The following is a 50666-nucleotide window of genomic DNA, read 5'->3' as shown; positions in this document are numbered from 1 at the left end:
GCCGTCCGAATCGGGGGAGGGGCGCGGGGGCATCAGGGCGTCTCCGCGGTGCAGGGGGTCGGCGGGGCGGCGTGTTGGCAGGGAATCAACACGACCGCGTCCGCGTGGGGTGTCAGTTGCTCAGATGGACGGGTGTACCGGCGCCGGGGTCGATGCCCGGGCACTTGTGCGCGGACAGGACGCCGCGGAGGAAGGACAGGCGGTTCTGGTCGCTGCGCGCGATTTCGGTGACCTGGATGGCGACGCGGTCCAGGTGACCGGAAATCTCCGCTGCGGCTTCCATGCTGGCGGCCTTCATCTCGATGGTGTGCTGCTCTTGAGCGGCCACGATGCGAGCGCCGATGGCGACGATGCCCGTGGTGATCGCGGCGGGTATGGTCAAGCGCAGGATGCGGTCTGCTTGATCGGGGATTCGTTTACTGACGATGGTCGTGAGCGCTGCGATGCTCCATAACCCCAGTGATATGCGCGTGAGTTCCTGGTAGTGCACGTGCTCCCCTTCCTTGCTGGAGCCGAGTGATGGTGCGAGAGGTGACGCGCCGTTTGGGGCGAACGGTTTACCTGCGTCGGGGAGAAATTCAACCAGTAATCGCTGTTTCGCACAATGTCACATCTTGTGGGACCGTTATGTGCGATTAGTCCAATTCGGGTGATTCGCCGCGCATAAGTCGAGCCCATTGCAGGCGGCGCCTCTGACGGATCAGTTCGAGTCGGGCGTCTTCGGCGGCCATGTCCCGCTCCCACTGGGCGCGTTCCTCGGGTGTCATACGCGCCAGGATCTCGTTGATCTCCGCCTGGATCTCTTCCACGGTGCGAGTCACCTCGCTAGCGGGGCGGCTGGGCGCGGCCGCTCTCGCCTCGGCCGCGTCCTCTTCTCGGCCTGGCGGCCCTTCAGGGTCGGTGGTGTAGCCGGCGGCGGCGAGGATCTCGTCGGGGCCGATGCCGAGTTCGGGGTGTTCGCGCTGAAGTGCTCGGCCAAGGGTCGCAAGGCTTTCGTAGCGCGGCCGGCTGGCGCCGGACCTCCAGCGGCTGAGCTGGGACTGGTCGATGGGGACGTAAGCGGCGAGCTGCGCTTGGGAGAGCTGCGTCTGCCGCATCACGTCGTCCAGGAGTGCGCGGAATCGGTCAGCGGGCCAGCTCCTGGTCTTGACCATGTACAAGAGCATAGGCGTTTGCGCATCACCTGTCGAGCTTGCATATGTGCAAGAGTCCAGGTCAAGCGGCATTTCCTTGCATTTCATGCATAACCCCACTTCTTGACGGATGTCCTGACAGGAGGGCGCCCCCTCGCGTCCCTTGCTTATGCATATGTACATGGCTAAGGTGAGCTTGTACATACCGCAAGGAGGCACAACGGTGGCACCCACCATCCGGCTCCGCGACGGCGTCCCCGAGCGCCTCAAGAAGCTGTTCGACTGCTCCACCGACATGGCGCTCGCCGAGACCATCGGCATCGACCAGAGCCAGTGGAGCCGCGTTGCCCGGGGCGTCTCCGCCCCCGGCCCCGCCTTCCAGGCCCAGCTGCTCCTCGCCGTCGAGGGCAAGGACCTGGACTTCTACACGCTGTTCGAGGTCGTGAAGGGCGAGACGGAGCGGAGGTCGGCGTGATGTCGGCCTACCGCGACTCCCTCGCCCCTGAGACCCGCGCCGTATACGACCAGCACATCGCCGCTGCGGCCCGCATCCTTGGCCGCGCCCGCGCCGAGCGTGACGCCCTTCCCGCTCGCGAAGCCGCTGAGGCGGCCTACGTCCCCGGCGGGCCGAGCGTGGACGAGCTGGAGGCGCTGATCCTCCGCCAGCGCGCCGAGGCCCTCGCACAGGTCCGGGAGGCGTCGTGAACGCCGGAGCCGACTACGCGCTGCTCGGCCTGTTCCGCCGGTGCGAGGAGCTCGCCGAGCTCGACCGCGCCGACGACACCGACTCCCGCTGAACGCACAGCGGGCCCAGCCGCTGGTACCGGCCGGACCCGCCTGATCCCGCATCCGCAGAACCTCACAGAGAGGACGCAGGACCCATGACCATCATCCAGGACGCGCCGCAGATGCGCACCCACCTGGACGCCCTGCACCAGCAGGGCTACGACCTCGACATCAAGCACCTGCCCGACGGCGGGTTCACCATCGTCGCGACCCGCACCACGGAGATCACCGTGACGGCGGGCACCCTCGACGAGGCCCTTGCCCTGACGGACGCGCAGGCGCCGGGCTCCGTGGACCGCGTGTTCGCGGCGCTGGGCGAGTACGCCTGGCGATTCGAGTGCGCGTCGCACCTGCGCAGCATGCTGCTGGCCGCGCTGATCGCCGGGAAGTGCGACATCGACCCCGCGCAGATCGTGGACCTGGCCCGGGACGAGCCGTTCAACGAGCGGGTCCGGGAGGCCGGCCGCGAGGCGGACCGGCTGCTGGCCGAGGCGCGCCGCCGCTGGGAGGCCGCCGAGTACGGCGAGGCCACGCTGGCCGAGGGGCAGGTGGCCCGTGGCTGACCGCGTGGACGTCGCCGACGTGCGCGAGCTGCTGACCGCGATCCGCGAGTCCCTCACCGCCCCCCGGCACGCCTCCTACGAGTACGCCGAGGCCAGCAAGCAGCTGCTCGTGGACCGGGCCGCCGCAGTCCGCGGCGTCCTCACCTCGTTCATCAAGCACCGCGGCGAAGCGGACCTCCTGAAGGAGGCGCGGATCCTGCGGGAGTTGGTCGCCGAGAACGCGCCGGTCACGTACCCGGTGCGTGAGGCGGAGGTGCCGGTGCCGGTGGACCTGGCCGACGACGAGCCCGCTGGCGGTGACCGGTGACCGCGACGACCGCCCGCCTCGTCGGCGGCATCCCCTGGCGCGGAGGCCCCCAGCTCGACCAATGGGCCGAGGACCAGTACCGCGCCGAACAGGCCGACTACGACCTCGGAGACGTCGAGTGACCGAGACTCTGCCCCAGCGCGCCGAGTGCCCCACCTGCAAGACCAAAGACGTCCAGGTCAACCAGACCGGCCGTCTCCGCAAGCACAAGCACAACGGCGACACCTGCCCCGGCTCCGGCGCCCCCATCGGCACCGCCCGCATCCCCAAGCCCGCCCGCGGCTGGTACACCGACCCGGTCACCGGCACCAAGCTCCGCCGCGTCACCAGCATCCTCGAGCGCGGCGTGCCCAAGCCCGCCCTGCCCTACTGGGCGGGCAACCTCGTCGCCGAAACCGCGATGGAGCACCTGCCCCAGCTCGTCCGCGCGAGCCGCCGGCCGCATACCGCGACCGAGGCGTACGACTGGCTGCGCCGCGCGCACACCCGCAAGAAGGACGAGCGGGCCGACATCGGCGACGCCGTCCACCAGATCATCGAAGCGCACGTCCTCGAGACGCCCGTGCCGCAGGACCTCCTCGACAACCCCGAGATGCGGCCCTACCTGGAGAACTTCCTCGCCTTCGTCCGCGACTACGAGGTCACCTTCGAGGCCTCGGAGATGGTCGTCGGCAGCTACGAGCACGGCTACGCCGGGAAGCTCGACTACATCCTCCACTCGCCGTACATCCACGGCGGCCGGCCGTCACTCGGCGACACGAAGACCGGCGGCGAGCTGGACGTCCGGCTCGCCGACGGCACGCTCAAGGGTGTCTACCCCGAGGCCGGGATGCAGATGAGCGCATACCGGCACGCCGAGGTGTGCTGGCTGCGCGATGGCACCCGCCTGCCGATGCCCGAGACCCACGACGTCGGCGTCGTGCTGCACCTGCGCCCGGAGGGCTACCGGGTCTACCCGGTCAAGTGCGGGCCCGAGGTGTTCGCGAAGTTCCTCCACGCCCTCCAGGTCGCCGAGTGGAGCACCGAGCTCGCGCCGACCGTCGTGGGCGCGGCGCTCCCCATCCCCACTCGTGTTCGCCAGGCCCAGGAGGTGGCCTGACCTATGTCCGGACGAATCCTCACCCTCCAGCGGCAGGCCCGCGAGCTCGGCCGCCTGCGCACGGGCTACAGCGTCCCCAACGAGGACCCGAACAAGCGACCCCGCGCGGTCCGCTCGCAGACCTGGATCATCAGCAGCCACGCCGAGCACTACGTGCAGGCCGCCGCCGAGGTCTGGGGCGGCACGGTCGAGAAGTGGCAGCCCCAGGGCAACGGCGCCGCCCAGTGGCGTGTCATCACCGAGGCCAACAGCCTGGACGCCATCCTCCCGCCCGGCGACCCGCTGTCCCAGGCGTACGAGCTGTGGACCAAGGGCGGGGCTCAGCGCCGCTGCGACGGCATGACCGAGTCCCTGTCGGACCAGCCGTGCTTCTGCCGGCAGCAGTGGGGCGACGCGTTCTGGGAGCGCGCGCCGAAGGATGCCGCTTGCAAGATCACGACCAGGTTGAACGTCATCCTGCCCGAGATGCCCGACATCGGCGCCTGGCGTGTAGAGACGCACTCGTACTACTCCGCCAACGAGATGGCCGCCGCGGTCGACGTGCTCAAGGGGTCGATCGGAGACCAGGCGCTGATCCCGGTCCGGCTGCGGATCGAGCAGCGCACCCGTGTGGCGAACGGGCAGACCAAGCACTTCCCGGTCGTCGCCGTCGAGTTGCGCGGCGGGACGGCCGGTCAGGTGCTGGCGGGTTCGGTGCAGACCGTTGCGATCGGCGGCGGCCAGGCGCCGGAGGAGGGGCAGGCTGCGATCGGAGGGGCCGAAGCCTGCCCCCGCCGGGCCGTCGGCGGTCCCGTCTGCGGAGGACTTCCCTCGCCGGCCCGGGCGGCGAAGACGTTCGCAGAGTTCAAAGTCATCTGGGACGAGGCTGGCCGGGCGGGGATCGCGCCGACCGAGGCGCAGAACGCGGAGATGACCGCGATCGGCAAGCGGCTCAAGGCCTCCGCCGAGCAGACGAAGCCCGCCACGGCGGAGGCTCCGGCCGTGCCGGCCCCCCGCGCTGCGGAGGCGGCGGACGCCGACCTGCTGTGGTCCCAGATCGTCCAGCTGTCCCCGTGGCCGATGAGCGAGCTCACCGCGCGATTCGCCCGGGAGATGGGCGGAGTGGCGCCGGACGCCGCGTCGGAGGCCGAGCTCGACGTCTTCCTGCAGCGGCTGCGGGCGGGCGATTTCAAGGAGCCCGCCGCGGCCGCCGCCGCTCCCAGCCTCGACCAGCCCCCCTTCTAGGAGCCGATCACCATGACATGGCTGACCGGCCACTGGGCCGGATTCGACCTCGAAACCACCGGCGTCAGCGTGGACGACGACCGCATCGTCACCGCCTGCATCGCCCGCGTCGACACCACCGGCGCCCAGCCGCCGGCCATCCGTACGGCGCTCGCCAACCCGGGCACCGACATCCCGGAGCAGGCGACCGCCGTGCACGGCATCACCACCGAGCACGCCCGGCAGCACGGCGCCCCGGCCGCCGAGGTGGTCGCCCAGGTCGCGGACACGCTCATGGCCGCCGTGTTCGAGGGCCTGCCGATCGTCGGGTTCAACCTCCAATACGACCTCACCCTGCTCGACCGTGAGACGAGGCGGCACGGGCTGGAGCCCTTCGGCGACCGGCTGGCCGCGGCCTGCGGCACGGTGATCGACGGCTACGTCATCGACAAGTACGTCGACCCGTTCCGGAAGGGCTCGCGGAAGCTCGATGCGATGTGCGAGCACTACGGGGTCCGCCTCGACGGCGCGCACGACTCGCACCAGGACGCCCTCGCCGCCGCCCGCGTGGTGTTCCGCATCGGCCAATACGCCGCTCAGGGCGCCGAGTGGCTGCGCGGGCGCGGATTCAAGGACGACGTGGCCCGCCGGTTGGCCGGCCTCGCGAGCCTCGACCTCGCCGCGTTGCACGCGCTGCAGGTGAAGGCCAAGGCTGACCAGGCCGCGAGGCGGCAGCAGAAGCCGTTCGACGACGTGCGCGGCGAGTGGCCGCTGATCCCGTTCGCGCCGGTCCGGCAGGAGTCGCTGGCGTGATCGGCCCTTCTCAGCAGAACGCCCCCGCCGTGTGCGCGGCGGGGGCCGTCCCAAACCCTCAGCAGGAGATCAAAATGTCCTACCCCAACCTTACCGAGCCCAGCACCAACGGGCACCGCGTCCACCCGGCCGCCGCCGCCCAGTACCGCGAGCTGATCGAGCACAACGAGCGCAAGCTCGCCGAGTTGCTCCCCGAGGAGGCCCGCCTCGACGACTTGCTGACCGCCTGCCGCGAGGTCATCAGCGAGGTCCGCAAGTCGATCGACCGCTACCGGGCCAAGCTCGGCGAGGACGTCATCGGCCACCCCGCCGCAGCCGCGGCCCCGCTGGCCGCCCGCCACATCCACCCCGCCGACGACATCACCGTCACGCTCCCGTGCACTGGGTGCGGCGCCGTCGTCGTCGCGATCCCCGAGGCCGGAGTCTGGACGCACGGCGGCCGGGAGCTGACGCCTGACGGCTACATCTGCTGGCCGGGCCGGGCGGACTCGACGGTGGCCACGCCGCCGGTGCAGCCGCCCGTGCAGCCGCCCGTGCAGCAGCCGGTGACGGACGTGCGGGTCGCGGGGCCTTCCCCGGAGGCGCCGTTGGGGGAGCTGGACCAGTCGAAGAGCGCGGCGATGGACGGCTTCCTGGCGTCGCACGCGGCGATCGGTCAGGACGGCAACTCGTGATCGCGCTTCGTCGAGTGATTCACGTCTGGGTGCACGGCAAGGGCCGGCACGTTCCCGCCTTCAATACCAGGAGCGCAGCATGAGCCGCCCCCGTAACACCCGCGACCAGGTCATCCCCATCCCCGCCGTCCACGGCTACAGCGTCCCCGGCGGCATCGAGGAGCAGGAGGCCGAAGGCGCCGCCGCGATGCAGTCCGCCGCCTGCGAGGTCATCCCGGCCAAGGGCTCGGCCGAGCTGGCCAACCTCGGCTTCGTCCTCGGCGAGGTCGACCCCAAGGACCCGCTGTTCCGGGAGGCCGCGCTGCCGGCCGGATGGAGGCGGCAGGGAACCGGCCACTCGATGTGGACGCACCTGGTCGACGAGCACGGCCGGAAACGGGTGGCCATGTTCTACAAGGCCGCCTGGTACGACCGGGACGCGTTCACCACCGTCCAGTCGGTGCGGGCGTACGTCGACGACTGCCTGCACGAGGGCACCTCGCCGGTGCTCGACGAGACGTGGGCGACCCGGGAGGCCGTCCTCACCGCACTGGACTCCATCGGCAAGTACGAGCAGGAGCGCGCGGACGAGTGGTCCGGCCACACGGGGGACCGCGCCCGCGAGTACGAGCAGGAGGCGCGAGAGACGCTGGCCAAGATCGAGGCCATCCGGGTGGAGCTGGCCGGAGGCGCGTCGTGAGTGTTCCGACCCCTGAGGCGCTGGCCGCCCTGCTCGCGGAGCTGAACGGCTCGTACGACGACGGCGGCGACTGGGACATCCGCGCGCACGCCGACGGCCACATCGTGGCGTTCGCGCTGGACCACGGCGACGGGGTGGGCGAGTTCCGCGCGGTGGTCGTGGAGGGTGACGAGGTGCCGGTCGTGGCCGAGCGGCCGTACGACCTGGACAACCCGGAGAACCTGAACGGCCCGCACTTCGACGGGGGCGACCGGCTCGGCTGGCACGTCTTCGCGACGGACCACGTGGTTTTCGGCGGGTCGGGTCACATCTCGTGGGCGGAGGCGCGCCAGTTCGGCGCGGCGCTGATCGCCCTGGCCGACCGGCACGAGTCCGCGCAGGGCGGTGAGGGCCGATGACCGAGCCCATGGCCGACGAGCGCCTCGCCGAGATCCAGGCCGCGCTCAGCGCGGTGCCCGCCCCGCCGTGGCACTGGATCGGCGACACCAAGCACCAGGGCCCCATGCTCGCCACCAAGCACTCCGGGTGGATCTACGTGATGGGCTTCAAGCGGCTCGGCATGCGCGGCGCGCAGCCCGCCTTTCCGGTCAAGGGCCCGGACGGATACCTGCTGATCACGCCGTGCCGGGAGATCGAGGACCGCGCCGTGGCCGCGAAGGACGTGGCGGTCCCGCGCGCCCCGTACGACCCGGACACGGTGCGCGGGATCGACAACCCGGTGGCGAAGTGGCTGGAGCACTCGGCGCAGTACGCGGCCGAGCTGCTGGCCGAGGTTGAGCGGTTGCGGGCCAAGCTCGATGCACCGTGCGGGTCATGCCACCCCTGCACGAACTACGCCGACGAGACGTGGCGCGCGGCCGGTCGCACGCCCCCGCACGTTGCCGAGTGGGACGCACTCCGCGCCGAACGGGCCAACGCCGTCGCCACCGTCGCCGAGCAGGCGCAGCGGCTCTTCGCCCGGGAGCGGGAGCACAACGCCGACCGCGCTGAGCTCGCCCGGGTCCGGGCGATGCTCGACGATGCCCGAGCCCGCTGCAACGAGGCCGAGGCCAAGCTCCACCAAGTCGCGATGACCAAGGTCTGGACGAACGAGGACGGCAAGCGCTTCGTGTTCGTCGACGACCTGGCCGCCGCCCTGGGGCTCCCCGGCGAGCCCGCGCCGGCCGACGAGCCGACACCTGAGCAGGTCCGCCTGCGCACGGCGCTGCGGGAGGCGGGCGAGGCGATGTACGGCGGCTGCGACTGCCCCCGGCCGTGCTCCTGCCAGGCCGACGCCGCGACGCTCACCGCCGCGCTCGCCGAGGAAGCAGGTGACCTCGATGGCTGACCGCCGCACCCGCGACCAGCTCGACGCCCGCATCGTCGCCATCCTCCGCGACCACGCGAACGCCGTCGACCCGGCGCCCGCCCTCCACCACATTCAGGACCGCATCAGCAGGAGCACCACGTGCTGAGCCACATCATCACCGCGATCGCCGCCCTCGCCAGCGGCTGCGCGATCGGCGCAGGCGCCGTCGGCATCACCGCCGGCCGCCGCATCCACCACCTGGCCGACCAGCTCGACGCCGAGCGCGCCGCCCGCCACGGCGGTGCCCGGTGAACGACCTCGACCAGTTCGCCCTCGGCATGACCGTCCTCACGATCATCGCCGCCACCATCAGCGGCCTCGTCGCCTCCGCGGCCACGGTCTTCCTGACCATCCTCGCCGGGCGCCGCCGCGCCGCCCGCGGCATCGCAAGCGAGGCCTCCGCCTACCTGGCGGAGCAGACGGATCGGGGCGGCCGATGACCGCCCTCACCTCCCAGATCTCCCTGCCCTCTCTCGGGGGGGAGGACAGGGGACCCCTGTCCGCGGTGCGCTCTGGTCCAGCCACCACGGATTCACCCGCCCCGGCCACCACGGCCGGGGCGGGCACCCCCCGCGTCATCGGCCTCGACCTGTCAATGACCGCCACCGGCATCGCCACCTGGGACGGACGCCCCCTATCCACCGTCCGCACCGTCGCGAGCGACGGAGACCAGCGGCTTCGCCGCATCATGGTCACCGTCCGCGCCGACGCCTACGACTACGTCGCCAAGACACCGATCGACCTGGCCGTCATCGAGGACCTGCCCACGCACGCCCACGGCGCCGGCATCACCGGCATGGTCCACGGGGCGGTCCGCGTCGCGCTCATGGAGCTCGGCGTGCCGTACGCGCTCGTGCCGCCCGCGACCTTGAAGAAGTTCGCGACCGGCCGTGGCAACGCGACCAAGCCGGACATGCGCATGGCCCTGTTCCAGCGCGCTGGGCTCGACATCCGCGACGACAACCAGGTCGACGCCTGGTGGCTCCGGGCTGCGGGCCTGGAGTACCTCGGTCACCCGCTGCTTGAGCTGCCGAAGGCGCAGCGCGATGCGCTCGCCAAGGTCGCCTGGCCCGAGGCGGTGGCCGGATGATGCCGAACGCCGCCGAACGATTCCGGACGACTCCGGACGCTCCCGAACGGCGAACCGCGAAGGCCACCGCCGCCCTCCAGGCCATCCGCTCCAGCCGCATCGAGGACTACGCCGAACTCCGCCGCCTCGGTGTCGGCATCCACGACGCCGCCCGGCGCCTCGGCCTGTCCAAGCGCACTGTCGAGCGCTACCGCTCGCAGCTCAACAAGCAGGGACGCGACCAATGACCACCCCCACCGCCCTCCAGCCCGACATGTCCAAGGCCCTCGCGCTCCTCGCCGTCGGCCACACCATGCAAGCCACCGCCGAACACACCGGCTGGCCTATCGGCCGCGTCCGCGCCCTCATCAACGGCCAGCGCGGCTGGCTCGTCGACAAGAACGGCCGCGTCTACAACCCCAACCGGCCCGGCTACAAGCCCCAGATCCCCGACGGCGTGCACGACGAGCACCTGGAGTGGGCCCGCCAGCTGCTCGGTGACGAGGCGCCGCGGACCATCCAGTTCCGCGAGCCAGCCCCCGCCCTGCGGGCCGAACCGGTCCCGCCGGCGAAGCCCGCCAAGCCCACACCCGCCGAGCGGCCCGCGCCCCCGGCCACCCCGCCAACGGGCGGCGCCGCCATCGAGGGCCCGATCACCACCGACCTGCCCATCACCAAAATCCAGGGCAACCCCAGCAACATCCGCGAAGAAGTCGGCGACGTCTCCGAACTCGCCGCCTCCATCAAGGCGCACGGCGTACTCCAGCCGCTCACCGTCCGCCCCCACCCCAAGGTGCCCGGGGCGTACGAACTGCTCGCAGGCCACCGCCGCCACGCCGCCGCCCTCCAGGCCGGGCTCACCACCGTCCCGGTCACCATCCGACCCGACGTCGACGACCCCGCCGTCGCGATCGAGGTCATGCTGGTCGAGAACGTCCAGCGCCGCGACCTCAACCCCATGGAAAAGGCCGAAGCCCTCGGCAAACTCCGCGCCCGCGGCTACTCCAACTCCCTCATCAGCGCCCGCACAGGCATCGCCCAGTCCACCGTCTCCTACCTCCTCGCCCTGCTCGAGCTCGACGAGGCCGGCCGCGACAAGGTCCGCAAGGGCGAGATCAGTGCGGGGGAGGCCGTCACCGCGGTGCGCGAGTTCCGCAAGAAGCAGCGGAAGAAGGAGGGCGACGACCGGACCTGGTCGTGGGAGCCGGACTTCCTCACCACCACGCACCCGCTCGCCAGGAAGGCCGAGCGGATGTGCAACGCCCGGGAGCACACCGCCCGCCGGCGCATCGGCAAGGTCGCATGCGGCCAGTGCTGGGAGACCGTGATCCGCGCCGACGAGCGCGTCGTCGTGGCGGCCGAGGCCGAGTCAGGGGTGAGCTCGTGAGCCGCGAGCCTGCCTGCCGGAGCGTGCCACCGGAGCTGTTCTTCCCGCTCGGGTATGGCCGCGAGTTCGCCCGCCAGATCGAGGAAGCGAAGGCGGTCTGCCGCGCCTGCCCGGTCTACTCCCGCTGCCGGGACTACGTGCTGGCGAACCCGGAGTTGGCCCCGGAGGGCATCTGGGCGGCGACGACGCCGAAGGAGCGCAGGCGCCTGCGCGAGCAGGTCGCTCTGGACGAGGCCGCCGCCCGTCTCCGGGAGCGGGCCGAGTGGGAGGCGGCGCAGGCGGAAGCGATCCGGCAGGGGGCGCAGGAGTTGCCCTGCCGGGAGTGCGGCCGGGTCGTCGGGTTCTGGCCGGGGGAGGGCGTGCTCGCCTCGCACAGCGCGGTGGAGGGGCAGCCGCCGACGGTGGAGCCGTGCCCGGGTGGCCGGCGGCAGCCGCGGCTGGCGGTGGTGTCGTCATGACCCACCAGCACCGTCTGCCTGCCTGTCCCGAGGACCTGGCCCGCATCGCCGACGTCCGCGCGATGTGCGCCTCGGGGGAGGCCCGTCGGATCCGCGAGATGGCGCGCGTCACGCTCCGCGAGGTCGCGGCGGCCGTCGGGGTGGACCACAAGACGGTCGTCGGCTGGGAGACCGGCCGGACGACGTGTGTCTCCCCGTACGCGCTGGCGTACGCGGACGCGCTGAACGCGATGGTGCGGTTCGCGGATCCGGCCGGAGCAGCCCCGGGGCGTCCCGCCCGGGCGCGGTCACGAGCGCGGGCGGCGGCATGACGCGCCTCACCGTGGCCGCCCTCCACCGGATGGCGAAGGCCGCCCAGACGCACGACCAGCCCACGGTCACGATCGTCACCCACCCCCAGCAGGCTGGCGGCCGGTACGCCTGCTGGCCGGACGGCTGCATCCTCCTGCCACAGGTCGTGCTGGAGGACCTCGCCTTCCCTGCCGACGGGTCGTACGTGATGACGGCCAAGGGCCTCGGCGACCGGGTCGACCGCCAGGGGCTCAGCCCGGCCTTCGTCATCGCCCGGATGCTGCCCCTCCTTGACACCACCCCGCGCACACCCGTCGCGGCCAGCCCCTGGCGGTACGACCTCGGCGAGGTCGCCCTCCGCCTCCTGCACCGCGACACCGACTACACGGCCGTCGGCGACCACCTCTGGGACGCCTGGACCAAACACCTCGACGGCCCCACCTGGCAGCCCAGCCAGTGGTTCATCGTCTGGGCCGCCGACCCCACCACCCGCGCGCACGGCTGCTCAAGGCCACCCCTGACCGCTTCGTCCCCGCCCCACCCAAGGAAGCCCCATGACCCGCCTACTCGAGCACTCCTGCGCTCTGGCGCCGGACTGCGACCAGCAGATCCCCATCGGCATGCTCATGTGCCGCCCGGACTGGACTCTCGTCCCGGCTGATCTCAAGCAGGCGGTCCACCGCACCTACCAGGCGCGGCAGGACAACTGGGGCGCCTACCAGCACGCGGTCAAGGCCGCGACGAACGCCGCCCGGCAGGCCCGCTGCGCCGCAAGCGAGGTGACCGCATGAGCGGCACCCCGATGCGCGAACTCGCCAAGCTCGCGACCACCCTCGCCCGGCCCGAGATGGAGCGCCGCACCGTCTGGCACCTCCTGGCCGGATGGAAGCACTGGGCGCTGATCCTCATCCGACACGCGCCCAAGAGCGCTCCGCCGGAGAAGCCCTCCCTCGCGCCGACCGTACGCATCAACCCGGAGTTCCTCCGCAAGATCGGGATCGGGCTCAAGCCCGAGTCCCTCATCCACGAGCGGATCCACCAGCACCTGCGCGCCATCGCCCAGGACGCGCACGAGATCGAGGTGAACGAGGCCGCCGCCGGCGCGGCCGACGCCGCCATCGCAGTGCTCGCCGAGCTCGGCGTGAACGTGGCCGACCTCCGCAACCCCGAGGAGACCAAGACCGATGTCTGAGCGCGTCAAGACCATCGCCGTGGACTTCGACGGCGTCATCCACGCCTACTCCCGCGGCTGGGCCGACGGCACCATCTACGACGAGCCGATGCCCGGCGCGCTCGACGGCCTCCGCGCGCTCATGGCCGAGTACGCCGTCTTCATCCACACCAGTCGGAGCTCGGGCCAGGTGGCAAGCTGGCTGGCGGCCTACGGCTTCGAGGCCTGCGTCGAGGGCCCGGTGCACGCCCCGATGGAGTTCTGGAACGAGCAGGGCCGCCTCCTCGTGACGAATCGGAAGCTGCCCGCCGTCTCGTACGTCGACGACCGCGCGCTGCGGTTCACGTCCTGGGAACAGGTCCTTCCCGAGCTGCTCGCCGGCGACACGGGGGACGCCGCGGCGCGGGAGCAGGCCGAATGGGACCTGGCCATGACCTACCTCGTCAGCGGCACTGGGCTGACCTGCCCCCGCCAGGACTGCGGTGAGGACCTGCCCACCGACGACCTGCCGCCGTACGAGTTCGGGACGCTCTGGGACGCCCTATGGCGGCACGAGGCCGAGCACGACGGCGCGGAGCCCATTCGCTGCGAGGTCGTCGACCTGCCCGGCGTCGGCCAGGCCCGGGTGCAGGGCGACCTCGACGAGCAGGGCGCCGCCAAGCTGGCCGAGGTCGTCAGGGCTGCCCAGCGCAAGCATGTCGAGGACCTCAAGGCCGAGGGCCGCGCCGAGCTCCACGAGCAGCTGCGCGCCCTCCGCGCGAAGTGGAACACCCGCCGCGCGAAGCGCGAGGCCCACCGCGAAACCGCCGACGGCCCCACCGCCCGCCTCGCCTCCATTGAGCACGACATCTACGCCCGCGTCATCGACGAGCTCGACCAGCTGCTCGCATCTGTGGAGGCCGCCTCGTGAAGATCTACTACGACACTGAGTTCCTCGAGGACGGTCGGACGATCGAGCTGATCAGCATCGGCATGGTCGCCGAGGACGGCCGCGAGTTGTACGCGGTGAACGCCGACATGCCGTTCGACCGAGTCGTCCGCCACGACTGGCTGTACGAGAACGTCGTGCCGTCGCTGCCCATCGACCCGTGCCCGCCTGGACACCGTTGCTCGTCGCAGGGCCGAGGCCACCTCGACCTGCACGACCCCGACGTACGGTCGCGTGCGCAGATCGCCCGCATGGTCGAGTCGTTCATCCTCGCCACACCCGACGTCGAGCTGTGGGCGTACTACGGGGCGTACGACCACGTGGCTCTGTGCCAGCTCTGGGGCCGGATGATCGACCTCCCGAATGGGGTGCCGATGTTCACGTGCGACCTCATGCAGGAGGTCTCGCGCCTGGGTAACCCGCGGCTGCCGGAGCAGGCCGAGGGGGAGCACAACGCGCTCGCAGACGCCCGGCACAACCGGCTGATCGGCGAGTTCCTGATCGTCGAGCGGCGCCGTCAGGAGGTCGGCCGGTGATCCGCAGCTTCCTCACACGCTGGGCCCGGCGCCACGCCGAGGACCTCCACGAGCCGCTCAACGTCCCCGACTGGCCCGAGACCGACGAACCGGCCACGCCGTACATCGCCGAGGCGGACCCGCGCGACGCCGAACTCAAGGAAGCCCGCCGCCAGCTCGCCGAAGCCCAGACCCGCGCCGCCGACCTCGAAGACGCCCTCAACCGGTGCAAGCAGGAGCGCGGCCATCTGGCCGAAGAGCTGGAGAAGACCCGCGCCCGGCTCGCCGCCGCACACCTCGCCCAGCGGGCCGACGCCGACAGCGGGCGCCAGTACGTCGAGCGCTCCGTCGAAGCCCCACCACCGCCGACCAGCGACCGCGCCGAAGCCCTCAGGGAGCGGGCCCGCGCCGACGCCCTCGCCGCGCGCCTGGCCGCCGTCGAGGCCGAACTGCACGCCATCCGCTACCCGCGCGTCAGGCCAGCCAAGGCCACCGCCACCCAGGCGGCCTCATGACCGACACCGCCGTGGTGCGCATCCAGCCCGACGAACAATGGCTCGCCGACAAGGTGGGCCGCCACATCGCCGCGCACCGCGACCACATCACCGCCGCCGCCCGCCGACAGGTCACCGAGGAGATCGCCGCAGCCTTCGAAGCCGCCGGCGACCCCGCAGCAGCGAACCTCGCCCGCCGAATCGGCGCCACCCCGGCCCCCAGCACCGAGGGCGCCGGTGCCTGACCAGCCCACGCCCACCAGCCCGGCCGCCAACACCGGCGGCCGGGCCTGCACGCATTGGCGCGACTCGGAGGCACGCCACTGCGGCAACACCCAAGGCGTACGCCTGTACCTCACCGGGCCGCGCTGCCCGTCGTGCACGCCGGCCGCCGTCGCCGGACACGCCGAACCGCCCTCGCCGCAACCAACCAGCGGGAGGACGACGTGAAGGGGAAGACGTCAGAGTTCGCCAAGCTGATCGGGCGGAGTGCTGCTGCGCTTCCGGTCGGCCTCGGCCCAGCGCTCCTGCTGGACCCGCTTGACGATCGCTCGGATGGTCTCCCGCGACCAGCCGGTCACCTCGGCGACGTCGATGATCTGCCACTCGCCGGAGTCCACGACGCGGGTGATCTCCACGTCGAGCTCGCGACGGGCTTGCTTGAGCCGCTCTTCGGCAGCCCGATGTGCCCGCAGCTTCGCAATCAGATTGCCCGTCGTCATACGCACATCGTCGCACGTCAGTGTCATGCAAGTCAGTTTGCCATACCAAGCGCAAAGTAGCTTGGCGTAAGATAGAGCAAGGTAACTTCGGGGCTAGGGGGATTTCTGATGACACAAGACACGCCGCAGACCTGCGGAGACTGCGGTAATCCCGCCCTGGCCACACCGCTCGGGCTGCTCCTCGAGCCCCGCCCGCACACCATCGGCCTCCACCGGCCCGACGGCAGCACCCTCCGCGAAGACGACTTCAACCGCGGCGAGCGCGGCCACCGCGCCCACCTCTGCCCCGACCAGGCCGCCGTCCGGCGCCGGACGCTCACCGACCTCAGCCCCTAACCCCGGGCCACGAGCACCACAACGTCGGCGAACGCACGGAAGGCACCCCCACTTGAACATCCGCCCCGTCCCCCTGACCTATAAGGGCGTCACGTTCCGGTCCACCCTCGAGGCGGACTGGGCCGCGACGCTCGACGAGCTGGGGATCTACTGGCAGTACGAGCCCATCGCGCTCCAACTGCCCAGCGGGCAGCACTACCTCCCCGACTTCTACCTCCCCACCCTCCACACCTGGGCCGAAGTCAAAGGACCCCACTGGGAGCGGCTGGACAAGCCGCTCGAGCTCGCCAAGACCCTCGCCGTCGACTGGCCCGGCTGGCAGACCCACATCCACGTCGTCATCCTCGAGGCCGCCGGCCCCGGCGACGCCGCCTCATGGCGCGCCCCCGACACCACCGGCTGGGGCGACCTCTGGCTCACCGACTGCGGCGACTGCGGCCTGTGGACCTGGATCACCGCTGACGGCAAGTGCTGGCGCTGCGGCCACACCGGCGGAGGCACCCACCCGCTGTACTGGCCTGCCACCGCGAATCAGCAGCACTCGAACGGGCCCGGATACCCGACCCTGACCATGACCCGCGCACCCCGGCCGGAGCAGTCATGACGACGACCGTCGGCCCGGCCGACCTCGACCAAGTCCGCGCCTGGCTCACCACGCTCCACGGCGGCGCCGCCGGACTCATCAACATCTGCGCCACCGACACCTGGGGCGGGTCGAACTTCGCGACCGACGAAGGCGGCATCAACGCCGCCGTCCGCTACGTCCACAGCCTCGACCGGCAGGGCAAGCAGGGCATCTACGCCCGCGTCACCACCATGGGCCACACCCCGCCGCCCGGCCGCCGCGGCGCGCCGACATCTCCCTGTCCTTCCCCGGCTTCTGGGCCGACATCGACATCGACGGCCCCGGCCACAAGCACCAGCTCTGCCCCGCCGACTGCCCCAAGAGCCACGACCACATCACGCGCCCGCTGCCTCCCGACGTGGCCGAGGGGCGCCGGATCATCGCCGAGTCCGGCCTGCCCGAGCCCACCATGTGGATCCACTCCGGCGGCGGCCTCTACCCCTGGCACCTCCTGGAGCAGCCCCACCGCGTCGACGGCGACCTCGCCGACATCAGCGCGCTGTCGGAGCGGTGGCAGCAGATCATCAAGGCCTCGGCTGAACGCCTCGGCTACCACTACGGCGCAGGCGTCGGCGACCTGTCCCGCGTGCTCCGCATCCCCGGCACGGTCAACCGCAAGGTGGAGGGCCTCGGCCGGCCCTGCACCGTGCTCGAGGCCTCCGGCATCACCTACACCCTGGACCAGCTCCGGCAGATCGCTTACTCCATCGCCCTGCCCACCCCCGTCGCTCCGGCCCGCCAGGCTCCGCCGCCCCGGCCGCGGACCGCCCCCCGCTATCCCCGGGACGGTCGGTCCGTTCGACGCGCTCGCCGAGATCTGCGAATGGCGCGACCTGCTCGAACCAGAAGGCTGGACCTACGTCGGCTCCGAACGCGACGGCGCCGAGCTGTGGCTCCGCCCCGGCGGCACCTCCAAGTACTCCGCCCGCTGCGGCTACCACGGCGTGCCCGTCGCCGTCGTCCACTCCGAAGAAGCCGGCCTGCCGACCGGCGGCGGGAACAAGCTCACCCACGGCCGCCTGTTCGCCCACCTGCACTACCGAGGCGACGAGACCGCCGCCGCCAAGGACCTGCGCGCCGCCGCCGCAGGCGACCCCACCGCCGGACCGGCCGCCCGCGCGCTCCGCCCGCAGATTCTCGACCACATCCGCAACCGCTGCGGCATCCGCCCCTGGGAGCCCGACATCCCCTGGCCCACCGCCCCCGACGACCAGGCCCCCGAGGTCGGACCCGACGGCACCGTCGACGTCCGCAAGATGATGGCCACCGCCGACGAAGCCGACGTGCTCCGCGGCGTGTTCGTCACCCGCGACGTCCTGGCCCACCACACCTGGACCACGCCCCGCGACGACGAGCGCCACACCGTGCTGCCGCCGTTCCCCGTCCACACCCTGCCCGGCGACGTCGGCAAGTTCGTCGAAGCCGTCGCCACCTACATGCAGGTGCCCGTCGACCTGCCGTCGTTCGCCGTGTTCGGCGCGCTCGCCACCCTCGTCGGCGGCCACGCCACCATCACCGGCAAGTGGACCGAGAACGCCCTCAATCTGTTCCTCGCCGCGATCGCCGACTCCGGCGAGGGCAAGTCGCCCGCCGTCGGTGCCGTCACTGCCCCGATCTACGAACTCGAGCGCGACCTGCGCCGGGAGTACGACGACTCCTACGGCGACATGGCCGACCACTACGAGATCGCCGTCAAGACCCGCGACCGCCTCATCACGAAGATCGCCGACGCGACCGGGGCCAAGCGCACCCAGCTGATGGCCGAACTCGACGCCGTCAAGGCCGAGATCGCCGACAACACCCCGCCCCCGCGCCCGCAGCTGCTCGCCGGAGACGTCACCCCTGAAGTCCTCGGCCGCATCATGCACCGCACCGGCGGCCACATCGGCATCATCTCCGCGGAAGGCGGCTTCCTCGGCACCCTGTCCGGCCGCTACAACAAGGGCATCCCGAACCTCGAGCTCGTGCTCACGGCGTTCGACACCTCCGAGCCCTACCGGCTGGAGCGCATCACCCGCGACCCCTTCGAAGTCGAACGCCCCTCCCTGTCCCTGTCCCTGGCTGTCCAGCCCGTCGTCATCGCCGATGCCGTGAACTCCGCCGCCGTCGCCGACCGCGGCCTCATGAACCGCTTCCTGCTGGCCAACCCCGAATCGCTGGCCGGCCGCCGGGACAAGAACCCGCCGCGCGTCCCGCCGCACCTGGTCGACGCCTGGCGCGCCACCGTGCGGCGGGCCTTCTACGCCGTGCTGCCGAACGGCCGCCCGTTCGACGACGACGGGGCCCCGAAGCCGCCCGTGCCTATGCAGATCAGCGAGCACGCCGAGGCGCTCCACCTTCAGTGGCGGTGCCGTCTGGAAGAGCGGGTCGACCCCGACTCCGGCGATCTGGCCCCGATCAAGGGCTGGGCCAAGAAGCTCGAGGGACTCGTCTACCGCATCGCCGCGCTGCTGCACCTGGCCGCCGGGAGACCCGCCGAGGAGCCCGTGGACGAGGTTGTGATGGCCGACGCGCTGACGATCGCCGACTGGGCCATCCCGCACGCCGTGTCCGTGCTCGTGCCTCGGGAGGACAAGCCTGCCGGGCCCGTGGAGGAGGCGGCGGGTCACGTGCTGGCGTGGATCCGCCGCAAGCAGGTGGAGGAGTTCACCGTCGACACCGTGCGCGCGGAGCTGCGCGGCCGGTCCTGGGTCAAGCAGCACGGGGCCCAGGGCGTGAAGGCCGCCCTCGTCGCGCTGGCCGCGCAGGGCTGGATCGCCTCCGTCGAGCGCGCGGGGGCCGATGGGCGGCGGCTGTCGACGGCCTTGTTCGTGCCGCATCCGGAACTGCTTGGGAGGGTGCTGTGACTGTTCACTGTCCGCGACGTGCTTTCCGGTATCTCCGGTATCTCCCCGGTATGTGGGTACCGGATAGCAAACCGCATGCTGACCTGCGGAAACTCGCCTCTTCGGTATTTCCGGTATCTCCGGTATCCCTGGCACTCCGGATCACGGGGTGCGGGGGAGTGGCGGACCTTCGGATGTCACAGTGCGTGATGTACCGGAGAAGTACCGGACAGATACCGGGAAGGGCCCTGACATACCGGATAAGGCTGGTCAGGAAGCCTGTAGGGGAGTCCCTAAAGAGTAAGGGGTTTCAAGATCAAACTACTCTATGTATATATATCTACCCTCTAAGGGCACCACAGGGTGACCAACACCGCTCCCCGGTACACGACACGTACCGGAGATACCGGAAATACCGAAGAGCAACACAGCGTGACCACATCCGCCCCCTCAAAGGCGGCCGGTCATGACCCTCACCCAAGACACGCTCTTCGCCCTCGACACGCCCGAGCCCCCCAACCCGGCGAAGACCACCCCGCGGATCTCCGCGCACCGCGCCCAACCGCGCCGCGACACCGAAGACCGCGCCATGCCCTGCAACCCGACCTGCCTCACCTGCGGACAACCCACACCCGAAGACCAGACAGCCGACTGCATCGGCACCCTCCCGGTGGTCACCCCCTGCGCCACCGTCTGCCGGCACGTCGGCCGCCCCGCCGTCGCCGAAGTCTGCGTCGTCACCACACGCGTGACCGCAGTCGCCGACACCTCGCCCCACAGCGGCCGGACCATCGCCCTCGTCCTGTGCCCGTTCTGCGGCGAGGTCCACCACCACGCGGCCACGTACGGCGTCCGCTACCGCATCAGCGCCTGCGGCCGCCCGTACGTCGTCCACCTGCCCCGCCCCCGCCTCACCCCCGGAGGAACCGCCTGATGGCCACCACCCACGCCGCACAAGCCACAGCCGAGCGCGCCCACGAGCTCGTCGCCGCCCACCTCGCCAGGTTCCCCGGCCGCGAGTTCACCTCCCACGACCTCGCCCGCGTCCTCGGCCTCAGCAACACCACGGCGCGGACCGCGTTGCAGCGCCTCGCCGACGCCGGCCACGTCGAGATCACCCGGGCTCCCGACCCCGCCCTCGGCAAGCGCCTCAGCACCCGCTACCGCGCCACCACCACGACCACCGGAGCCCGCTCATGATCCGCGAAGACCGCTTCCTGATCTCCCGCCGCCCCTACGCCGTCGACCTCACCAGCCTCCGTATCACCAGCGAGAACGCCTACCCGGACGGCCGACGGTCCTACTGGTGCCGGGTCGACGCCGTCTGGTTCCGCCGCCGCAATGGCGTGACGGCCGCCTGTGTCGGCAACCTCCGGGACCTCCAGGACGAGCGCGCGGCCGACGCCGTCGAGTTCCTCGACCGCTTCACCGACGGCCGGTACGGCGGCGACTGCGAAGGCCGCTGGGACGGCGACACCTACTGGGGAGCCGGAGCGCCCGACGTGATCGAGCGGCACCTCGCGCTGCTGCGGCCGATGCTCGCCGCCTTCCCGGCGGTCCCGGACGGCTACGACGGCTGGTGGCGGTTCTGATGGCCGAGACCTCGCCGAACGGCTGCACCCACTGCGGCATCGAGCAGCGTCTCCACGCCCGCCGCTGGACCCAGGCCGCCGGCTGGCGCCAGTGGACCCCACCGACCGACGCACAGCGCCTCGAACGCATGCGAGCCCGCCGCGCCGACACCACGACAACCGGAGACACCCGATGAGCCACCAGACCACCGCCGAGGAACTCCGCGCCGCCGCCGCACGGCTGCGCTCGACACCAATCCACCCCGCCACCCACAACGCCGACATCGTCAAAGTCGGCGGCGACTACCTGGCAGCCTGCGTGGACTGCGGAACGTGCGCCGAAGCGGACGCGGTCCCCGCCGGACTGCTTGCCGCCCTCCTGAACGCCCGCGCCCCGCTCGCCGACCTGCTGGAGCGCATGGCGGTCGTCGCCGAGAACGCCCACCCGGGCTACAAGATCCACGCCCTCGACGCCGCTCTCACGGCCGCCCGCACCATCACCACAGGCAGCCCCGCCGACACCCCGGCCATGGTCACCGCCCAGCACGCCGCGATCCGCGACGACGAACGCCACCGCATTGCCGCCCACCTGCAAGCCCGCGCCAAGGCCATCGAGGACACCCGAGGTGAGAACCGGGACTGGCTCGCCGAGCAGTTCGCCACCCACCTGCCCACCCTGCCCATCGGCGGCGCCGTCCAGGGCGACCCCCGCACCATCGCGATCGAGGCCTACCGCGGCATCGCCTTCATCCTCACCGCGGACATCCCGCCCGCCCCAGAGGTCCCGGAAGCCCCACACGCGGCCCTGAGCGCCACAGAGCCGGACGCGCGCCCCCAACCCCCGGTGTGTCCGGACCCTGAAACCCGCACAGACGATCACAGCCCCGCGAAGGAAGCCCCGTGAAAAAGATCCCGACCATCCTCACCCGCGACTGGAACGGCAACCCCAAGCACGTCACCCGCGAACCGAACCCCGACTGCGCCTGGGTCTTCGACGGCGAGGGCACACCCACCGTCAAATGGGACGGCACCTGCGTCATGCTCGACGACCACGGCGCCTGGTGGGCCCGCCGCGAAGTCAAGCCCGGCAAGACGCCCCCGCCCAGCTTCCAGGCCATCTCCACCGATGAGGAGACCGGCAAGACCATCGGCTGGGAGCCCGTCGAGCAGTCCTCGTTCGCCAAGGCCTTCCACGAGGCGCTCGCCAACACCCCGGCCCACGAGACGGGCACCTACGAACTGCTCGGGCCCAAGGTCAACGGCAACCCGGACGGCTTCGACGGCCACGTCCTCATGCGCCACGGCTGCGCACCGCTCAACCTCCGCCGCGAAGCGCCCTCGCACCCCGCGACTACGACGGGCTCGCGGCCTTCCTGACCGGCTGGGACCACGAGGGCATCGTCTGGCACCACCCCGACGGACGCATGGCCAAGATCAAGGCCCGCGACTTCCCCAGGAACGGCGCTCGTGGCTGACCCCTTGAGCAGCGACGACCTCATGAGGCAAGCCGGGGCCCGCTGGTGCGAGGAGCACAACCGCTGGGAGTGCACCAAGCGCTCCAAGCGCCGCCCCGGCGACCACTGCCACGCCTCGGCGATTCGCGGCACCGCGGTGTGCCGAAACCATGGCGGGCAGTCCACCGAGTTGCTGAAGGCGAAGGGCGAGGCCATCACCGCGTGGTCCGCGCTGTCGGGCCAGGCGGTCGTCAGCCACACCGAGGCCGTGCTCGGCATGCTGCAGATGTCCTGGCTGCGCGCACACCTGTACGCGGGCCTCCTGGAGCGGCAGTTCACCGACGCCCAAGACCAGGACGCGGACGGCGGCCCCGCCGGGCTCGGCGGGGGAGACCCCGAACTCGGCCCCGGCGCCGGGCTCGTCGGCCACACCCACGGCGCCGTCAAAGACATCGGGATCTACGTCACCGGCGAAGCCGCCCGCGCGCTGACCGTCCTCGAAGGCCAGGAACGCGACCGCGTCGTCCGCTACGCCAAGACCGCGCACGACATGGGCATCGCCGAAGCGCAGGTGCGGATCGCCGAGCAGACGGGGCAGCAGCTGGCGGAGGTGATCCGCCGCACCGCCGACGCCCTCCTCCTCGCCGTGGTGGGGCTGGTGACCGAGACCGCCGGCCGCGAAGGCACCGTGGGGGAGCGGCTCGCCGCCGCCCTCGACGCCGCCGTCCGCGCCGCGTGGCCGGGCTGGCTGTCCACGATCGTCCCGCAGCAAATCGCCGCCGTCACAGCCGGGGGCGAGGCCTAATGCTCACGCCGAACATGACCCTCGGCGAACATGAAGCCAGGCGATGTTCACCCCTCCTGACCTGCACAAGGACGTTAACGACGTTTTGTGCTTGGGTGCCCCGCGACTTGCACCAGCAACCGCAGGAGACACCCATGCCGACCGGCCCCCGCACCTACGTCACCGTCGAGATCGTCCACCCCGACGGCACAACCGTCGCCCAGCGATGGATCGGCGCCCCGAACGTCGCCGATCAGTTCGTCGCCGCCTTCGGCCAACCCGTGACCGAGTGGATCGAAACCGACGACGGCAGCGCCGGCTACTCCGACGCTTACCCGATCAACGAGGACGGCTCCGAGCCGGAGTGACCAACCGTGGCGGGTCCGCCGGCCGCGGGCCCGCCACCAGCCCCCTTGACCACGAGAGAAGACCCGATGTCGCTGTTGACCAAGCCCCGCACTCTCGCCGGGATCACCGGCACCCGGCCCATGCGCCGCGTCCTGCTCGCCCTGCTGACGGACGCGACCAACCTGTCCGGCCTGATCCTGTCCCAGCTCGCCGGCATCAGCCCCGCCCGCGTGTACATCTGCCTCGACCAGCTCGAACTCGAAGGCTGGATCACCGGCACCTGGCAGAACGCCCCGTACCCGCGCCGCCGCTTCTACCAGCTCACCCCGGCCGGGTGGTCGAACGCGTACGAGCTGCTCGGCCTGGACCGATCGGAGGCCCGCCGTGGCTGACTACTCGCGCCGCGAGCGCACGAAGACCTGGGTCGAGTACGCCCTGCCCAACCCGACGAACTGGGGCCAGGTCGGCCGCGTCATCGCCGTCCTCAACCAGGAGCTCGGCGAAGACCGCGCCCGGTGGGACGACGTCGTCGAGGTCCTCGCCACCGACGAGGAGATCATCTTCCGCTACGAGAAGGAGACCGGCCGTGGCTGAACCGACCCCGACCTTCGTGTACGACTCCCGCGACCCCGACACCCACGGCCTCGAAGGCACCCCCGCCTGGAACCGGCTGCTCGACTGGATGCGCACCCAGCACATGACCCCGGAGGAGACGCGCCGCCTGGAGCTGTACGACCTGCACGGCCAGTGGTTCGCCCGCACGCTGGAGTACACCCCGGGCCGGATGGGCGGCCGACTGTTCGTGCCGGCCTAGGCGAGTGGGTCCAGCACACCGGCACATACGTGCTCACCACCCCGCCGCCCGCCATGCCCAAGGGCGGTGCCCAGTGAGCATCCCCTCCGGAGATTGGCCCACCCTCGCCCGCACCGTCCGCGAACGCCGCCAACAGCTCGGCATCCCCACCCAACAAGCCGCCGCCGAACGAGCAGGCCTATCCCTGAACTCCTGGCAACGCCTCGAAGCCGGCACACCCGTCAGCGTCCGCACCGTGCAGGCCGCGGCCCGGGTGCTCGGCTGGAGACCGGGCGCGTTGATGGCGGTCCTGAATGGCCACCCGGCCCCCGACGCGCCTGCGCCTGCGGAGGCTGAGCCCGGCGCGGTGCTGCCGGTGGATCGGCCCGCGCTGGTCTACCTGGGCACGGACGGCTCCATCGTGCAGCTCGACCGGGCCGACCTCACCACGATGCCCGCCCGGGAGCGGGCGTTGTGCGTGGCGCTGCTCGACCACGCCCGCCACCAACTCGACCAGGCCGGCGTCTCAGCGGTCGCCTACCACGCCGCCCGCATCCCCACCACCCACGACCACCAGGAAGACCCCCATGCCTGACATTCCGGCGGAAGCCGTCCAAGCCGCAGCCGAGGCGATCGGGCGCGAACACCGTGAAAGCCGAGAGTGGGACACGGAAGCGTTCGCCCGCGCCGCCCTTGAGGCCGCCGCCCCGTTTATCGCTGGCCAGGAGCGCGCCCGCATCGCCGCCCACCTCCGCGGCATCCCCGACGACGACCAGGGCTTCCGGACCGGCACCCGGCGGTTCATCGACCGGCACGACCGCCTGCGCGAGGGATCCAGCATCGTCGCTGTGCTCCTCGCGGCGGCCGACGAGATCGAACACGGGACCGCCAAATGACCAGCTCACGCACCGTAACAACCCCCGAGATCACCCAAGGGAACGAAGCTTCCCGCAAGGAACCCGCTGGCGACGGGGACGGGCCGATGCTCGGCGATTGCCTTCTGCATCTCACTCACCACGACATGCAGCCGGAGTGCTGGCAAGCGGCCATCGAGCACTACATGGGTTTCCTCGACGAGGTCCTCCAACGCCCCGTCCAGCCCGACCTCGACACCATGCGCACCGAAGGCCGCGACCGGTACAAGGCCGACTACGAGCGGGCCCTGCTCAACGCCCTCCGCGCCGACGAACCCCACCCCAAGGACACCGACAATGGCTGACCTGCCCCGTATCGCCGAACTGCTACGCAGGATCGCCGACCGCATCGACTACCGCGGAGCGCCGAAACTCACCGGCTTCTCGTTCACCTTCGAGGCCGGCGAAGGCATCCGCTGGCGCGACGACGGCAAGGGCTGCCCGGTCGCCTACCTGGGCGAGGAGCAGTACGAGCGCGCCCACACCGAAGCCGACTCCAACCGCCCCCGCCCAGCTACGAGAGGAATTGATCATGAGTGAGGGCCTGACTGGCGCCCAGATCCTGGACACGCCCATGCCGCCCAACGACGCCGACGCCGCCACGATCAGGGACTACCTGATCGCGCTCCTCTCCCTCGTGTGGGACCACGGCGAGGGGTTCAACGGCAAACGCCCCTTCGGCAACTCCAGCTGGCAGTACGAGCTGTACGCGGCCCTCGCCCGGGCAGGCCACATCAAGGCCACGTTCGACGAAGACGGCTACCTCGACGACGTGGACGACACGAAGGGCCGAAAGCTCATCTCGGAGGCGATCCGCGCCCTGTCCGGGACCGCTTCCCCGGAAGGGCCGACGTCGCGATGAACCTGAGAACCGCCATAATCGCCCTGAGAATCCTCGCGGCCCTGGGCATCCTCAGCGCGCTCGTCTCCATCGGCGCCACGATCTGGCACCTCGCGGCGGGAGGCCCGGTCCGGGACCGGGATGCGCAGGCGCTGGTCCTGGACGTCTTCCTCATCGCCTTCATCGCATGGATGACGCGGGAGATCGGCCCCACGAACCGCGACAAGGGGCCGACTTCGTGAGCACCGCCGATGTCCACGTCCGCCTCACCGCCGACACCCGCCGGTTCGCCCGTGCGATCCGCGCCGCCCAGCGGGCCATCGCCAAACGCCTCGCCCCGGTCAGGGCCGCGCAGCAGGCGCACCGAGCCCGCACCCGCCGAATGAAGACCACCTACCACCGAAGGAACCGCTGATGCCCAACCTCAAGACCCAGCTCGCCGCCGGAATCCGCCGAGGCCCAGAAAGCCTCGACATCCCCTTCGCCGTGCTCCAAGTCGTCACCGGCGCAGCCCTGGCCGCCTGGGACTTCATCCTCGGCCCCGGCGGACACCTCGCCTTCACCGAAGCCGCCGTCGCCATCTGGGCCCTCGCCTACATCGTCGAGAAGCGCAAGCGCCGCCAGGCCGAAGCCCAGCTCACCGCGCACCGGCAGGAACACCCGCACACGCCCACGCCTTAAAACGGCAGGAAGGGGCAGCCCCCGCCAGGGCCACCCCTCCCAACAGCCAATCACCGACGTCACCGGCACCTCAAAGGCTAACGAATCGGGGAGCCGACAATGCCCACCACGGACCCGTACACGCCCGCCGGAGCTTGCATGGGCGGATGCAACCACCGCAACCGCACCACATGGGCCGCCTACCAGCGCGCCGTCGAAGACCACGCCGACCAAATCGACACCTGGTTCCGCAACGGCCAGGAGGGCGAGCCGCCGGCCGAGCCCGACCAGCCCACCATCTACTGGAAGCCCGGCAACCCGCTGTTCTGCGAGCGCGACATCGCCGCCACCCGCCGCAGCCTGTTGGAGCTGGACACGCAGGCCGCCCAACTCGCCGCCACCAGCGACGGCCACCGCGCCCGCGGCGGCGGAGGCGACGGCCGCGTCTCCGGCTCCAAGACCTCCGGCTCCGTGTCCCCAGCCGCCGACATCCTCGACCGCCTCGTCGGCGACCTGTTCGACGTCGAAGACGAATGGCGCTCCCTGCGCGGCTACCAACCGCGCCCAACCACCCCGGTCGGCCCCCGCGGCTCACACCCCCGCTCCCGCACCATCGGCTGGCTCGCCGACCACCTGGCCGACATCCTCGCCCACGAGGACATGACCGGCCTGCCGCGGAAGGTCTTCAACTGGGAGCGCATCCTCCGGCACCTCAACAAAGACGCCCGCCCGAGCACCAGCTCGCCGATCCGCTGTCCCCGACCCACCTGCGGCGAACGCCGCGTCGCCTGGGACGACGAACGGCACTACTACGCCTGCGGGGCCTGCGGCAACATCATCTATGAGACCGAGCACGACGAGCACGAACGCGAACAGGCCGAAGCCGCCGACCTCGCGCGGCTGGAGTCGTCGCTGCCGTCGGCCGTCGCGCACCAGGTCCTCACCCCCGGCCCACGGGATGACGCCGAGACCCGTACGGCCGGCACCCTCCCGGTGGTGGACCCGATCCGGATCGACCCCGACACCCTGCGGCTCATCCTCCGCGCGCCGTACAACCGGCCGCTCACTGAGGCCGAGATCCTCACGCTGCCCTGGCCGCCCTGCCCGTCCTGTAGCGGCAGCATCCACGTCGAGCACACCATCGTCGAGCGGGCCGGCAAGGCCGCGGCCACGGTCGGCGGCCGGCCCCTGCCCGCCATCGCACCCGAGCGCCACGCCATGCCCAAGTTCTGGCGCTGCATCGGCACTCAGGACGAGCCGGCCTGCGGCGCCGAAGGCTCCGCGTGACCGGCCCGGCCAGGGGAGAATGGGGGAGTCGTGTTGCCCTCTCCCGCCCCCGTGACCGTCGTCCCCTGCCTCAGTTCGGACGACGTCCTGCTGCTGCCCGGCCACTGGCCGGTCCGCCTGACACCCGAGGAGCGGCGCGAGCTGGCGGCGCAGCTGCTCGCCTACGACCAGGAGGACGAGCGTGATCGACCCTGACATTGAGCGGTTCCTGGACACGGTCGAGGACATGTTCGCCCGGCAGACCGCGACGCGGAACGCGACCCGGCACGCGGTCGTTGATCTGAACGCCGCCCGCATGCGTGCTCGGGCCCGGCTGGCCGAGTTGCAAGCCGACCTCGACGGGAGGCACCAGTCATGAGCGCTCGCCGCCTCCGCTCGCTGGCCGCGATCGCAGCAGGCTCTACGACCGGCTTCGCCATGGTCACCGCCGTGTTCGCCATCGCCCACCAGGACTGGCGGCGCGCGGTCCTCGCCGTCGCCCTGCTCGCCGCCGCGCTGCTCGTCTGGCGGGCGGCCCGACCGGTGGGGTCACCGCGCCCGGCCACCAGGAGGGCGCCGGCCGTTCGGCCCGGCTGCACCCACCCGGCCGCGATGCCCGTCACCTCGACCGTCACCGGCCAGACCCTCGCCGCCCTGTGCCCGGCCTGCGACACCCAGCTCCCCACCTCGGTCCTCACCTCGTCGGCCGCCTACGCCGGGCTCCGCGCGGACACCGCCGCGATCCACGGCATCCTTACTGACCTTGTCGGCGGCCTGCGCGGCAGCGGTGTGCTCGACTGCCCGCACCACCAGACGATCGACGTCACCGCGATGGGCGATCGGCACCAGCGACGGCAGTGCCTCGACTGCGGCGCAACCTGGGCCGAGGCCAGCTCGTGCTGGCCAGCGGGAATGTTCTAGGGGGAATGTGATGGACGACCCGATCACCCGGCTACGCGCCCAGATCGAAAGCCGCCTGGCCAAGACCAAGGCCGCCACACAGGGCGAATGGGAGGCAGCAGGCGGCGTAATCCACGTTGGCCACATCACCAACGAGATCGTGGAATGGGTCCACGACGACCACGACGCCGAGCACATCGCGGCCAACCAGCCCTCCCAAGTGATTCGGGACTGCGAGGCCGACCTGAAGCTCCTCGACGCGCACCTCGGCTACTACGGGCCTGGCGACGACGAGTTCCTCCCGATCCCCACCCTGACCATCCTCGCGACGAAGTACGGCATCCAGCCCGAGAGTGAGGCGTCGTGAACGAGCTGATCACCTGGCTCCGCGCCACGATCGAAGGCGACCTCGCCAAGGCAAAGGCCGCCAACGACAGCTCCGTGGAGTGGGCCGCGCAGTACGCCGGGGACTGCGCACTCGACGCCGAGGCCGAGCACATCCAGGCCAACCTCCCGCGCGATGCGGTCGCCCGCTGCGAGGCCGATCTCGCCATCCTGGATGAGCATGCACCCGGCTGGGTTGGGCTCAAGATGGAGCGCCAGGTGTGCATGGTCCACGACCCGAGGAGCGGCGATTCCTGGCCATGCCGTACGGTCCGCCTGCTCGCCCGGGGGTATCGTCACCGGCCCGGCTGGCAGCAAGGATGGGCGCCATGACCCGCCCGCCGACCAAGGTGATCGATCAGGACGGTAAGTCCGTCATTTGGGCCGCCGTCTACATGCGGTACGGAGTCCAAGGCCAGGAAGAGTACGCGTCCCTCGACGAGGCCGTGGCCTGCCAGGTGTTCGGCAGGGACTACAACGCGCACGCGCCGATGCACATCCTCGGCCCGGATGGCGCCGTCGTGCTTGATGGCGAGGAGCTGGAGGAAGCGATGCGGAAGTGGCGGGAAGACGAGCAGCGGGAGATTGAGCCGTGACCCGCCATGTTGAGCCCGAGGTGTTCCTCGTCGGCAAACCGTCCGTCGACTATGACGAGCTGGCCCGCTACCTCCGCGAAGTGGGTGGGGAGTCCTGGCTTGAGCGGCTGGAGCGCGGCGAGTTCGACGCTCAGAATCTCGCCGAGTTCGCCGGCAGGTTGTGCTACCGGTCGTTCGAGCCGGGCCTGAACCCCAACGTCACGAGGGTGCGCACCGACCAGGAGGCGTACCTGCACAACATCCTCGCCTCCGCCCACGGGTCCGTGCTCGAACACCTCAGCTTCAGCTTCGTGCTGCACAACGTCTCGCGGGTGCTCACCCACGAGCTGGTACGCCACCGGCCCGGGGTGGCGATCTCGCAGGAGTCCCTCCGCTTCGTCCGCCTGGACGAGCTGCCGTTCTGGTTCCCAGACTGGGCGCGCGAGGACGCCGAGCTGATGAAGCGCGCTGGCGAGATGCTCGACCGGATGGAGGAGTTCCAGATCTGGGCGGCCGGCCACTTCGGCCTGGACGACGACGGCGTCGACTTCGCTCACAAGAAGCACCGCACCTCGTTCATGCGCCGCTTCGCCCCCGAAGGTCTGGCGACAGGCCTGGTCTGGACGGCCAACGTCCGCACCCTGCGGCACACGATCGAGGCCCGCACCGCCCAGGGGGCGGAGGAGGAGATCCGCCTCGTCTTCAACCGCATCGGGGAGATCATGCGGGCCGAGTGCCCGGCCCTATTCGGCGACTACCAGGTGCAGGACGGGGCGTGGATCCCCGGCTGGAGGAAAGTCTGATGTTCACAATCGAGCAGGCGCCTGAGGTGCTCCCCGTCGGCACCCGCGTCCGCCACCGATACCGCGACGACTGGGCCGGCACCGTCGCCCCGCGCCCCGAAGGCAAGTCCCGGACAGGGCAGGTCTACGACGGCGACGTGTCCGGCTGGTGTGTCGCCGTGAACGTCGAGTGGGACGACAGGGGACACCTGTGGACCAATCCCCGCGAGCTCGCGAAGCTCGACGCGGAGGCCCCGCTGCCTGACGTCTTCCAGATGATGGCCGAAGGCCTCACGAGATTCAGTGAGGGCTTCGCCTTGGTGCAGCGCACCATGCAGGCGTCCGGCGCGATGGGGCTGGCCTACCGGGGCGACCTCGACCAGTTGCGTGCCGCCCTCGCGGAGCTGCCCGCCGAGCAGGTGCGGGAGATCTCGGCCGCCGCCGCGCTGCTGGCCTCCACCGCCGACGAGGTGCTTACGGACGCAGGATGATGGGCCGCATGGCGAAGCACCAGTTCCAGCGCGACGAAGACGGCGACATCGACGACTTCGCCTTCGACGTCGAGGAGCCCGGCATCGGCCACAACGGGCCGCGCTGCACCGTCTGCGGCGAATCCATCTGCCATCACTGCGAGCCGAAGCGGCTCGACGAGGAATGCCCAGGCAAGTGGATCCAGCCGTGGCCGAAGCCGGAGGCGAGGACGGTATGACCGGGCAGCAGCGCGGCGACGAGGGCTGGGAGCAGCGCATGTCCGAGCGGGCCAAGGCCCGGGCGGCCATCGCCGAGGCCGAGCAGATCACCCGCGACGCAGCCGAAGGCCGCGACGACGACGAGGATGACGGCTGGCTGACGATCATCCCGGGCAGCCCGGACGGATGGCGACGAACCCGAGGTCTCCGTCGGTACGTCGTGCGCGACGGCCGCCTCATGCGACTCCCGGACGGGGAATGATGGGCGGCATGACCCCCCTCGTGGAGCTCAAGCACTGGAGCGTCAACCGCGGCGTGTACGGCGGGACCCGCATGGAGCTGGTGGCCACCGCCCGGGCCTGGCTGCCCGAGTGGTACGTCCGGCGTCGGACGCTCTTGCTCGCCGCACGCGCCGTGAAGTCCGCCCCCGTGCCGCTGCCGAAAGTTCCGCTCGACTCGGTGACGAAGAAGCGGCGCGGCGACGTGACCGAGTGGACGTTCGTCTACGAGCCGGAGCTCCGGTCCACCTTGCTCTTGCCCGGTGGGGTCGGGGCGGTGCTCGACGAGTAGCATCTGCCTCGTGACCGGCGAACCGTCCGCCACCCCGCCGGTGCTGTACGGCAGCGACATCACCTGGGCCAGCACGGTCGTCCTCGCCTCCCCGGTGGACGATTCGGGCTGGTTGGGTCCGGGCGACGTCGATGATCGCGATGTCGATGACCTCCTGGACGACATCGACGGCCTGGTCGAGGAGTGGGAGCTGGGCGGCGACGCGATGCGGTGGTCACCCGAGGAGTAGCGTTTACGGCGATGGGCCGACGCGCTGGCCCAAGCCGCTCGGCGGCCAAGGTGCTACGCATCGCGCTTACGCATCGCGCTGAGGAACCCGGGATGCCCGCCGTACGGCGAGCGCCCGGGTTCCGCGTTTCCACGGCAACTCTTTCCGATCTGAAAATCGTTCGGTGGCGACCGCGTCACCCATCACGCTGGTTGACCCTATTCACAGCGGCATGAAAACGGGCTCCGCGCGCCTGAAGAATCACCCCCGAGAACGAAAGTTCCCGCAAGCTATCGGAACCCTGGGGGAGGTTCGTCCGCGCTCCAGCAACCCGCCCAGTAGCCGTATTCGCCAGCGCACCGAGACCGCCGGGAGGAGGATGATCCTCAGCCCCACGGCAACGGCGCGAGGGAGAGGTAGCGCAATGACGGAGCCCACGACGATCCAGGCCGTCATCAACGACGCCCTGCGCCACGTCGTAGCCGACCTGTTCCCCGGCTGGGCCTACAAGGACGGCGACCGGCTATGCATCCGCGAGCAGCCCGGTCAACACCGCACGCTGGCATGGATGGAACGAGGCGACCAGGTGTACCCGCCCACTGAGCTGGGAGACGACGCCACCCAGAAAATCCTCACCGCCATGCTCAAGCACGTGGAGCGCAAGTGAACGCCCCCACCAAGACCATCCTCACCATCGTCGTCACCGCCGCCTTATCCGGCGCCGCCACTATTGGCATCCTGCTCACCGCCGGCCTCCTCGACACCGACCGCACCCCGGCACCCATCGCCGAGGCGTGCCGCACCTTCATCACCGCCTACGATGACGCGGCCCGCGAAGCCAAACGCCAGAACGACAACACCCTGCAGACCGAGCTCGCCCACCCCTGGCGCGTCGCCGACGTCTGGAAGGCCAGGCACCAGGCCGCGCTCGAAGCCGCCGCCCTGAAGGTGCAGAACCTGTCCGGAGACTGGGGCAACGTCGCCTGGCGGATCGTTGAGGCCGCCACCGCCATGAACCCGAGGAACCTCGACACGGGCGCCGTCGACCAGGAGAACGCTCTGTCCGCCGCGCAGGCTGCATGCATCGGCAGGTGAATGGCGGGAAAACTGTCGGTCCTGATCTCTACCCTGACCCCATGAGCACCACCGACCCAGTACTCCGGGCCCTGGTCTTCGCCGTGGACACGGCGAAGGGGCAAATGGGCGTCACCCTTGCCGTGAACGGCGCGATCATCACAGGACTTCTGGTCTCTCCGGAAGAGTACGCCGATGCAGTGATGACGCAGATCCGCCGATCACGAGTCGAGGAGATACCCGAGGGGGAAGGGCTCGAAGTCTTCTTCACAGGTATCGCCAAGCGTGCGGAGGAGCGTCGCGAGCGCTACCGCGCCGCCGCGCTCGCCGGCGGCCTCGACTCCGACTCCGAGCCGGACCTCCCGGAGTACCTGCACCTCATCGATGCCTTCCCCGTCACCGGAGACCGCCTGCCGGGCGGTACCGGAGCGATCTGGAGGATCCGTCTCGCAGATATCAGCGGATGGACCATCGCCCAGATCGGCGCCTCCGGCAGATAAGAGGCGTGACGCCCGCTCAGCCCTGCCTTGATTGGCAGGGCTGAGCCCTCGGCGGGTAGTCGCACACAGAACTTGCGCAACACCCTGACCAGGTGCGACAGTAGGCAACTGAAAGTGGTGATCAGTGCCCTCGGAGCCCAACCGGCCCGGGGGTTTTCGCATCTCCAGGGGGTGAACACGCCGCCCGTGGACGACGACAAGCCCCAGCCGATCACCTACACGGCCGCCGCCGCGCGCCTGGACCGGTCACCCTCGACACTCCGCGACTGGGTCACCCGCTACGCCGCGCGCCGCATCGGCACCGTAGGCCGCAAGACCTACCTCGACTACCGCGACCTGGCGTTCATCGACGGCTGCATGCACCGCGGCGAACCAGTGCCTCCTACTCCTGAGGAGCGCGACCAGTTGCGCGCTGCGCGCCGGACCACCGCCCTCGCAGCCTAAGACGCGCTGGCCCCACCTCGCCCCGGGGCCGGCGCCACGGTCGCCCCGGTCCTTCCCCGTACCGGCGCGGCCCGGGCGGGCGCACCCTGATCTCGGAGCTGGGGGGCTCACCGGGATCCCGGGGCTTGCGCCCGCCCCACCCTGCTTCGCTCGCCGAACGACAGCCCACGGGCGGCGAGCCGAACACCACCTTGGCTGCGCGGTCAGTCTTCGACGCCGACCAGCGTCCAGCCGTCAGCGCGCTGCTCCAGCTCGACCACCGCATTCCGCCGCGCCCGGCGAGCACGCACCCGCCAGTGCCGCACCGTGAGCCGGTCGAGCGGCTTGCCCGCATGCTCCGGCTGCCACCACGGCAGCTGGGTCTCCCAGTGCGGGCCGAGAACCTCCACCACCAGATGCGTGTGGCCCCACGCCTGAAACCGGGCGGGTTCGCCGTCCTGGTTGACCTGCACCTTCGCGGGCTCTGCATACCTGCGCATTCGAACAATTCTCGAACACCCCACCTCTCCCGAGCAAGGAGGGCCCCAATGTCCACCGCCGACCGCGTGGCCGAGCTCCGCGCCCAGGCCGACGCCCTTGAGGCCCTCGCCGGGCTCGAAGCCGACCTCGCCGAAGCCAAGGCCGCCTACGACGCGAACCCGAACGAGGAGACCAAGGCCGCCCGCGACCAGGCGATGCAGGCCCTCCGCGACGCCCGCGCGCTCACCCGCACCGACGGCGTCTCCGTCGGCGGCGACGCCTACCAGGTCGAGGAGGACTAACCCATGGCCATCAACGGATCCGGCCTGTTCGTCTCCACGATCATCGACATCTTCGACGACACCCAGCTCGGCGTGGACCTGTCCAGCGAGACGCAGCTCAAGGCGGCTCTCTACCCCGGAACGATCACGCCGAACTACGATGCCGCCGCCGCGAGCGCCGCCTACGGCGCCGGCGTGTTCTCCGGCACGGAGATCACGGGCACCGGCTACACGGCCGGCGGGGTCACGGTTACCTCGACCACGGTCACCGGCTCTTCGGGTGTGCTGACGTTCGACGCGGCCGACTTGTCCTGGGCGTCCAGCACCCTGTCCGGTGTGCGCGGTGTGCTTATCTACGCCGACGGGCTGGCGGGGAAGAACGCGATCATCCTGGTGGACCTTGGAGCAAGCTACTCCACGAGCAACGGAACCCTGGCTGTGACCTGGGCCGCAGGCGGGATCTTCACTTTGGATCTTGTGCCCTAACCTGTGGAAACGTCGCCTGGCTCCGCTCTGGTCCCGTATGAGTGAGCTGGGGGGCGGGCTGTGACGACGTTCACCAACACGTTCTCCGGCGGCAGCAACGGCACCACGATCACCACCGGAAACTCGGGCGGCACCAACGGCGACGCATTCACCGGCACGACCGGCAGCCCCATCTACTCCAACACGTTCGCGACCGGCGCGCGGGCGCCGATGGCCGCCCAGTGCGCCACCGGCAACGAACTCAAGTGGATCTTCTCGGTCTCCACGGTCACGCGGACGGTGTATCTGCGGGCGTACGTCTACATGACGGCGTCGCCGACCAGCAAAGATTTCTTCATCTACAACGCCTTCCGGGTGTACATCGACACCTCGCGCAGGCTGTCGATCGGCAACAACAGCGGCGTCAACACCTCCTACGCGCAGCAGACCGGCTCGGTCCCGCTTAACCAGTGGTGCCGGATCGAGGCGAAGATCTTCCAGAGCAGCACGACGAACGCCAGCACGTGCGAGCTGCGCCGGTTCGACAACCCTGACTCCACTGTCGCGACCGAGACGACGACCGCCACCGGGATGACGATGCCCACCGCGCTGGCGACGGGCATCACCTTCTCCTACGGTGGCGGTCTGACCTGGAATTACGACGACCTCGGTGTCTCTGACACCGACTGGCTCGGCCCGGCTGTCACCAGCCTGGACGCGACGGCTACGCCGGGTGTGGTCGCCGCCACCAGCACGGCCCCGGCCGCGTCGGTCGCGATCGGTGCTGGCGCGTCCCCCTCCGTCGTCGCCGCGTCGGCGTCCATTCCCGGCCCAGGGGTCACCGCTGTCACCCGGGCGCAACCCGCAGCCGTCACGGCGTCCGCGACCATCCCGGGGCCCAACGTCACGGCAGTCACCCGCGCGACCCCGGGCGCGGTCAGCGCCACCACCTCGGTTCCGGCAGCGACCGCGAGGGCGGGTGCCAGCTCGTCCCCGGCCACGGCCTCCTCGGCCGCGGGCATCCCCGCGCCGTCGGCGGCAACTGGTTCGTCGGCCACCCCGGGCGTCGTCACTGCGACCTCGGCGGTCCCGGCGCCGGGCGTTGTCGCTGGCCAGACCGTCACCGCTCAGGCGGTCACCGCCACGGCGGCCATCCCCAGCCCGACCCCGTCGACGGGGCAGACATCCCAGCCCGGCACCCCTGGCCGCCAGCGTGGAGATCCCGCCCACGGCCACAGTCCAGGCGACCCCAGCCCCTGGCACGGTGGTCGGCGCCGCGGACGTCCCGGCACCGGACACCGCCGCGAGCTCCACGCCCACCCCCACGGTCGTGGACACCTTGGCGAGCGTCCCAACCCCGGGCATCTCGGCAGGGCAGACCGCAGCGCCCAACCTGGTGCAGGCGACCGCCGCGATCCCCGAGCCGGTGGGCAGCGCGGACTCGGCTGCCGTCCCTAACGTCATCACGGCCGCGGCCGCCATCCCGGCCCCGTCGATAACCAGCATCGCCATCCCGACCACGGTCACCACCGCAGCGGCCATCCCCACGGCGTCGGCCTCGGCCGGCCAGACCGCCGAGCCGGGCCCCGTGCAGGCCGCCGCCGCCGTTCCCTCTCCGCAGGTGGCGTACGGGCAGACGGCGACCCCGACCACCGTGGCCGCTGCTGCTGCAGTGCCCGCTCCGGCAGTGCAGTCGGGCAGCTCCAGCACCGCTACACCACCAACCGTGACAACCACGGCCGGCGCCCCGGCCCCGCAGGTCGCGGCCGACTCCACCCCCACCCCGGCCATCGTCCAGGCGATCGCCGCGGTCCCTGCCCCGGCCACGCAGTCGGGCAGCTCGACCACGGCGACGCCGCCCACTGTGACGGCAGCTGCGAGCGTCCCCGCCCCGGAAGCGTCAGCGGGAGCGTCGGCGAGCCCCGCTACTGTGGCGGCTACGGCATCCGTCGCGACGCCGGGCACCTCCGCAGGGGCAACAGCGGCCCCGGACACGGTCGGTGCACTCACAACCATCCCCGGACCAGACACCACCAGCGCGGCAACCGCCAACCCCGACACGGTGACCACCACCGGGGCGATCCCGGCCCCGACCGTGACCGCCGACGGCGGCACCACCGCCACACCCGGCACCGTCACCGCCGCGGCCGCCATCCCCGGCCCGAACGCCTCGACCGGCTCCAATGCGGCACCGGTCGTAGTGCTCGCCACCGCGGCGATCCCCACACCGGCGGGGGTCGCCCTGGTCGCCGCGACACCGGCCGCCGTCGCCGCGTACGCGGAGGTCCCGGCCGCGCTGGCCGCCTCCACCGCGCGGCCGACCACGGTGGCCTCGGTCTGCACGATCCCCACCCCGAGCACGACGGTGCCCGGCGTCGTGGACGACGTCACCATCCGACCCATCGCCACACGCAGGCTGTGGCGGGCCGGTACCGCGCGCCGGGCCTGGTCCGGGACCACCGAACGCGGCTGGAAGCACACGTAGACGAGGGAGGTGCCCCTGATGGTCGAGCGCTACCCGCGCGAATCGAAGGAGTACCTCCCCGTCGCCGTCGACGCGACCAGACCCTCACCGGCCTCCCGGTGGAGATGCAGGTCCTCCCCAACGGCGTCCGCCCCACCAGCAGCGGCTGGAAGCCGGCGGCCTGGGACACCGACGACGACGGCAACACCATCGCCAAGGTCCTGATCGGCCCCGGCACCAGCTTCGACTTCACCCTCGCGCCGGGCACCTACATCCCCTGGGTCCGCGTCACCGCCACCGACGAGACACCGGTCATCGAAGGCGACCCGGTCGACATCACATGACGACCGCCCTGCTGTCCGCCTGGGAGTACGCGGCCCGGCAGTTCGAACCGCCGAAGCCGCCGGAACGCAAGTGGGCTACCCCTGGCGCGCTGGCCTGCCAGCTCGACCGCACCACTGTCCAGACTCCCGCGCTGGAGCTGATCGACGCCGCGCTCGTCGACGTCGCCGAGGGCCGCTGCGACCGGCTCATGATCAGCGTCCCCCCGCAGGAGGGCAAGAGCGTCCGCATCAGCCGGCGCTTCCCCGAGTGGCTCCTCACTACCAACCCTGAACTCCGGCTCGCCATCGTCTCCTACGCCCACGGCGTCGCCCGCCGCCACGGCCGCGCCATCCGAGACGACATCACCAACCACAGCGAGCTGCTCGGCCTGACTGTCAACCCGAACTCCTCGGCCGCCCACGAATGGGAAGTCCAAGGCCACCAAGGCGGCGTCTACTGCGTCGGCATCAAGGGCTCCCTCACCTCCCGCCCCGTTGACGGGCTCATCGTCGACGACCCCTACAAGGACGGCGAGCAGGCCGACTCCGACGCCTGGCGCGAAACCGTCCGCGACTTCTGGACCGAGGTCGCCATCCCCCGCCTCGGCCCCGGCGCGTTCGTCGTCATCGTCCAAACCCGATGGCGCGACGACGACCTGTCCGGCTGGCTCAAAGACGAGGACGTCACCGGCCGGTGGCGGGTCATCAACATCCCCGCCCAAGCCGACCACAACCCCGCCAAGGGCGAGACCGACCCCCTCGGCCGGCAACCCGGCGAGTACCTCCTGTCGGCTCGCGGGCGCACGGTGGCCGAGTGGGAGACCAAGAAGCTCGAGGTCGGGTCCCGCACTTGGAACGCCCTCTACCAGGGCCGCCCGGCGCCGGCGGAGGGCGGCATCTTCAAACGGGAGTGGTGGCGCGAATACCGCGACGCCCGCTGGATCGTCCGCGACGACGGCTCGCACTGGGTCATCGGTGCTGACGAGGTCTGCGCGTCGTGGGACATGGCCTTCAAGGACACCGACGCCTCTGACTTCGTCGTCGGCCAGGTGTGGGCACGCTTCGGGCTGCAGGCGTACCTGCTGGACCAGGTCCGCGGGCGGATGTCGTTCGTCGAGACCCGCAAGGCGGTCAAGGAACTGGCCGCCAAGTGGCCGCAGGCGGTTGCCAAGTACGTCGAGGACAAGGCGAACGGCACTGCCGTCATCAACAGCTTGGCCCGGTCGGTGGCCGGCCTGATCCCGGTCGAGCCCGAGGGCGGGAAGGCCGCGCGGGCGTCGGCGGTCGCGCCGTTCGTGGAGGCTGGCCAGGTGTTTCTCCCCGCGCCGTCGCTCGCGCCGTGGGTCGGGGCGTACCGCGAGGAGCACGCCAGCTTCCCGAGGGGCAGCCACGATGACCAGGTCGACGCTACCTCCCAGGCGTTGAACCGGCTGCTGCTGGCGCCGCTGCTGTCCGGTGACGACCTGGTTGAGGACGAGGACCTGGACCAGGAGCTCGACGGATATGAGATCTCGCCTTATTGAGCAGGAAGGGAGGGCGCCCTGATGGCCATGTTCGCCGCCCTGAGGGAATCGTTCGTCCTGCCCATCCGCGAAGGGATCGCACGCCTGGCCGGTAACGCCGACCTGGCCGAGCAGATTCGGCAGGAGCGGGCCGACAACGCCTGGCTTCGCGAGACCATCGGCGACCTCGAGAACCGCATGTACGAGCCTGGGTGGCTTCGCATGACCGCCCAGGCCGAGCAGGAGTTCTCAAGGGACGGCCTGCGGCAGATCACCGCCGTGGCCCGCGTCATGACCCTCAAGTCGCCCATCTTGAAGCGCGGCCTGGCCCTGCGCACGGCGTACGTGTGGGGGCAGGGCGTCACCATCGTCGCCCGCGACAAGCGCGTCAACGAGGTCGTGCAACGCTTCTTGAGCGACCCGGGGAACCGGCGCGCCCTGTCCGGCGACCAGGCCCACGAGACCCTCGAACGCGCACTGTTCACGGACGGCAACGTGCTGTTCGCGTGCTTCACCAACCCGCGCACCGGCCGTGTTCAGGTGCGGCGCCTGCCGTGGGATGAGATCACCGACGTCATCACGAACCCGGACGACGCCTCGGAGCCGTGGTACTACCAGCAGGACGGCTGGACCGAGCGGCTCGACCCGACGTCGGGTGCGGTCATCACCGAGCGGCGGATCGTGTTCTACCCCGCCCTCGGCTACAAGCCTGCGAGCCGGCCGAGGACGCTGCGTGGCCGTGACGGTTCCGTCGGCCCGGTGCGGTGGGACGCCCCCGTCTACCACGTTAAGGTCGGCGGCCACGACGGATGGAAGTTCGGCCTCGGCGACGCCTACGCGGCGATCGACTGGGCCCAGGCGTACAAGGACTTCCTCACCGACTGGGCCCGCCTGATCAAGGCCCTGTCGCGGTTCGCGTGGAGGCTCACCACCAAGGGGAGCAAGCAGGCCGCCGCCCGGGCCCGCGTCGCCGCCGCACCCACCCGCGACCCGGTCAGCGGGGATGCGCAGCACGCCGGCGCGACCGCCATCATGACCCCCGACATGGCCCTGGAAGCCGTGCCCAAGAGCGGGGCGACGATCGACTCGGAGTCGGGCCGGCCGCTGGCGGCGATGACCGCCGCGGCGCTCGACGTGCCCGTGACGATGCTCCTCGGCGACCCCGGCACCACCGGCGCCCGCGCCACCGCGGAGACCTTGGACACGCCGACCGAGCGGACCATGGAACTGCGGCAGGGCGTGTGGGCCGACGCCTTCCGGGCGATCCTCGCCCACGTGATCCTGGAGTCCGTCCGCGCCGTCAACGGCCTGCTGAAGGGCACCATCGAGACGGACCCGTACGACGGGCGGGAGACCGTCCGGCTGCGCGGCGGCGCCGACGACACCATCGACATCAGCTTCCCGGACATCGACGACGTGGCCACCTCCGCGCTGGTGGACGCCATCGTCAAGGCCGACTCGACGTCGCACCTGCCGCCGCTGGTCGTCGCCAGGTTGCTGCTGGAGGCCCTCGGCGTGAAGGACGTCGACGGCATCCTGGCCAAGCTCACCGGGCCGGACGGCGAGTTCATCCCGCCCTCGGCCTCGGCCGGTCAGGCTGCGGCGGACGCGTTCCGCCGCGGGCAGGACCCGGCGAGCGTGGTGGGGAATGCTCCGCCGGAATCGCCGACCGAGGGTGACAGCCCGGACCAGGGCTCAGCGGATGATGCGCAGGTGAGCGAGGCCGCGGCCGGGCACATCCGTGGCATCACCCACGGCAGGGAGGACACCTACCGGGCGCTCCGCCGCCAGGGCTACAGCAAGGCCAAGGCCGCGCGCATCGCGAACGCGGGTCGCACGCATGAACAGCGTTCCCGTATGAGTCGCAAGGCTGCGAGGACGAGGAAGGCCCGGGGCGGCAGGTAGGCGACTGTGAGGCGCATGAGACGAGGTGACCGCGTTGCCGATCACCCGCAACACCCTGCGCCTCATCGCCCGCATGCGCGCAGCCGTCGACCGCATCACCGACGACCTCACCCGCGCCCTGACCACCTCCTGGGTGCTGGCCTGGGACGACCTCGCGCCGCTGTTCCTCGCCGCCGTGCAGGAGCTCCTGACCACTCACCCCGAGCAGTGGCCAGCGCGCGGCACCGTGCTCCGCGCACAGCGCACCCTCCACGCCCTGGAGCAGACCGGCATCGCGTTGGAGCGGCTCGCTACCCAGGTCCGCCGCGACATCCCCACCGCCGCTCGTGAGGCGGCCACCATCGGCCTCGACGGCCAGACCGACATCGTGTCCTCCCAGCTGCCGTACGGCACCACCCTCCCGGCCGCCGCCCGCCACCGGCAGCACCAGGCCGACGCCGTCGACGCGATCGTCCGCCGCACCGCCGAGCAGGTCACCGTCCGCTCGTGGCGGCTGGAGGCCGACGCCACCGAGGCCATGAAGCGCGAGCTCGTCCGCGGAGTGGTGACGGGGGACAACCCGCGCGACGCAGCCCGCGCGATGGTGAAACGGGTCGAAGGCCAGTTCAACGGCGGACTCAGCAGGGCCATGGTGATCGCGAGGACCGAGGTCATCGACGCGCACCGCCAGGCCGCCGAGGTCGGCCAGCAGGACCACGCCGACGTCCTGGACGGCTGGATCTGGCACGCCGAGGTCACCGGGCCGAGCCGCACGCGTACGTGCCCCTCCTGCTGGGCCAAGCACGGGACCTTGCACCCGATGTCCGAGCCCGGCCCGCTCGACCACCACCAGGGCCGCTGCTCCCGCACGCCGAAGACCAAGAGCTGGGCCGACCTCGGGTTCACCATCGACGAGCCGCCGGACGAGCTGCCCGACGCCCGCGCGATCTTCGACAGCCTGCCCCGTGAGGAGCAGCTGAAGATCATGGGCCCGGCCCGCCTCCAACTCCTGGACGACGACGCGATCGAGTGGGCCGACCTGTCCACTCGCCGCTCGACGGAAGGGTGGCGCGACGCCTTCCACGTCACCCCCGTCGCCGACCTCGCCAAGGACTCCTGATCAGAAGTGGATAACCGGCGGGATCGGCACGGCCACCGGCTCGTCCTGACCATCCCACGTCAGCCACATCTCACCAGGCGACTCCACTTGCCAGGCCTGAATGAGCAGGAACTCGAGCGACTCGCCAGCGCGCACGGCTGCATTCTCGGGGAGGTAGCGCGCGAGGCCTCCAAACGGCTCCGGATCGGCCGTCACCCCGGTAGCCGTCCGAGTCCCAGTGTTCCGCAGCCGGTACTGCGCCTCTTGGACGTGCTCAATCTTCCAGGTGATGTCACCGGCGGGCTTCTTACGCGGCGCGTTGCGGATCTCGGAGACCTCGACCTCCGGCACCTCCGCTGCTTGCTCGCTAAGGGCGGCGGACTTCTCTGCGGCGTTCGCGGAACGGATCGCGGCCTCGGTGGCCTTCTCGGTCGCGATAGCTGCTCGGCGCTGCCACTTCAACCCGCGCCAGGCGACCACAAACGCCCCGAGTGACACCACGAGGGCCGCCCACGCGACAACGTCGCCGAAGGCGAGCTTGGACTGCTTGATCCATTCGATGATCTCGTGCATGCGCGGACTGTAGACCCCCGGACCTCTTTACGTCCTCTCCCGCCACGAACACCCGTAAGGAGGCATGATGCCCGAGCTGTCCGCGCTCGCCGAGCGCGTGTCCCTGGCCGAGGCGGCCGGCGGCGCCGTACCGAAGCGTCGCCGGTTCCGTGCGCGGCTGATCGCCGGGGACATCCAGGGCAGCTCCGGCTACTACCCGGCGCAGATGCTGCGCGAGAGCGCCTCCGCCTTCGGCAGTGGCCTGCCGATGTTCATCGACCACCCGAGCATCAGCGAGGCCCACGACCGGCCCGAACGGTCCGTGCGTGACCTCGCCGGCCGCCTCGCCTCCGACGCCCGCTACGAGGCGGATGGCCTGTACGCCGACGTCGAGGTCTACCCGCACTGGGCGCCGATCATCGAGGCCATGGCCGACGACATCGGCCTGTCCATCCGGGCGGCCGGCACCGTCGAGGCCTCCACCGACGACCGCATCCGCGGGCCGATCGTCACCCGGATCAGTGAAGCCCAGTCGGTGGACTTCGTCACCGCGGCCGGTGCCGGGGGGAAGCTCGTGCAGCTGCTGGAGTCGGCCCGCGCCCGCGCGCTTGAGGAGCGGGGGACATGGCGGGAGGGGGACCACCCGCGCGGCTACCACGGCCGGTTCGGCCACGGCGGAGGCTCGCCGAGCAACCACACCAGCGGCGGGGGCGGCGGCCGCGCCGGCGACTCCCCGGCGGGGGGCGGGCCCAGCCGCCCCGACTCTGGAGCGAGTGGCGAGAAGGGGATGCCGAAGGTCCTTGCCAGCGCCGAAGTGCCCCTGAAGTCCGGCGGCACCCTCAAGCTCGACCGCGAGCACGACGGCGACCGCATCACCCTCACCCACGGCGACCACAGCACCTCCCTCAGCAGGGACGGCGCCCACAAGCTCGCCCGTGAGCTGACCCTCGCGGACGACTGGGGCACCGGCGAGGAAGACACCTTCGACGGCGCCGGACACATCCGCAAGACCGGTCCCGGCGCCTACGACGTCACCTTGCCCGACGGGACGAAGCTCACCATGAGCCGCCGCGACGCGGTGAAGTTCGAGCAGACCCTCGAAGGGCTGGACGCCTCCTCCCGAGTGGACACTGGCAACGGCGACCTGGACGTCTTCTCCCCGGGCCGGGGCAAAATCGGCTACCGGCACCTCGGCGACGACGGAAGCCCGGTCGAGGTGGTGTTCGACCGGAAGTCCTACCGGAAGATCAGCGACACGATCGACCGGATCATCGACGATGTCGACGCCCCCGACGTCACCAAGCCGGTCACCCGCCGGGAGATCAGCACCAACGCCGGGAAGGTCAGCGTCGAGCTGTTCGGCAAGTGGGGCGGCCGGAACCCCGGGGATCGTCTGGAGATCATGCCGGTCGACGGCGACCCCGGCTGGGGCATGGTCATCGACGGGCCGCAGCAGCGGGACTGGGCGGACGCGAACGACCGGATCATGCAAGAGGCCGCCGGCGCCAAGCCGGGCCCGGGCGTGCGGTTGGTCGAGGCGAAGGTGTCCGACACCCCGTGGTCGAACTTCGGCCAGGGCGACTACGACATCGGGCAGTGGCGCCGAGCGTGCCTGATCGGCCCCACGGAGCAGTCCGACAGCAAGGCGGACTATGCGCTGCCGGTGCGCGAGCCGGACGGCACGCTCAACCGCAACGCGGTCCACACCGCCGCCTCGCGCATCAAGCAGGTGAAGACCGACCCGGCGGCCAAGCGCGCCGCCGCGCGCAAGCTCGTGCGGCTGTATGGCCAGCTCGGCGAGGACCCGCCGGCCGCGCTGCTCGACCTCGCCGGCATGCGGCGGAAGACCACGACGAAGGAGTCCGCGATGCCCCAGCGTGACCTGCTTGAGGCGCGCACGATCGGCGCGTGGGTGGAGTCCCGCCTGCACCTGGCCCTCACCACGCTCGGTGACGACATGTACGGCGACGGTCGGCTCACCCGCGAGGAACGCAAGATCCTGTCGTCTGCGGTTGGCGCCGCGCTGGACGCCTTCAGCGCGGCGATCGAGGACGCCGCGCCGCAGCTGTACGAGCGGGGCCCGTACGACGACCCCGACAACGCCGACCAGGCGGACGCGGAGATGTCGGAGTCCGCGCGGCGTCTCGCCGAGGCGGCCGGGATCACCGCCAACGACCTCCGCGACGCCCTGTGCGCCGCCGTACGGGACGTCTACGGCGGTGAGGGCATCTGGGTCTGGGTCCGCGACCACACCGACGAGTGGGTTGTGTTCTCGATGGAGGACAACGCCCCAGGCGACGCGGACCTGTTCCAGCAGACCTACACCCTCGACGCCGGGCGGGTGACGTTGACCGGCGACCCGGTCGAGGTCCGCGCCGTCACCACCTACGAACCCCAGCCCGAGCAGGAGCCGGAGACCGGCTCCGAGCCCGCCAAGACCGGCCCGCCCGTGAGCGAGGCCACCGCGAAGACCGCGCCGGGCACCGCGCCCGAACCCGCACCACATGAACGGAGGGCACGATGCCCGAACTGACCGAGGAGCAGGCCCGGCAGCTCGCCGAGGCCGCGACCCTGAGCACCCAGCTCCAGGAGGCCATGGTCCGCCTGGACCAGGCCGGCACGCAGATCGCCCAGCTCACCGAGCGGGCCGACGCCGCCGACGCCCGCGCCGCCGAGGCCAACGCCAAGGCCCAGCGGCTGGAGAACACCGAGGCCGCCCGCACGATGGTCACCGAGGCGCTCAAGACCAGCGGCATCCCGGAGACCAGCCACGCCCGCTTCACCGAGTCGGTCCTGCGCGACCTGCCGACCACCGACACGGGCGCCCTCGACACCACTGCCTTCAAGGCCGTGGTCGAATCGGCCATCACCGACAAGAAGACCGAGATCGCGGGCCTCCTCGAGGCGGTCGGTGTCGGCCACGTCCGCGGCCTCGGTGAGTCCCTCACCGACACCGTCGTGGAGGAGGCCAGCGCCGAGCAGGTCACCAACAGCCTCGTCGAGTCCTACAAGGCCCGCGGGCTGAACGAGGAAGCCGCCCGCCTGGCCGCCGCCGGCCGCCCGCTCTAAAAAGGAGACCACCACCGTGGCAACCAACATCGTCTTCGAGGACGGCGACCAGCTCCGCGTCGTCTGCACCGCACCCACCACCCCCGCCTCCGGCGACCCCGTCCTGGTCGGCCAGCTCCCCGGCGTGGCCCTCACCGACGAGGACGACGACGGCTACACCACCGTCAAGTTCAACGGCGTCGCCGAACTCGCCGTGAAGGGCGAGACGACCACCAACGCCGCCGTCGCCGCGGGCGACATCCTGTACTACGACGCCGGGGTGATCAACAAGGACTCCACCAACGGAGTCCGCTTCGGCTACGCCCTCGGCGCGGTGTCCAGCGGCGCCACCACCAAGATCCGCGTGAAGATCGGCTACTGAGGAGACACCCGCCGTGAGCACCCTGTTCACCCCGTCGATCGAGCGGATCGACGCCCAGACCGCCACCATCAACTCCATGTTCGGCGGCGAGCGCAAGGTCTCCGCCCCCCGCCGCGGCCCCAAGTGGGAAGCCGCCGTCCTGGAGGCCGAGCGGTTCGTCACCGACATCCGCTACGGCCGCCGCCCCCTGTCGCACTTCCAGGAGGCCATGAGCACCAGCGACTTCCCGCTGCTGTTCGCCGACTCCCTGGACCGGCAGCTGTACGGCGCCTACCAGGCCACCATCCCGACCTGGCGCAACTACGCCCGCGCGGCCACCGTGAACGACTTCCGGCCGGTCAAGCGGTTCGCCACCTCCGGCGTGCGGGGCCTGCTGAAGAAGGTCGGCGAGCTCGCCGAGCACGAGCGCCGCTCGCAGACCGAGGCCGAGTACGAGTACAAGGTCGACAAGTACGAGGCCGGGTTCGCCCTGTCCTGGGAAGCGATGATCAACGACGACCTCAACGCGTTCATGCGCCTCCCGCAGGACCTCGCCGACTCCGCGGTCGACAGCGAGGAGGAGTTCGTCACCCGCCTGTTCGTCGACGCCAACGGCCCCCACGCCTCGGTCTACACCGGCGGCAACAACAACACCCTGCCGGGCAACCCGCCCCTCACCCGGGACGCGCTGCAGATGGCGATCACCAAGCTGATGAAGCGTAAGGACGCCAACGGCAACCCGATCGTCGTCAAGGGCGTCCGCCTGGTCGTCGGCACCGGCCTCGCGCTGACGGCGCAGGAGATCATCGACACCACCGAGTACCGGGTGGTCGAGGGCAACGGCAACGTCCGGATCGTCAAGGGCAACGGTGTCGCCGCGAACCTCGGCATCGACGTCAACTACTGGATCGACTCGGTCGCCACGTCGGCGAACGCCGACACCTCCTGGTGGGTGTTCGCCGACCCGAACGGCGCCCGCCCGGCACTGGAGTTCGGCCGCCTGCGCGGGTATGAGGCGCCGGCGCTGTACGAGAAGATCCCGGACATGCGCCGGATCGGCGGTGGCGAGGAGCCGGTGAGCTTCGACACCGAGGCGCAGGAGAAGAAGATCAAGCACGTCTACGGGGGCGCTGTCGTCGACCCGCAGATGAGCGTGGCGTCGAACGGCTCCGGCAGCTGATGTCGGATCTGCCTCCCGGGGTGACCCGCGACCAGCAGCTGCTGCGCGCGGTGTGCGACCGGTTGGACGCGCAGAACGAGCTACTCGCGCAGATCCGTGACCGCCTCCCCGAACCCGCCCGGATCTCTTTCTCGGGCGGGCAAGTGGAGCTGCGCGAGCCGGCCTCCCCACCGTCCGGGCCGGACGGCGGAGGTGCGGCCGACACCGCGCCGACGACGCCCGCCACGCCTGCCCGGCGGGCACGTAAGCCCTCTGGCAAGGCCGCAACGGCCAGCAAGGAGACCCCATGACAGCGCCTCGGGCCGCCTACTACGGCACCAAGCCGGTCAAGCTGACCGCGTCCGCCGACCTGGACTTCGCATCGATCGCCGCCGGCGCCGTGGGCACCGCCTCGGTCACGGTGACCGGTGCGAAGGTGGGCGACGTGGTCGCGCTCGGCGCCCCGTCCGGGGTCAACGCCAGCCTGATCTGGTCCGGCTACGTATCCGCGGCGAACACGGTCACCATCCGCCTGTACAACCCCACCGGCGGGGCAATCGACCCCGCGTCGGCGACGTGGAAGGTCGCCGTCTTCCAGTAGAAGGGGGGCGCGGTGATCGACTACAGCACCGATACCGGCCGGGTCCGGCTGCTCATCCCCGACACCGACGAGCAGAACCTACTGCTGAACGACGAGCAGATCCGCGCGTTCCTGACCCTGGAAGGCGGCGCGGTCAAACTCGCCGCCGCCCAGGCCCTGGATGCGATCGCCTCCTCCGAGGCGCTCATCAGCAAGAAGCTCACCACCATCGACGGCGCGTCCACGGACGGCCCGGCTGTGGCGGCGGAGCTCCGCGCCCGAGCCCAAGCGCTGCGGGAGCAGGTGGCCGAAGGCTCTGGGGACGACGCCGGCGGGTTTGACATCGTGGATTTCGACCCGTTCTCCGCGTACCGAACTCACTGGTGAACGGGGGTGATGGTCGTGCCGCTGGCTGGTCACCGTCCGGTGCCCGCGCGGTGGTCGGAGCATCATCGCCCCGTTTCGACGGGGCTGCAGACGGCCCGGTGCACGATCACCCGCTCCACCGGCGGCGGCAGCCTGGACGGGTCGAACGTGTGGCACCCGGACGATCCTGAGGTGGTGTACAGGGGGCCGTGCCGGGTCGGCTCCGCCGACGCGGCCAGCCCGCAGACCGTGGGCGACCAGGCGATCTCCGACACCACCCACACCGTCGCGATCGAATGGGACGCCGCTGAGGTCCTCGAGGGCGACATCGTCACCATCAACTCGGCCGTCGACCTCGGTTTGGTCGGCAAGCAGCTGCGGGTCACCAACGCTCGCTACGGCTCGGAGCAGTGGGAGCGGGTGCTGGCCTGCACCGACGACATCACCCGACGGGAGGTGGCCTGATGGACATCTCGTGGGACACCTCGGAGGTTGACGAGCTGATCGTCCACCTCGCCGCCGCCGGGCCGAAGGCCGACCAGCTCTGCTCGCTCGTCGTCCGGAAGACCGGCTTCGACACCGTCGCGGGTGCGCAGGACCGCGTCCCGGTCGACACCGGCCACCTGAAGTCGACCATCGGCGCGCCGGACTTCTTCGACGACCCGCACGGGTTCGAGGCGGGGCCCACGGCCTCCTACGGGGCCGACGTCGAGTACGGCACCAAGCCGCACGAGATCCGCGCCCGGAATGCGAAGGCGCTGCACTGGGTCGACGACGAAGGGAACGACATCTTCCGAAAGCGGGTGTGGCACCCCGGCACCAGCCCGCAGCCGTACATGCGGCCCGCGTTCGAGAAGGCGATCGAACCGCTGCCGGAGATCCTGGCGCAGGTCGGGGAGAAGGCCCTCGGTGGCTGACCAGATCGCCCCGTCAGCGCCGCACACGGCCGCCGTCCTCGCTGCCCTGGAGGAAGCGGGCATCGTGGCCGGGCGCGCGGTCAAGCCGGACGGCGGGGGCTGGGCGGGTGAGCCCGGCCACTCGGACTACGTGCCGTACGCCGTCGTCTACCCCTCGCCCGGGGTGCCGGACGGCAACATCGCCGAACCGCTTGAGTATCTGGACTACTCGGCGCAGATCTCCTGCTGGGGCACGACGGAGGAGCAGGTGGAGATGTTCGCCGACGATGTGCGGGCAGCGCTCATCGGCCGAATCTTGAGCGTGCCCGGCCGCTCCTGCTACCGGGTGCAGCAGCCGCCCGGCTCCCCGCCGGTGCAGCGTTTCGACCAGCCGCCCCCGGCCGAGTACCGCGCCGTGGTGGAGATCGCCTTCCGCTCCCAAGCCGCCTGACCCCGCCCTGATCCGTGGCCCGCCACCCCCTGCTGGTGCGCGGGCTGTTTCGCATGCCCTCAAGGAGCCCACCTTGGCAACGCGCTCACCACAGACGCCCACCTTCGAAGGCGCGGCGCTCACCCTCTACAACGCGGCCTCCGGCGACAAGGTCCAGGGAGTCCGCCAGCCCACCCGGATGCTCGTCGTCAACGGCTCCGGCTCGCCGGTCACGCTGACCGTCGCGGTACCCGGCAACACCGGGTACGGCGTGGCCAAGCCGGACAAGACGTTCACCATCGGCGCGGGCACCTCGCACATCCTCACCCTGCTACCGGAGTACCGCGACCCCGCCGACTCCAACCTGATCGCCCTGTCGTGGTCGAGCACCACGACCGTGACGTGGGCGGTGATCGGCTGATGGCCCGCCGCATGATCCCCGTCCAGCACAGGACCACGGGCGAGAAGACCACCGTCAGCGAGCAGGCGTACGGCTACTTTGCCGCGCACTACAAGCGCCTCGACCAGCCCGACGCCGAGCAGCCCACACCGGACGCCGAGAAGCCCGCCGAGCAGACGAGCGAGCCCGCCCCGGCCGACGAGCCCTCCGCCAC

91 protein-coding genes and 1 pseudogene (1 of these 92 running past the window's edge) are annotated in these 50666 nt (G+C 71.0%); 86 read left to right on the top strand and 6 right to left on the bottom strand.

From position 1 onward, the window contains the following. The 3 genes and pseudogenes from B1L11_RS06800 to B1L11_RS06790 form a co-directional block, all read right to left on the bottom strand. Positions 1-33, bottom strand: a pseudogene (locus B1L11_RS06800) (recombinase family protein) (its annotated part extends 1062 nt beyond the left edge of the window); the annotation flags it as partial. A 79-nt stretch (positions 34-112) separates the two neighbouring features. After that, positions 113-490 carry a hypothetical protein gene (locus tag B1L11_RS06795; protein ID WP_079313698.1) on the bottom strand — a complete coding sequence of 126 codons (378 nt, stop codon included), beginning with the start codon at positions 488-490 and terminating at the stop codon, positions 113-115. A gap of 145 nt (positions 491-635) precedes the next feature. Next, entirely contained in the window at positions 636-1154 is a 519-nt protein-coding gene (locus B1L11_RS06790; RefSeq protein WP_143737068.1) for a helix-turn-helix transcriptional regulator, read from the bottom strand. A 202-nt stretch (positions 1155-1356) separates the two neighbouring features. On the opposite strand from B1L11_RS06790, the gene B1L11_RS06785 reads away from it, so the two are divergent. From B1L11_RS06785 to B1L11_RS06675, 27 genes are all read left to right on the top strand, one after another. Then, a complete protein-coding gene (locus B1L11_RS06785) occupies positions 1357-1608 on the top strand; it encodes a hypothetical protein (protein WP_079313696.1) in 252 nt (83 codons plus the stop codon). Further along, positions 1605-1838 (top strand): hypothetical protein, encoded by a 234-nt coding sequence (locus tag B1L11_RS06780; protein ID WP_079313695.1) that lies wholly within the window; start codon positions 1605-1607, stop codon positions 1836-1838. The genes B1L11_RS06785 and B1L11_RS06780 overlap by 4 nt, the downstream gene beginning before the upstream one ends. Positions 1839-2014: 176 nt before the next feature. Further along, positions 2015-2482: a hypothetical protein gene (locus B1L11_RS06775; RefSeq protein ID WP_079313694.1), complete on the top strand. Its 468-nt coding sequence runs from the start codon at positions 2015-2017 to the stop codon at positions 2480-2482. Beyond that, positions 2475-2789, top strand: a complete 315-nt coding sequence (locus tag B1L11_RS06770) for a hypothetical protein (RefSeq protein ID WP_079313693.1) — start codon at positions 2475-2477, stop codon at positions 2787-2789. Before B1L11_RS06775 ends, B1L11_RS06770 begins: the two co-directional genes overlap by 8 nt. Beyond that, positions 2786-2911 (top strand): hypothetical protein, encoded by a 126-nt coding sequence (locus B1L11_RS49915; RefSeq protein WP_256862285.1) that lies wholly within the window; start codon positions 2786-2788, stop codon positions 2909-2911. The genes B1L11_RS06770 and B1L11_RS49915 overlap by 4 nt, the downstream gene beginning before the upstream one ends. After that, positions 2908-3888, top strand: coding sequence for a hypothetical protein (locus tag B1L11_RS06765; protein ID WP_079313692.1), 981 nt, complete (start codon positions 2908-2910; stop codon positions 3886-3888). The genes B1L11_RS49915 and B1L11_RS06765 overlap by 4 nt, the downstream gene beginning before the upstream one ends. Before the next feature lie 3 nt (positions 3889-3891). Further along, positions 3892-5112 carry a hypothetical protein gene (locus B1L11_RS06760; RefSeq protein WP_079313691.1) on the top strand — a complete coding sequence of 407 codons (1221 nt, stop codon included), beginning with the start codon at positions 3892-3894 and terminating at the stop codon, positions 5110-5112. Between the two features lie 12 nt (positions 5113-5124). Continuing rightward, positions 5125-5904: an exonuclease domain-containing protein gene (locus tag B1L11_RS06755; protein WP_079313690.1), complete on the top strand. Its 780-nt coding sequence runs from the start codon at positions 5125-5127 to the stop codon at positions 5902-5904. A gap of 74 nt (positions 5905-5978) precedes the next feature. After that, entirely contained in the window at positions 5979-6578 is a 600-nt protein-coding gene (locus tag B1L11_RS06750; RefSeq protein ID WP_079313689.1) for a hypothetical protein, read from the top strand. Between the two features lie 79 nt (positions 6579-6657). After that, positions 6658-7257 (top strand): hypothetical protein, encoded by a 600-nt coding sequence (locus B1L11_RS06745; protein WP_079313688.1) that lies wholly within the window; start codon positions 6658-6660, stop codon positions 7255-7257. Continuing rightward, positions 7254-7655 (top strand): hypothetical protein, encoded by a 402-nt coding sequence (locus B1L11_RS06740; protein ID WP_079313687.1) that lies wholly within the window; start codon positions 7254-7256, stop codon positions 7653-7655. The genes B1L11_RS06745 and B1L11_RS06740 overlap by 4 nt, the downstream gene beginning before the upstream one ends. Then, positions 7652-8584 (top strand): hypothetical protein, encoded by a 933-nt coding sequence (locus tag B1L11_RS06735; RefSeq protein WP_079313686.1) that lies wholly within the window; start codon positions 7652-7654, stop codon positions 8582-8584. Before B1L11_RS06740 ends, B1L11_RS06735 begins: the two co-directional genes overlap by 4 nt. Further along, entirely contained in the window at positions 8577-8711 is a 135-nt protein-coding gene (locus tag B1L11_RS49910; protein WP_256862284.1) for a hypothetical protein, read from the top strand. Before B1L11_RS06735 ends, B1L11_RS49910 begins: the two co-directional genes overlap by 8 nt. Beyond that, positions 8705-8857, top strand: a complete 153-nt coding sequence (locus B1L11_RS46565; RefSeq protein ID WP_179155012.1) for a hypothetical protein — start codon at positions 8705-8707, stop codon at positions 8855-8857. The genes B1L11_RS49910 and B1L11_RS46565 overlap by 7 nt, the downstream gene beginning before the upstream one ends. Then, the gene (locus tag B1L11_RS06730) at positions 8854-9045 is read left to right on the top strand and encodes a hypothetical protein (RefSeq protein ID WP_079313685.1); all 192 of its coding nucleotides are present in this window, start codon (positions 8854-8856) and stop codon (positions 9043-9045) included. Before B1L11_RS46565 ends, B1L11_RS06730 begins: the two co-directional genes overlap by 4 nt. After that, on the top strand, positions 9042-9695 hold the full coding sequence (locus tag B1L11_RS06725) for a hypothetical protein (RefSeq protein ID WP_218670940.1): 654 nt from the start codon (positions 9042-9044) through the stop codon (positions 9693-9695). The genes B1L11_RS06730 and B1L11_RS06725 overlap by 4 nt, the downstream gene beginning before the upstream one ends. Further along, complete coding sequence (locus tag B1L11_RS46560) at positions 9692-9922, top strand: helix-turn-helix domain-containing protein (RefSeq protein ID WP_079313684.1); 231 nt, start codon at positions 9692-9694, stop codon at positions 9920-9922. The genes B1L11_RS06725 and B1L11_RS46560 overlap by 4 nt, the downstream gene beginning before the upstream one ends. Further along, positions 9919-11061 (top strand): ParB/RepB/Spo0J family partition protein, encoded by a 1143-nt coding sequence (locus B1L11_RS06715; protein WP_079313683.1) that lies wholly within the window; start codon positions 9919-9921, stop codon positions 11059-11061. Before B1L11_RS46560 ends, B1L11_RS06715 begins: the two co-directional genes overlap by 4 nt. Beyond that, on the top strand, positions 11058-11519 hold the full coding sequence (locus B1L11_RS44925) for a WhiB family transcriptional regulator (protein WP_256862283.1): 462 nt from the start codon (positions 11058-11060) through the stop codon (positions 11517-11519). Before B1L11_RS06715 ends, B1L11_RS44925 begins: the two co-directional genes overlap by 4 nt. Next, positions 11516-11830 (top strand): helix-turn-helix transcriptional regulator, encoded by a 315-nt coding sequence (locus B1L11_RS06705; protein WP_079313682.1) that lies wholly within the window; start codon positions 11516-11518, stop codon positions 11828-11830. The genes B1L11_RS44925 and B1L11_RS06705 overlap by 4 nt, the downstream gene beginning before the upstream one ends. Next, positions 11827-12471 carry a hypothetical protein gene (locus tag B1L11_RS06700; RefSeq protein ID WP_079313681.1) on the top strand — a complete coding sequence of 215 codons (645 nt, stop codon included), beginning with the start codon at positions 11827-11829 and terminating at the stop codon, positions 12469-12471. The genes B1L11_RS06705 and B1L11_RS06700 overlap by 4 nt, the downstream gene beginning before the upstream one ends. Beyond that, positions 12431-12601, top strand: coding sequence for a hypothetical protein (locus B1L11_RS44920; protein ID WP_179155011.1), 171 nt, complete (start codon positions 12431-12433; stop codon positions 12599-12601). Before B1L11_RS06700 ends, B1L11_RS44920 begins: the two co-directional genes overlap by 41 nt. Beyond that, positions 12598-13002: a hypothetical protein gene (locus tag B1L11_RS06695; protein ID WP_079313680.1), complete on the top strand. Its 405-nt coding sequence runs from the start codon at positions 12598-12600 to the stop codon at positions 13000-13002. Before B1L11_RS44920 ends, B1L11_RS06695 begins: the two co-directional genes overlap by 4 nt. Beyond that, on the top strand, positions 12995-13891 hold the full coding sequence (locus B1L11_RS06690) for a hypothetical protein (RefSeq protein WP_079313679.1): 897 nt from the start codon (positions 12995-12997) through the stop codon (positions 13889-13891). The genes B1L11_RS06695 and B1L11_RS06690 overlap by 8 nt, the downstream gene beginning before the upstream one ends. Continuing rightward, a complete protein-coding gene (locus B1L11_RS06685; protein WP_079313678.1) occupies positions 13888-14445 on the top strand; it encodes a 3'-5' exoribonuclease in 558 nt (185 codons plus the stop codon). Before B1L11_RS06690 ends, B1L11_RS06685 begins: the two co-directional genes overlap by 4 nt. Further along, positions 14442-14939: a hypothetical protein gene (locus B1L11_RS06680; RefSeq protein ID WP_079313677.1), complete on the top strand. Its 498-nt coding sequence runs from the start codon at positions 14442-14444 to the stop codon at positions 14937-14939. Before B1L11_RS06685 ends, B1L11_RS06680 begins: the two co-directional genes overlap by 4 nt. Continuing rightward, positions 14936-15163, top strand: a complete 228-nt coding sequence (locus tag B1L11_RS06675; protein ID WP_079313676.1) for a hypothetical protein — start codon at positions 14936-14938, stop codon at positions 15161-15163. Before B1L11_RS06680 ends, B1L11_RS06675 begins: the two co-directional genes overlap by 4 nt. 216 nt (positions 15164-15379) lie before the next feature. Here B1L11_RS06675 and B1L11_RS06665 read toward each other — a convergent pair whose 3' ends face one another. Beyond that, entirely contained in the window at positions 15380-15667 is a 288-nt protein-coding gene (locus B1L11_RS06665; protein WP_143737059.1) for a hypothetical protein, read from the bottom strand. An 81-nt stretch (positions 15668-15748) separates the two neighbouring features. Here B1L11_RS06665 and B1L11_RS06660 point away from each other — a divergent pair, with 81 nt between their 5' ends. From B1L11_RS06660 to B1L11_RS06480, 39 genes are all read left to right on the top strand, one after another. After that, positions 15749-15976: a hypothetical protein gene (locus B1L11_RS06660; RefSeq protein ID WP_079313673.1), complete on the top strand. Its 228-nt coding sequence runs from the start codon at positions 15749-15751 to the stop codon at positions 15974-15976. 52 nt (positions 15977-16028) lie between these two features. Beyond that, complete coding sequence (locus tag B1L11_RS06655) at positions 16029-16580, top strand: hypothetical protein (RefSeq protein ID WP_079313672.1); 552 nt, start codon at positions 16029-16031, stop codon at positions 16578-16580. A gap of 965 nt (positions 16581-17545) precedes the next feature. After that, entirely contained in the window at positions 17546-19447 is a 1902-nt protein-coding gene (locus tag B1L11_RS06645) for a YfjI family protein (RefSeq protein WP_079313670.1), read from the top strand. A gap of 445 nt (positions 19448-19892) precedes the next feature. Then, the gene (locus B1L11_RS06640; RefSeq protein ID WP_079313669.1) at positions 19893-20360 is read left to right on the top strand and encodes a hypothetical protein; all 468 of its coding nucleotides are present in this window, start codon (positions 19893-19895) and stop codon (positions 20358-20360) included. Next, positions 20360-20626 carry a helix-turn-helix domain-containing protein gene (locus B1L11_RS06635; protein ID WP_079313668.1) on the top strand — a complete coding sequence of 89 codons (267 nt, stop codon included), beginning with the start codon at positions 20360-20362 and terminating at the stop codon, positions 20624-20626. Before B1L11_RS06640 ends, B1L11_RS06635 begins: the two co-directional genes overlap by 1 nt. Next, entirely contained in the window at positions 20623-21018 is a 396-nt protein-coding gene (locus B1L11_RS06630) for a hypothetical protein (protein WP_079313667.1), read from the top strand. The genes B1L11_RS06635 and B1L11_RS06630 overlap by 4 nt, the downstream gene beginning before the upstream one ends. Next, positions 21006-21194 (top strand): hypothetical protein, encoded by a 189-nt coding sequence (locus B1L11_RS06625; protein WP_079313666.1) that lies wholly within the window; start codon positions 21006-21008, stop codon positions 21192-21194. Before B1L11_RS06630 ends, B1L11_RS06625 begins: the two co-directional genes overlap by 13 nt. Beyond that, positions 21191-21901, top strand: a complete 711-nt coding sequence (locus B1L11_RS06620) for a hypothetical protein (protein ID WP_079313665.1) — start codon at positions 21191-21193, stop codon at positions 21899-21901. Before B1L11_RS06625 ends, B1L11_RS06620 begins: the two co-directional genes overlap by 4 nt. Beyond that, entirely contained in the window at positions 21898-22374 is a 477-nt protein-coding gene (locus tag B1L11_RS06615) for a hypothetical protein (RefSeq protein WP_218670939.1), read from the top strand. Before B1L11_RS06620 ends, B1L11_RS06615 begins: the two co-directional genes overlap by 4 nt. Positions 22375-22464: 90 nt before the next feature. Further along, a complete protein-coding gene (locus B1L11_RS06610; protein ID WP_143737058.1) occupies positions 22465-23256 on the top strand; it encodes a hypothetical protein in 792 nt (263 codons plus the stop codon). A gap of 134 nt (positions 23257-23390) precedes the next feature. Continuing rightward, positions 23391-23603 carry a hypothetical protein gene (locus B1L11_RS06605; protein WP_079313663.1) on the top strand — a complete coding sequence of 71 codons (213 nt, stop codon included), beginning with the start codon at positions 23391-23393 and terminating at the stop codon, positions 23601-23603. A 66-nt stretch (positions 23604-23669) separates the two neighbouring features. Further along, positions 23670-23975, top strand: coding sequence for a helix-turn-helix transcriptional regulator (locus tag B1L11_RS06600; RefSeq protein ID WP_079313662.1), 306 nt, complete (start codon positions 23670-23672; stop codon positions 23973-23975). After that, on the top strand, positions 23968-24177 hold the full coding sequence (locus tag B1L11_RS06595) for a hypothetical protein (RefSeq protein WP_079313661.1): 210 nt from the start codon (positions 23968-23970) through the stop codon (positions 24175-24177). Before B1L11_RS06600 ends, B1L11_RS06595 begins: the two co-directional genes overlap by 8 nt. After that, entirely contained in the window at positions 24170-24397 is a 228-nt protein-coding gene (locus B1L11_RS06590; RefSeq protein WP_079313660.1) for a hypothetical protein, read from the top strand. Before B1L11_RS06595 ends, B1L11_RS06590 begins: the two co-directional genes overlap by 8 nt. Before the next feature lie 73 nt (positions 24398-24470). Beyond that, complete coding sequence (locus B1L11_RS06585) at positions 24471-24971, top strand: helix-turn-helix transcriptional regulator (RefSeq protein ID WP_179155010.1); 501 nt, start codon at positions 24471-24473, stop codon at positions 24969-24971. Further along, complete coding sequence (locus tag B1L11_RS46555; RefSeq protein WP_079313658.1) at positions 24964-25272, top strand: hypothetical protein; 309 nt, start codon at positions 24964-24966, stop codon at positions 25270-25272. Before B1L11_RS06585 ends, B1L11_RS46555 begins: the two co-directional genes overlap by 8 nt. 86 nt (positions 25273-25358) lie before the next feature. After that, positions 25359-25595, top strand: a complete 237-nt coding sequence (locus B1L11_RS06575) for a hypothetical protein (RefSeq protein WP_079313657.1) — start codon at positions 25359-25361, stop codon at positions 25593-25595. Continuing rightward, positions 25588-25830, top strand: a complete 243-nt coding sequence (locus B1L11_RS06570) for a hypothetical protein (RefSeq protein WP_079313656.1) — start codon at positions 25588-25590, stop codon at positions 25828-25830. Before B1L11_RS06575 ends, B1L11_RS06570 begins: the two co-directional genes overlap by 8 nt. Beyond that, positions 25823-26152 (top strand): hypothetical protein, encoded by a 330-nt coding sequence (locus tag B1L11_RS06565; protein WP_079313655.1) that lies wholly within the window; start codon positions 25823-25825, stop codon positions 26150-26152. Before B1L11_RS06570 ends, B1L11_RS06565 begins: the two co-directional genes overlap by 8 nt. Then, positions 26149-26373 carry a hypothetical protein gene (locus tag B1L11_RS06560; protein ID WP_079313654.1) on the top strand — a complete coding sequence of 75 codons (225 nt, stop codon included), beginning with the start codon at positions 26149-26151 and terminating at the stop codon, positions 26371-26373. Before B1L11_RS06565 ends, B1L11_RS06560 begins: the two co-directional genes overlap by 4 nt. Further along, on the top strand, positions 26370-26546 hold the full coding sequence (locus B1L11_RS46550; RefSeq protein ID WP_179155009.1) for a hypothetical protein: 177 nt from the start codon (positions 26370-26372) through the stop codon (positions 26544-26546). The genes B1L11_RS06560 and B1L11_RS46550 overlap by 4 nt, the downstream gene beginning before the upstream one ends. Continuing rightward, entirely contained in the window at positions 26546-26812 is a 267-nt protein-coding gene (locus tag B1L11_RS06555) for a hypothetical protein (protein ID WP_079313653.1), read from the top strand. The genes B1L11_RS46550 and B1L11_RS06555 overlap by 1 nt, the downstream gene beginning before the upstream one ends. Positions 26813-26911: 99 nt before the next feature. Next, complete coding sequence (locus tag B1L11_RS06550) at positions 26912-28078, top strand: hypothetical protein (RefSeq protein WP_143737056.1); 1167 nt, start codon at positions 26912-26914, stop codon at positions 28076-28078. A gap of 30 nt (positions 28079-28108) precedes the next feature. Continuing rightward, complete coding sequence (locus B1L11_RS46545) at positions 28109-28273, top strand: hypothetical protein (RefSeq protein ID WP_179155008.1); 165 nt, start codon at positions 28109-28111, stop codon at positions 28271-28273. After that, positions 28260-28436, top strand: coding sequence for a hypothetical protein (locus B1L11_RS46540; protein ID WP_179155007.1), 177 nt, complete (start codon positions 28260-28262; stop codon positions 28434-28436). Before B1L11_RS46545 ends, B1L11_RS46540 begins: the two co-directional genes overlap by 14 nt. Then, entirely contained in the window at positions 28433-28978 is a 546-nt protein-coding gene (locus tag B1L11_RS06545) for a hypothetical protein (protein ID WP_143737054.1), read from the top strand. The genes B1L11_RS46540 and B1L11_RS06545 overlap by 4 nt, the downstream gene beginning before the upstream one ends. A gap of 10 nt (positions 28979-28988) precedes the next feature. Continuing rightward, positions 28989-29324, top strand: coding sequence for a DUF6221 family protein (locus B1L11_RS06540; RefSeq protein WP_079313650.1), 336 nt, complete (start codon positions 28989-28991; stop codon positions 29322-29324). After that, the gene (locus B1L11_RS06535) at positions 29321-29674 is read left to right on the top strand and encodes a DUF6221 family protein (protein WP_079313649.1); all 354 of its coding nucleotides are present in this window, start codon (positions 29321-29323) and stop codon (positions 29672-29674) included. Before B1L11_RS06540 ends, B1L11_RS06535 begins: the two co-directional genes overlap by 4 nt. Next, positions 29671-29937, top strand: coding sequence for a hypothetical protein (locus B1L11_RS06530; protein WP_079313648.1), 267 nt, complete (start codon positions 29671-29673; stop codon positions 29935-29937). Before B1L11_RS06535 ends, B1L11_RS06530 begins: the two co-directional genes overlap by 4 nt. Continuing rightward, a complete protein-coding gene (gene thyX, locus B1L11_RS06525) occupies positions 29934-30719 on the top strand; it encodes an FAD-dependent thymidylate synthase (protein ID WP_079313647.1) in 786 nt (261 codons plus the stop codon). Before B1L11_RS06530 ends, thyX begins: the two co-directional genes overlap by 4 nt. Then, positions 30719-31189 (top strand): hypothetical protein, encoded by a 471-nt coding sequence (locus B1L11_RS06520; RefSeq protein ID WP_079313646.1) that lies wholly within the window; start codon positions 30719-30721, stop codon positions 31187-31189. The genes thyX and B1L11_RS06520 overlap by 1 nt, the downstream gene beginning before the upstream one ends. 8 nt (positions 31190-31197) lie before the next feature. Then, positions 31198-31407 (top strand): hypothetical protein, encoded by a 210-nt coding sequence (locus tag B1L11_RS06515; protein ID WP_143737052.1) that lies wholly within the window; start codon positions 31198-31200, stop codon positions 31405-31407. After that, positions 31377-31649 carry a hypothetical protein gene (locus tag B1L11_RS06510; protein ID WP_179155006.1) on the top strand — a complete coding sequence of 91 codons (273 nt, stop codon included), beginning with the start codon at positions 31377-31379 and terminating at the stop codon, positions 31647-31649. Before B1L11_RS06515 ends, B1L11_RS06510 begins: the two co-directional genes overlap by 31 nt. A gap of 8 nt (positions 31650-31657) precedes the next feature. Continuing rightward, entirely contained in the window at positions 31658-31957 is a 300-nt protein-coding gene (locus tag B1L11_RS06505) for a hypothetical protein (RefSeq protein ID WP_143737050.1), read from the top strand. A gap of 10 nt (positions 31958-31967) precedes the next feature. Next, on the top strand, positions 31968-32186 hold the full coding sequence (locus B1L11_RS06500; RefSeq protein ID WP_079313642.1) for a hypothetical protein: 219 nt from the start codon (positions 31968-31970) through the stop codon (positions 32184-32186). 403 nt (positions 32187-32589) lie between these two features. Further along, on the top strand, positions 32590-32832 hold the full coding sequence (locus tag B1L11_RS06495) for a hypothetical protein (RefSeq protein WP_079313641.1): 243 nt from the start codon (positions 32590-32592) through the stop codon (positions 32830-32832). Next, the gene (locus B1L11_RS06490; protein ID WP_079313640.1) at positions 32829-33260 is read left to right on the top strand and encodes a hypothetical protein; all 432 of its coding nucleotides are present in this window, start codon (positions 32829-32831) and stop codon (positions 33258-33260) included. The genes B1L11_RS06495 and B1L11_RS06490 overlap by 4 nt, the downstream gene beginning before the upstream one ends. 41 nt (positions 33261-33301) lie before the next feature. Then, positions 33302-33739, top strand: coding sequence for a hypothetical protein (locus tag B1L11_RS06485; RefSeq protein WP_079313639.1), 438 nt, complete (start codon positions 33302-33304; stop codon positions 33737-33739). 171 nt (positions 33740-33910) lie between these two features. Then, positions 33911-34183 (top strand): helix-turn-helix domain-containing protein, encoded by a 273-nt coding sequence (locus B1L11_RS06480; protein WP_079313638.1) that lies wholly within the window; start codon positions 33911-33913, stop codon positions 34181-34183. 203 nt (positions 34184-34386) lie between these two features. On the opposite strand, the gene B1L11_RS06475 is transcribed toward B1L11_RS06480, so the two are convergent. Beyond that, positions 34387-34662 (bottom strand): hypothetical protein, encoded by a 276-nt coding sequence (locus B1L11_RS06475; RefSeq protein WP_079313637.1) that lies wholly within the window; start codon positions 34660-34662, stop codon positions 34387-34389. 48 nt (positions 34663-34710) lie between these two features. Here B1L11_RS06475 and B1L11_RS06470 point away from each other — a divergent pair, with 48 nt between their 5' ends. From B1L11_RS06470 to B1L11_RS06435, 8 genes are all read left to right on the top strand, one after another. Further along, positions 34711-34944 (top strand): hypothetical protein, encoded by a 234-nt coding sequence (locus tag B1L11_RS06470; RefSeq protein ID WP_079313636.1) that lies wholly within the window; start codon positions 34711-34713, stop codon positions 34942-34944. 3 nt (positions 34945-34947) lie between these two features. Next, positions 34948-35409 (top strand): hypothetical protein, encoded by a 462-nt coding sequence (locus B1L11_RS06465; protein WP_079313635.1) that lies wholly within the window; start codon positions 34948-34950, stop codon positions 35407-35409. Between the two features lie 60 nt (positions 35410-35469). Further along, positions 35470-36846 carry a hypothetical protein gene (locus B1L11_RS06460; protein WP_079313634.1) on the top strand — a complete coding sequence of 459 codons (1377 nt, stop codon included), beginning with the start codon at positions 35470-35472 and terminating at the stop codon, positions 36844-36846. Beyond that, entirely contained in the window at positions 36815-37873 is a 1059-nt protein-coding gene (locus B1L11_RS46535) for a hypothetical protein (protein WP_179155005.1), read from the top strand. The genes B1L11_RS06460 and B1L11_RS46535 overlap by 32 nt, the downstream gene beginning before the upstream one ends. A gap of 98 nt (positions 37874-37971) precedes the next feature. Next, the gene (locus B1L11_RS06450; protein WP_079313632.1) at positions 37972-38196 is read left to right on the top strand and encodes a hypothetical protein; all 225 of its coding nucleotides are present in this window, start codon (positions 37972-37974) and stop codon (positions 38194-38196) included. Further along, the gene (gene terL, locus B1L11_RS06445; protein ID WP_143737049.1) at positions 38193-39698 is read left to right on the top strand and encodes a phage terminase large subunit; all 1506 of its coding nucleotides are present in this window, start codon (positions 38193-38195) and stop codon (positions 39696-39698) included. Before B1L11_RS06450 ends, terL begins: the two co-directional genes overlap by 4 nt. Positions 39699-39719: 21 nt before the next feature. Next, a complete protein-coding gene (locus B1L11_RS06440) occupies positions 39720-41582 on the top strand; it encodes a hypothetical protein (RefSeq protein ID WP_079313631.1) in 1863 nt (620 codons plus the stop codon). A 25-nt stretch (positions 41583-41607) separates the two neighbouring features. Beyond that, positions 41608-42681, top strand: coding sequence for a phage minor head protein (locus B1L11_RS06435; RefSeq protein ID WP_079313630.1), 1074 nt, complete (start codon positions 41608-41610; stop codon positions 42679-42681). Here the strand turns inward: B1L11_RS06435 and B1L11_RS06430 are convergent, their stop codons facing one another. Beyond that, a complete protein-coding gene (locus B1L11_RS06430; protein WP_079313629.1) occupies positions 42682-43233 on the bottom strand; it encodes a hypothetical protein in 552 nt (183 codons plus the stop codon). Positions 43234-43297: 64 nt separating this feature from the next. Here B1L11_RS06430 and B1L11_RS46530 point away from each other — a divergent pair, with 64 nt between their 5' ends. The 12 genes from B1L11_RS46530 to B1L11_RS06370 all read left to right on the top strand — a co-directional run. Next, a complete protein-coding gene (locus B1L11_RS46530; RefSeq protein ID WP_179155004.1) occupies positions 43298-45745 on the top strand; it encodes a hypothetical protein in 2448 nt (815 codons plus the stop codon). Beyond that, positions 45733-46281 (top strand): hypothetical protein, encoded by a 549-nt coding sequence (locus B1L11_RS06420; protein ID WP_079313628.1) that lies wholly within the window; start codon positions 45733-45735, stop codon positions 46279-46281. The genes B1L11_RS46530 and B1L11_RS06420 overlap by 13 nt, the downstream gene beginning before the upstream one ends. A gap of 16 nt (positions 46282-46297) precedes the next feature. Continuing rightward, on the top strand, positions 46298-46642 hold the full coding sequence (locus B1L11_RS06415) for a DUF2190 family protein (protein ID WP_079313627.1): 345 nt from the start codon (positions 46298-46300) through the stop codon (positions 46640-46642). Between the two features lie 13 nt (positions 46643-46655). Further along, a complete protein-coding gene (locus B1L11_RS06410; protein ID WP_079313626.1) occupies positions 46656-47801 on the top strand; it encodes a hypothetical protein in 1146 nt (381 codons plus the stop codon). Then, positions 47801-48091, top strand: a complete 291-nt coding sequence (locus tag B1L11_RS06405) for a hypothetical protein (RefSeq protein ID WP_079313625.1) — start codon at positions 47801-47803, stop codon at positions 48089-48091. The genes B1L11_RS06410 and B1L11_RS06405 overlap by 1 nt, the downstream gene beginning before the upstream one ends. Next, on the top strand, positions 48088-48381 hold the full coding sequence (locus B1L11_RS06400) for a hypothetical protein (protein ID WP_079313624.1): 294 nt from the start codon (positions 48088-48090) through the stop codon (positions 48379-48381). The genes B1L11_RS06405 and B1L11_RS06400 overlap by 4 nt, the downstream gene beginning before the upstream one ends. Before the next feature lie 12 nt (positions 48382-48393). Then, entirely contained in the window at positions 48394-48747 is a 354-nt protein-coding gene (locus B1L11_RS06395) for a hypothetical protein (protein WP_079313623.1), read from the top strand. Between the two features lie 9 nt (positions 48748-48756). Beyond that, positions 48757-49191 carry a DUF6093 family protein gene (locus B1L11_RS06390; protein WP_079313622.1) on the top strand — a complete coding sequence of 145 codons (435 nt, stop codon included), beginning with the start codon at positions 48757-48759 and terminating at the stop codon, positions 49189-49191. Beyond that, positions 49191-49643 carry an HK97 gp10 family phage protein gene (locus B1L11_RS06385; RefSeq protein ID WP_079313621.1) on the top strand — a complete coding sequence of 151 codons (453 nt, stop codon included), beginning with the start codon at positions 49191-49193 and terminating at the stop codon, positions 49641-49643. The genes B1L11_RS06390 and B1L11_RS06385 overlap by 1 nt, the downstream gene beginning before the upstream one ends. Continuing rightward, positions 49636-50073: a hypothetical protein gene (locus B1L11_RS06380; RefSeq protein ID WP_079313620.1), complete on the top strand. Its 438-nt coding sequence runs from the start codon at positions 49636-49638 to the stop codon at positions 50071-50073. The genes B1L11_RS06385 and B1L11_RS06380 overlap by 8 nt, the downstream gene beginning before the upstream one ends. Before the next feature lie 73 nt (positions 50074-50146). After that, complete coding sequence (locus tag B1L11_RS06375; RefSeq protein WP_079313619.1) at positions 50147-50473, top strand: hypothetical protein; 327 nt, start codon at positions 50147-50149, stop codon at positions 50471-50473. After that, positions 50473-50666, top strand: a 194-nt coding sequence (locus B1L11_RS06370) for a hypothetical protein (RefSeq protein WP_179155003.1), incomplete at its 3' end; no start/stop codon positions are given. The genes B1L11_RS06375 and B1L11_RS06370, both read left to right, overlap by 1 nt.

This window comes from Microbispora sp. GKU 823, assembly GCF_002027145.1.
GTDB lineage: Bacteria > Actinomycetota > Actinomycetes > Streptosporangiales > Streptosporangiaceae > Microbispora > Microbispora siamensis.
The sequence above is the reverse complement of the archived record's forward strand: the minus strand, read 5'-3'. Positions and strand labels throughout refer to the sequence as shown.

Excerpts from the sequence above, each read along its gene's own strand:
- B1L11_RS06665 (WP_143737059.1), bottom strand. The coding sequence starts at position 15,667 with ATGACACTGACGTGCGACGATGTGCGTATGACGACGGGCAATCTGATT.
- B1L11_RS06760 (WP_079313691.1), top strand. The coding sequence starts at position 3,892 with ATGTCCGGACGAATCCTCACCCTCCAGCGGCAGGCCCGCGAGCTCGGC.
- B1L11_RS06790 (WP_143737068.1), bottom strand. The coding sequence starts at position 1,154 with ATGGTCAAGACCAGGAGCTGGCCCGCTGACCGATTCCGCGCACTCCTG.
- B1L11_RS06520 (WP_079313646.1), top strand. The coding sequence starts at position 30,719 with ATGTTCACAATCGAGCAGGCGCCTGAGGTGCTCCCCGTCGGCACCCGC.
- B1L11_RS06725 (WP_218670940.1), top strand. The coding sequence starts at position 9,042 with ATGACCGCCCTCACCTCCCAGATCTCCCTGCCCTCTCTCGGGGGGGAG.
- B1L11_RS06430 (WP_079313629.1), bottom strand. The coding sequence starts at position 43,233 with ATGCACGAGATCATCGAATGGATCAAGCAGTCCAAGCTCGCCTTCGGC.
- B1L11_RS06420 (WP_079313628.1), top strand. The coding sequence starts at position 45,733 with ATGCCCGAACTGACCGAGGAGCAGGCCCGGCAGCTCGCCGAGGCCGCG.
- B1L11_RS06705 (WP_079313682.1), top strand. The coding sequence starts at position 11,516 with ATGACCCACCAGCACCGTCTGCCTGCCTGTCCCGAGGACCTGGCCCGC.
- B1L11_RS06700 (WP_079313681.1), top strand. The coding sequence starts at position 11,827 with ATGACGCGCCTCACCGTGGCCGCCCTCCACCGGATGGCGAAGGCCGCC.
- B1L11_RS06515 (WP_143737052.1), top strand. The coding sequence starts at position 31,198 with ATGGCGAAGCACCAGTTCCAGCGCGACGAAGACGGCGACATCGACGAC.
- B1L11_RS06715 (WP_079313683.1), top strand. The coding sequence starts at position 9,919 with ATGACCACCCCCACCGCCCTCCAGCCCGACATGTCCAAGGCCCTCGCG.
- B1L11_RS46530 (WP_179155004.1), top strand. The coding sequence starts at position 43,298 with ATGATGCCCGAGCTGTCCGCGCTCGCCGAGCGCGTGTCCCTGGCCGAG.
- B1L11_RS06640 (WP_079313669.1), top strand. The coding sequence starts at position 19,893 with ATGACCCTCACCCAAGACACGCTCTTCGCCCTCGACACGCCCGAGCCC.
- B1L11_RS06390 (WP_079313622.1), top strand. The coding sequence starts at position 48,757 with ATGGTCGTGCCGCTGGCTGGTCACCGTCCGGTGCCCGCGCGGTGGTCG.
- B1L11_RS06575 (WP_079313657.1), top strand. The coding sequence starts at position 25,359 with ATGCTCGGCGATTGCCTTCTGCATCTCACTCACCACGACATGCAGCCG.
- B1L11_RS06485 (WP_079313639.1), top strand. The coding sequence starts at position 33,302 with ATGAGCACCACCGACCCAGTACTCCGGGCCCTGGTCTTCGCCGTGGAC.
- B1L11_RS46560 (WP_079313684.1), top strand. The coding sequence starts at position 9,692 with ATGATGCCGAACGCCGCCGAACGATTCCGGACGACTCCGGACGCTCCC.
- B1L11_RS06555 (WP_079313653.1), top strand. The coding sequence starts at position 26,546 with ATGCCCAACCTCAAGACCCAGCTCGCCGCCGGAATCCGCCGAGGCCCA.
- B1L11_RS06775 (WP_079313694.1), top strand. The coding sequence starts at position 2,015 with ATGACCATCATCCAGGACGCGCCGCAGATGCGCACCCACCTGGACGCC.
- B1L11_RS06530 (WP_079313648.1), top strand. The coding sequence starts at position 29,671 with ATGACCCGCCCGCCGACCAAGGTGATCGATCAGGACGGTAAGTCCGTC.
- B1L11_RS06405 (WP_079313625.1), top strand. The coding sequence starts at position 47,801 with ATGTCGGATCTGCCTCCCGGGGTGACCCGCGACCAGCAGCTGCTGCGC.
- B1L11_RS06620 (WP_079313665.1), top strand. The coding sequence starts at position 21,191 with ATGAGCCACCAGACCACCGCCGAGGAACTCCGCGCCGCCGCCGCACGG.
- terL (WP_143737049.1), top strand. The coding sequence starts at position 38,193 with ATGACGACCGCCCTGCTGTCCGCCTGGGAGTACGCGGCCCGGCAGTTC.
- B1L11_RS06440 (WP_079313631.1), top strand. The coding sequence starts at position 39,720 with ATGGCCATGTTCGCCGCCCTGAGGGAATCGTTCGTCCTGCCCATCCGC.
- B1L11_RS06600 (WP_079313662.1), top strand. The coding sequence starts at position 23,670 with ATGTCGCTGTTGACCAAGCCCCGCACTCTCGCCGGGATCACCGGCACC.
- B1L11_RS06495 (WP_079313641.1), top strand. The coding sequence starts at position 32,590 with ATGACGGAGCCCACGACGATCCAGGCCGTCATCAACGACGCCCTGCGC.
- B1L11_RS49910 (WP_256862284.1), top strand. The coding sequence starts at position 8,577 with ATGGCTGACCGCCGCACCCGCGACCAGCTCGACGCCCGCATCGTCGCC.
- B1L11_RS06505 (WP_143737050.1), top strand. The coding sequence starts at position 31,658 with ATGACCCCCCTCGTGGAGCTCAAGCACTGGAGCGTCAACCGCGGCGTG.
- B1L11_RS06660 (WP_079313673.1), top strand. The coding sequence starts at position 15,749 with ATGACACAAGACACGCCGCAGACCTGCGGAGACTGCGGTAATCCCGCC.
- B1L11_RS06605 (WP_079313663.1), top strand. The coding sequence starts at position 23,391 with ATGCCGACCGGCCCCCGCACCTACGTCACCGTCGAGATCGTCCACCCC.
- B1L11_RS06385 (WP_079313621.1), top strand. The coding sequence starts at position 49,191 with ATGGACATCTCGTGGGACACCTCGGAGGTTGACGAGCTGATCGTCCAC.
- B1L11_RS46555 (WP_079313658.1), top strand. The coding sequence starts at position 24,964 with ATGCCTGACATTCCGGCGGAAGCCGTCCAAGCCGCAGCCGAGGCGATC.
- B1L11_RS06560 (WP_079313654.1), top strand. The coding sequence starts at position 26,149 with ATGAACCTGAGAACCGCCATAATCGCCCTGAGAATCCTCGCGGCCCTG.
- B1L11_RS06545 (WP_143737054.1), top strand. The coding sequence starts at position 28,433 with ATGAGCGCTCGCCGCCTCCGCTCGCTGGCCGCGATCGCAGCAGGCTCT.
- B1L11_RS06475 (WP_079313637.1), bottom strand. The coding sequence starts at position 34,662 with ATGCGCAGGTATGCAGAGCCCGCGAAGGTGCAGGTCAACCAGGACGGC.
- B1L11_RS06675 (WP_079313676.1), top strand. The coding sequence starts at position 14,936 with ATGACCGACACCGCCGTGGTGCGCATCCAGCCCGACGAACAATGGCTC.
- B1L11_RS06755 (WP_079313690.1), top strand. The coding sequence starts at position 5,125 with ATGACATGGCTGACCGGCCACTGGGCCGGATTCGACCTCGAAACCACC.
- B1L11_RS44920 (WP_179155011.1), top strand. The coding sequence starts at position 12,431 with ATGCTCATGTGCCGCCCGGACTGGACTCTCGTCCCGGCTGATCTCAAG.
- B1L11_RS06465 (WP_079313635.1), top strand. The coding sequence starts at position 34,948 with ATGGCCATCAACGGATCCGGCCTGTTCGTCTCCACGATCATCGACATC.
- B1L11_RS06470 (WP_079313636.1), top strand. The coding sequence starts at position 34,711 with ATGTCCACCGCCGACCGCGTGGCCGAGCTCCGCGCCCAGGCCGACGCC.
- B1L11_RS06550 (WP_143737056.1), top strand. The coding sequence starts at position 26,912 with ATGCCCACCACGGACCCGTACACGCCCGCCGGAGCTTGCATGGGCGGA.
- B1L11_RS06745 (WP_079313688.1), top strand. The coding sequence starts at position 6,658 with ATGAGCCGCCCCCGTAACACCCGCGACCAGGTCATCCCCATCCCCGCC.
- B1L11_RS06735 (WP_079313686.1), top strand. The coding sequence starts at position 7,652 with ATGACCGAGCCCATGGCCGACGAGCGCCTCGCCGAGATCCAGGCCGCG.
- B1L11_RS06690 (WP_079313679.1), top strand. The coding sequence starts at position 12,995 with ATGTCTGAGCGCGTCAAGACCATCGCCGTGGACTTCGACGGCGTCATC.
- B1L11_RS06630 (WP_079313667.1), top strand. The coding sequence starts at position 20,623 with ATGATCCGCGAAGACCGCTTCCTGATCTCCCGCCGCCCCTACGCCGTC.
- B1L11_RS06750 (WP_079313689.1), top strand. The coding sequence starts at position 5,979 with ATGTCCTACCCCAACCTTACCGAGCCCAGCACCAACGGGCACCGCGTC.
- B1L11_RS06565 (WP_079313655.1), top strand. The coding sequence starts at position 25,823 with ATGAGTGAGGGCCTGACTGGCGCCCAGATCCTGGACACGCCCATGCCG.
- B1L11_RS06570 (WP_079313656.1), top strand. The coding sequence starts at position 25,588 with ATGGCTGACCTGCCCCGTATCGCCGAACTGCTACGCAGGATCGCCGAC.
- B1L11_RS06695 (WP_079313680.1), top strand. The coding sequence starts at position 12,598 with ATGAGCGGCACCCCGATGCGCGAACTCGCCAAGCTCGCGACCACCCTC.
- B1L11_RS06540 (WP_079313650.1), top strand. The coding sequence starts at position 28,989 with ATGGACGACCCGATCACCCGGCTACGCGCCCAGATCGAAAGCCGCCTG.
- B1L11_RS06400 (WP_079313624.1), top strand. The coding sequence starts at position 48,088 with ATGACAGCGCCTCGGGCCGCCTACTACGGCACCAAGCCGGTCAAGCTG.
- B1L11_RS06635 (WP_079313668.1), top strand. The coding sequence starts at position 20,360 with ATGGCCACCACCCACGCCGCACAAGCCACAGCCGAGCGCGCCCACGAG.